37 protein-coding genes, 1 pseudogene and 1 riboswitch are annotated in these 41,075 nt (G+C 72.5%); of the genes and pseudogenes, 12 read left to right on the top strand and 26 right to left on the bottom strand.

The genetic code is table 11. The features are described from left to right. Positions 1–49: 49 nt before the first annotated feature. From UW392_RS39115 to UW392_RS39080, 8 genes and pseudogenes are all read right to left on the bottom strand, one after another. Complete coding sequence (locus UW392_RS39115; RefSeq protein WP_320780003.1) at positions 50–829, bottom strand: DUF3159 domain-containing protein; 780 nt, start codon at positions 827–829, stop codon at positions 50–52. Positions 830–832: 3 nt separating this feature from the next. Next, positions 833–1,231 carry an OB-fold nucleic acid binding domain-containing protein gene (locus tag UW392_RS39110; protein ID WP_320780002.1) on the bottom strand — a complete coding sequence of 133 codons (399 nt, stop codon included), beginning with the start codon at positions 1,229–1,231 and terminating at the stop codon, positions 833–835. A gap of 93 nt (positions 1,232–1,324) precedes the next feature. Continuing rightward, positions 1,325–2,014, bottom strand: coding sequence for a response regulator (locus UW392_RS39105; protein WP_320780001.1), 690 nt, complete (start codon positions 2,012–2,014; stop codon positions 1,325–1,327). Then, positions 2,011–4,563: an ATP-binding protein gene (locus UW392_RS39100; protein WP_320780000.1), complete on the bottom strand. Its 2,553-nt coding sequence runs from the start codon at positions 4,561–4,563 to the stop codon at positions 2,011–2,013. The genes UW392_RS39105 and UW392_RS39100 overlap by 4 nt, the downstream gene beginning before the upstream one ends. Positions 4,564–4,698: 135 nt before the next feature. Then, a pseudogene (locus UW392_RS39095) lies at positions 4,699–5,140 on the bottom strand (ATP-binding cassette domain-containing protein); the annotation flags it as partial. 119 nt (positions 5,141–5,259) lie between these two features. Beyond that, on the bottom strand, positions 5,260–6,030 hold the full coding sequence (locus tag UW392_RS39090; RefSeq protein WP_320779999.1) for a DUF3710 domain-containing protein: 771 nt from the start codon (positions 6,028–6,030) through the stop codon (positions 5,260–5,262). A gap of 1 nt (position 6,031) precedes the next feature. Further along, positions 6,032–6,547 carry a dUTP diphosphatase gene (gene dut, locus UW392_RS39085; protein ID WP_320779998.1) on the bottom strand — a complete coding sequence of 172 codons (516 nt, stop codon included), beginning with the start codon at positions 6,545–6,547 and terminating at the stop codon, positions 6,032–6,034. Next, on the bottom strand, positions 6,544–7,128 hold the full coding sequence (locus UW392_RS39080) for a hotdog fold domain-containing protein (protein ID WP_320779997.1): 585 nt from the start codon (positions 7,126–7,128) through the stop codon (positions 6,544–6,546). Before UW392_RS39080 ends, dut begins: the two co-directional genes overlap by 4 nt. Before the next feature lie 58 nt (positions 7,129–7,186). Between UW392_RS39080 and UW392_RS39075 the strand changes: the two genes are divergently transcribed. Then, complete coding sequence (locus UW392_RS39075) at positions 7,187–7,648, top strand: DUF3093 domain-containing protein (protein ID WP_320779996.1); 462 nt, start codon at positions 7,187–7,189, stop codon at positions 7,646–7,648. A gap of 72 nt (positions 7,649–7,720) precedes the next feature. Here the strand turns inward: UW392_RS39075 and UW392_RS39070 are convergent, their stop codons facing one another. The 4 genes from UW392_RS39070 to UW392_RS39055 all read right to left on the bottom strand — a co-directional run bounded on the left by UW392_RS39070 (position 7,721) and on the right by UW392_RS39055 (position 11,416). Further along, positions 7,721–8,728, bottom strand: a complete 1,008-nt coding sequence (locus UW392_RS39070) for a hypothetical protein (RefSeq protein WP_320779995.1) — start codon at positions 8,726–8,728, stop codon at positions 7,721–7,723. Between the two features lie 13 nt (positions 8,729–8,741). Next, entirely contained in the window at positions 8,742–9,038 is a 297-nt protein-coding gene (locus UW392_RS39065; RefSeq protein ID WP_005481602.1) for a DUF4193 domain-containing protein, read from the bottom strand. 419 nt (positions 9,039–9,457) lie between these two features. Beyond that, complete coding sequence (locus tag UW392_RS39060) at positions 9,458–10,756, bottom strand: HAMP domain-containing sensor histidine kinase (RefSeq protein WP_320779994.1); 1,299 nt, start codon at positions 10,754–10,756, stop codon at positions 9,458–9,460. A 6-nt stretch (positions 10,757–10,762) separates the two neighbouring features. After that, entirely contained in the window at positions 10,763–11,416 is a 654-nt protein-coding gene (locus UW392_RS39055; protein ID WP_093832080.1) for a response regulator transcription factor, read from the bottom strand. Positions 11,417–11,833: 417 nt separating this feature from the next. Between UW392_RS39055 and UW392_RS39050 the strand changes: the two genes are divergently transcribed. Beyond that, positions 11,834–12,007, top strand: a complete 174-nt coding sequence (locus UW392_RS39050) for a hypothetical protein (protein ID WP_320779993.1) — start codon at positions 11,834–11,836, stop codon at positions 12,005–12,007. Between the two features lie 140 nt (positions 12,008–12,147). Here the strand turns inward: UW392_RS39050 and UW392_RS39045 are convergent, their stop codons facing one another. Together UW392_RS39045 and UW392_RS39040 are read right to left on the bottom strand one after the other, a co-directional pair. Continuing rightward, the gene (locus UW392_RS39045; RefSeq protein WP_320779992.1) at positions 12,148–12,984 is read right to left on the bottom strand and encodes an inositol monophosphatase family protein; all 837 of its coding nucleotides are present in this window, start codon (positions 12,982–12,984) and stop codon (positions 12,148–12,150) included. Between the two features lie 8 nt (positions 12,985–12,992). Then, positions 12,993–14,120 (bottom strand): ferrochelatase, encoded by a 1,128-nt coding sequence (locus UW392_RS39040; RefSeq protein WP_320779991.1) that lies wholly within the window; start codon positions 14,118–14,120, stop codon positions 12,993–12,995. A 134-nt stretch (positions 14,121–14,254) separates the two neighbouring features. Between UW392_RS39040 and UW392_RS39035 the strand changes: the two genes are divergently transcribed. Together UW392_RS39035 and UW392_RS39030 are read left to right on the top strand one after the other, a co-directional pair. Further along, positions 14,255–15,508 (top strand): MFS transporter, encoded by a 1,254-nt coding sequence (locus UW392_RS39035; RefSeq protein ID WP_320779990.1) that lies wholly within the window; start codon positions 14,255–14,257, stop codon positions 15,506–15,508. Beyond that, a complete protein-coding gene (locus UW392_RS39030; protein ID WP_320779989.1) occupies positions 15,456–16,787 on the top strand; it encodes a D-arabinono-1,4-lactone oxidase in 1,332 nt (443 codons plus the stop codon). Before UW392_RS39035 ends, UW392_RS39030 begins: the two co-directional genes overlap by 53 nt. On the opposite strand, the gene UW392_RS39025 is transcribed toward UW392_RS39030, so the two are convergent. Beyond that, the gene (locus UW392_RS39025; RefSeq protein WP_320779988.1) at positions 16,711–17,574 is read right to left on the bottom strand and encodes a hypothetical protein; all 864 of its coding nucleotides are present in this window, start codon (positions 17,572–17,574) and stop codon (positions 16,711–16,713) included. The genes UW392_RS39030 and UW392_RS39025 overlap by 77 nt on opposite strands. Positions 17,575–18,047: 473 nt before the next feature. Between UW392_RS39025 and sepH the strand changes: the two genes are divergently transcribed. Continuing rightward, positions 18,048–19,079 (top strand): septation protein SepH, encoded by a 1,032-nt coding sequence (gene sepH, locus UW392_RS39020; protein ID WP_320779987.1) that lies wholly within the window; start codon positions 18,048–18,050, stop codon positions 19,077–19,079. 73 nt (positions 19,080–19,152) lie between these two features. On the opposite strand, the gene UW392_RS39015 is transcribed toward sepH, so the two are convergent. Further along, the gene (locus UW392_RS39015) at positions 19,153–19,980 is read right to left on the bottom strand and encodes a sulfurtransferase (protein ID WP_320779986.1); all 828 of its coding nucleotides are present in this window, start codon (positions 19,978–19,980) and stop codon (positions 19,153–19,155) included. 344 nt (positions 19,981–20,324) lie between these two features. Here UW392_RS39015 and UW392_RS39010 point away from each other — a divergent pair, with 344 nt between their 5' ends. Next, positions 20,325–21,119, top strand: a complete 795-nt coding sequence (locus UW392_RS39010) for a VOC family protein (RefSeq protein WP_320779985.1) — start codon at positions 20,325–20,327, stop codon at positions 21,117–21,119. Here UW392_RS39010 and UW392_RS39005 read toward each other — a convergent pair. The 3 genes from UW392_RS39005 to UW392_RS38995 all read right to left on the bottom strand — a co-directional run bounded on the left by UW392_RS39005 (position 21,096) and on the right by UW392_RS38995 (position 23,649). After that, on the bottom strand, positions 21,096–21,779 hold the full coding sequence (locus UW392_RS39005) for a thymidine kinase (protein WP_320779984.1): 684 nt from the start codon (positions 21,777–21,779) through the stop codon (positions 21,096–21,098). The two genes, UW392_RS39010 and UW392_RS39005, sit on opposite strands and share 24 nt — an antisense overlap. A gap of 92 nt (positions 21,780–21,871) precedes the next feature. Next, complete coding sequence (locus tag UW392_RS39000; protein WP_320779983.1) at positions 21,872–23,062, bottom strand: alkaline phosphatase family protein; 1,191 nt, start codon at positions 23,060–23,062, stop codon at positions 21,872–21,874. Continuing rightward, positions 23,062–23,649: a DUF5998 family protein gene (locus UW392_RS38995; RefSeq protein ID WP_320779982.1), complete on the bottom strand. Its 588-nt coding sequence runs from the start codon at positions 23,647–23,649 to the stop codon at positions 23,062–23,064. The genes UW392_RS39000 and UW392_RS38995 overlap by 1 nt, the downstream gene beginning before the upstream one ends. Before the next feature lie 500 nt (positions 23,650–24,149). On the opposite strand from UW392_RS38995, the gene UW392_RS38990 reads away from it, so the two are divergent. Beyond that, positions 24,150–25,379: an IS110 family transposase gene (locus UW392_RS38990; protein ID WP_320779981.1), complete on the top strand. Its 1,230-nt coding sequence runs from the start codon at positions 24,150–24,152 to the stop codon at positions 25,377–25,379. 53 nt (positions 25,380–25,432) lie between these two features. On the opposite strand, the gene UW392_RS38985 is transcribed toward UW392_RS38990, so the two are convergent. Both UW392_RS38985 and UW392_RS38980 read right to left on the bottom strand, forming a co-directional pair. After that, positions 25,433–25,690: a hypothetical protein gene (locus UW392_RS38985; RefSeq protein ID WP_320779980.1), complete on the bottom strand. Its 258-nt coding sequence runs from the start codon at positions 25,688–25,690 to the stop codon at positions 25,433–25,435. Between the two features lie 316 nt (positions 25,691–26,006). Further along, positions 26,007–28,841: a GNAT family N-acetyltransferase gene (locus UW392_RS38980; protein WP_320779979.1), complete on the bottom strand. Its 2,835-nt coding sequence runs from the start codon at positions 28,839–28,841 to the stop codon at positions 26,007–26,009. Positions 28,842–28,984: 143 nt separating this feature from the next. Here UW392_RS38980 and UW392_RS38975 point away from each other — a divergent pair, with 143 nt between their 5' ends. Next, on the top strand, positions 28,985–29,266 hold the full coding sequence (locus UW392_RS38975; protein ID WP_320779978.1) for an HPr family phosphocarrier protein: 282 nt from the start codon (positions 28,985–28,987) through the stop codon (positions 29,264–29,266). Between the two features lie 221 nt (positions 29,267–29,487). Here the strand turns inward: UW392_RS38975 and UW392_RS38970 are convergent, their stop codons facing one another. The 4 genes from UW392_RS38970 to UW392_RS38955 all read right to left on the bottom strand — a co-directional run bounded on the left by UW392_RS38970 (position 29,488) and on the right by UW392_RS38955 (position 34,547). Beyond that, positions 29,488–30,180: a GntR family transcriptional regulator gene (locus tag UW392_RS38970; protein WP_320779977.1), complete on the bottom strand. Its 693-nt coding sequence runs from the start codon at positions 30,178–30,180 to the stop codon at positions 29,488–29,490. A 420-nt stretch (positions 30,181–30,600) separates the two neighbouring features. After that, positions 30,601–31,377, bottom strand: coding sequence for a M23 family metallopeptidase (locus UW392_RS38965; protein ID WP_320779976.1), 777 nt, complete (start codon positions 31,375–31,377; stop codon positions 30,601–30,603). A gap of 12 nt (positions 31,378–31,389) precedes the next feature. Beyond that, a riboswitch (cyclic di-AMP (ydaO/yuaA leader) is annotated at positions 31,390–31,556 on the bottom strand. Positions 31,557–31,782: 226 nt separating this feature from the next. Further along, positions 31,783–33,171: a pitrilysin family protein gene (locus UW392_RS38960; protein WP_320779975.1), complete on the bottom strand. Its 1,389-nt coding sequence runs from the start codon at positions 33,169–33,171 to the stop codon at positions 31,783–31,785. Then, positions 33,168–34,547 (bottom strand): pitrilysin family protein, encoded by a 1,380-nt coding sequence (locus UW392_RS38955; RefSeq protein WP_320779974.1) that lies wholly within the window; start codon positions 34,545–34,547, stop codon positions 33,168–33,170. Before UW392_RS38955 ends, UW392_RS38960 begins: the two co-directional genes overlap by 4 nt. A 327-nt stretch (positions 34,548–34,874) precedes the next feature. On the opposite strand from UW392_RS38955, the gene UW392_RS38950 reads away from it, so the two are divergent. Then, positions 34,875–37,322: a DNA topoisomerase IV subunit A gene (locus UW392_RS38950; RefSeq protein ID WP_320779973.1), complete on the top strand. Its 2,448-nt coding sequence runs from the start codon at positions 34,875–34,877 to the stop codon at positions 37,320–37,322. Here the strand turns inward: UW392_RS38950 and UW392_RS38945 are convergent. Further along, entirely contained in the window at positions 37,319–38,452 is a 1,134-nt protein-coding gene (locus UW392_RS38945; protein WP_320779972.1) for a GTP-binding protein, read from the bottom strand. The genes UW392_RS38950 and UW392_RS38945 overlap by 4 nt on opposite strands. Before the next feature lie 488 nt (positions 38,453–38,940). Here UW392_RS38945 and UW392_RS38940 point away from each other — a divergent pair, with 488 nt between their 5' ends. The 3 genes from UW392_RS38940 to UW392_RS38930 all read left to right on the top strand — a co-directional run bounded on the left by UW392_RS38940 (position 38,941) and on the right by UW392_RS38930 (position 41,054). Continuing rightward, on the top strand, positions 38,941–39,438 hold the full coding sequence (locus tag UW392_RS38940) for a DUF6082 family protein (protein WP_414496996.1): 498 nt from the start codon (positions 38,941–38,943) through the stop codon (positions 39,436–39,438). Between the two features lie 205 nt (positions 39,439–39,643). Beyond that, the gene (locus tag UW392_RS38935) at positions 39,644–39,856 is read left to right on the top strand and encodes a hypothetical protein (RefSeq protein WP_320780004.1); all 213 of its coding nucleotides are present in this window, start codon (positions 39,644–39,646) and stop codon (positions 39,854–39,856) included. Positions 39,857–40,118: 262 nt separating this feature from the next. Then, complete coding sequence (locus tag UW392_RS38930) at positions 40,119–41,054, top strand: sucrase ferredoxin (protein WP_414497005.1); 936 nt, start codon at positions 40,119–40,121, stop codon at positions 41,052–41,054. Positions 41,055–41,075 lie beyond the last annotated feature (21 nt).

Below are 41,075 nucleotides of genomic sequence, written 5' to 3'. Positions count from 1 at the left end.
CCCCGGGATCCCGGGGCGCCCCCACTTCGTGTACGTGACGGTCGCGGCCCTACGACTCGCGGCGGTGCCGGCCCGCGGCGCCCCGCTCCTCGTCGACGGCCCCGGACGACGCGGCCCGGCGCTCCTTCTCCGCGAGCTCCGCGGCCTCCATCTCGGCGAAGACGTCGATCGGAGCGGGCGCCTTGGCCAGGAACACCCAGGTCAGCCAGACGGCCAGCAGGAACGGCGGGATCTTCAGCGCGACGAGGACCCAGCCGAGCTGGGTGGTGTCGGCCCACCAGTACAGCGGGAAGAGGATCGCGCACTTGCCGAGCAGGATCGCGCCCCAGGCGTAGCTGGCCTTCGCGTACGCCTTCTTGCGGCCGGGGTTGCGGGTGCGCCAGGAGAGGTTCTCCTTGAAGACCGGGCCGAGGACCAGCCCGATCAGGGGCACGCCGGCGAGCGTCGTGATGATGTAGGCGAGGCCGAGACCGAGCGTGTAGAGCATGCCCGGCAGGTAGAAGTCCTTAGCGTTGCCGGTCATCATCGCGAAGACGACGCCGAAGGCGACCCCGAAGACACCGCTGAAGGCGTGCTTGACGGTGTCCTTCATGACCAGGCGCACCACGACCAGGACCAGCGACACGGCGAGGGCCGCGATGGCCGAGGCGTGCAGGTCCTTGTTGATGGTGTAGATCGTGACGAAGAGCAGCCCGGGCAGCACGGTCTCGACCATGCCCCGGACGCCGCCGAACGCCTCGAACAGCGCGGCCTCCGTCACCGCCTTGGCGTCGTGCCGGTCCTGCTGCGTTTCGGCTGCGGCCTCGGTCGGCTTGTCGAGCGACGTCACCGGCTACTCCCGTCCGAGCGGTCTGAGTTCGTACTTCGGATTGAACAGCACCCTACGGCCCCGGCTCATCGAGATCCGGCCGGATGCGATCACTTTGCGTCCCGGTTCTATCCCGATGATGGAACGTCTGCCGAGCCACACCACGTCGAGGGCGGCCGAACCGTCGAACAGTTCGGCCTCCAGGGCCGGCACTCCGGCCCGCGGGCGCAGGGTGACCGTGCGCAGGGTACCCGTGACGGTAACGATCTCACGGTCCCGGCAGTCGTCGATGCGGGTGCAGCCCGCCGTCTCCGTGTCCTCCCGCAGCTCCTCCGACTCCAGGTCCTCCTGGGAGGAGGAGAGCCGGCCGAGCATGCGACGGAACCGGCCCGTCGGCTTTTCGGGGCGAGGAACAGGGCTCATACCGAAAGCGTACCGGGGGCCGTCCCCGCCGGTTCCGCGCCTGCGCCCACGTGCACTCCTCCGTGCGTCGTACGCCCCCGCGGGCCGGAAGCGCTAGCGCTCGAACCGGTACCCCATCCCCGGTTCGGTGATGAAGTGCCGCGGGTGCGACGGATCGGCCTCCAGCTTCCGGCGCAGCTGGGCCATGTAGACCCGCAGGTAGTTGGTCTCCGTCCCGTACGAGGGCCCCCACACCTCCTGGAGCAGCTGTTTCTGGCTGACCAGGCGGCCGGGGTGGTGCACCAGCACCTCCAGCAGGTGCCACTCGGTGGGTGTCAGCCGGACGTCCTTGCCGCCCCGGTTGACCTTCTTCGCGGCGAGGTCGACGGTGAACCCCTCCGTCTCCACCAGGTCCTCCTCGCCGCCCCCGGCGGCCTCGGTGGGCTCGGCCCGGCGGACCGCGGCGCGCAGCCGGGCCAGCAGCTCGTCCATACCGAAGGGTTTGGTGACGTAGTCGTCGGCGCCCGCGTCGAGTGCCTGGACCTTCTCGTCGGAGGAGTGGCGCGCGGAGAGCACCAGGATCGGCACCCGGCTCCAGCCGCGCAGGCCTCTGATCACGTCGACGCCGTCCATGTCGGGCAGGCCGAGGTCGAGGACGACGACGTCGGGGTGGCGGTCGGCGGCGAGCCGGAGCGCGGTGGCGCCGTCGGGCGCCGAGTCGACCTCGTACGTGCGTGCCTTCAGGTTGATCACGAGGGCACGGACGATCTGCGGCTCGTCGTCGACCACGAGCACCCTGGTCATGAGGCTGCCTGCCTTTCCGGTATCTCTTCTGCTGCCCGGGCGGGGGCGCCCGGGCCGTTCACCGTGCGGAGGGTGAGCACCATGGTGAGTCCGCCGCCCGGGGTGTCCTCGGCGTTGAGCGTGCCGTCCATCGCCTCGGCGAAGCCGCGTGCCACTGCGAGGCCGAGGCCGACGCCCGCGCCGCGCGGGGCGTCGCCGTGGCGCTGGAAGGGCGCGAAGATGCGCTCCTTGGCCTCGTCGGGGACGCCGGGGCCGCGGTCGACCACGCGCAGCTCCACGCGCCCCGCGTGCGCGCTGGCGGCGACCAGGACGCGCCGGCCGGCGGGGCTGTACTTGACGGCGTTCTCGACGACGTTGGCGACCGCCCGCTCCAGCAGCCCGGCGTCCACGGCGACCATGGGCAGCGTCTCGGGCACGTCCAGGTCCACGCTGTCCTCGGGGACCCCGCCGAGCGCCATCGGCACCACCTCGTCGAGGTCCGTGCCGCGGATCAGCGGGGTGACGGTGCCGGTCTGCAGGCGGGACATGTCCAGGAGGTTGCCCACGAGGTGGTCGAGCCGGTCGGCGCCCTCCTCGATGGCCGCCAGCAGCTCGGCCTGGTCCTCCTCGGACCAGTCCACGTCGTCGGAGCGCAGGGAGGACACCGCGGCCTTGATCGCGGCCAGCGGGGTGCGCAGGTCGTGGCTGACGGCGGCGAGCAGCGCGGTGCGGATGCGGTTGCCCTCGTCCAGGGCGCGGGCCCGCTCGGCCTCGTGGCGCAGGCGCCGGCGTTCCAGGACAACGGCGGCCTGGGCGGCGAACGCGCCGAGGACCCGGCGGTCGGAGGCGGGCAGCACGCGCCCGGACAGGGCCAGCGCCATGTGGTCGCCGACCGGCACGTCCACGTCCGCGTCCTCGGGCCGCTCGACGGGGCCCCGGGCGCCCGCGCGCCCCGCGCAGGTCCACGGGTCGCGGTCGCCCGTACGCTCCAGCAGCGCCACCGAGTCCATGGCGAAGGTCTCCCGCACCCGCTCCAGGAGCGCCTCCAGGCTGCTCTCGCCGCGCAGCACGCTGCCCGCGAGGAAGGAGAGGATCTCCGCCTCGGCGCGCAGCCGGGCCGCCTGGTGGGTGCGCCGGGCGGCCAGGTCCACCACCGAGGCCACCGAGACGCCGACCCCGACGAAGATCGCGATGGCGACGATGTTCTTGGGGTCGGCGATGGTGAACTGGTACAGGGGCGGCGTGTAGAAGTAGTTCAGCAGGAACGTCCCGAAGGCCGCCGACGCGATGGCCGGCAGCAGTCCGCCGAGCAGGGCCGCCGCCACGGTCAGCGCCAGGAACAGCAGCATGTCGTTGGCGAGGCCGAGGTCGACGGTGCTCAGCAGCAGCGTGAGCAGCAGCGGGCCGAGCACGCCGACGAGCCAGCCCGACAGGATGCGGGACCGGCCGAGCCGCGCGCCCCGGGCGACGGGCAGGCCGCGGCCCCGGGCGACCTCCTCGTGGGTGACGATGTGGACATCGAGGTCGGGTCCCGAGTCGCGGGCGACCGTGGTGCCGACGCCGGGCCCGAACACGTACTGCCACGTCTTGCGGCGTGAGGAACCGAGCACGATCTGGGTGGCGTTGGCGCCGCGCGCGAAGTCGAGCAGCGCGGCCGGGATGTCGTCGCCGATCACGTGGTGGAAGGTGCCGCCGAGGTTCTCGACCAGGGTGCGCTGGACGGCCAGTTCCTTGGGCGAGGCGGAGGTCAGCCCGTCGCTGCGGGCGATGTACACGGCCATGACCTCACCGCCCGCGCCCTTCTCGGCCAGCCGGGCGGCCCGCCGGATCAGCGTGCGCCCCTCGGGGCCGCCGGTCAGGCCGACCACGATGCGTTCCCGGGAACCCCAGATCTTCGACACCCGGTGCCGGCTGCGGTACTCGGTGAGGTACTCGTCGGCCCGGTCGGCCACCCACAGCAGCGCCAGCTCGCGCAGGGCGGTGAGGTTGCCGGGGCGGAAGTAGTTGGAGAGGGCCGCGTCGATCTTGTCGGGCTGGTAGACGTTGCCGTGCGCCATGCGGCGGCGCAGCGCCTGGGGCGACATGTCGACGAGCTCGACCTGGTCGGCCCGGCGCACCGTCTCGTCGGGGACGGTCTCCCGCTGCCGTACTCCCGTTATCGACTCGACGACGTCGCCGAGGGACTCCAGGTGCTGGATGTTGACCGTGGAGATGACGTCGATGCCCGCGGCGAGCAGCTCCTCCACGTCCTGCCAGCGCTTCTCGTTGCGGGAGCCGGGGACGTTGGTGTGGGCGAGTTCGTCCACCAGGGCGACGGCGGGGGCGCGGCGCAGCACGGCGTCGACGTCCATCTCGGTGAAGACGGTGTCCCGGTACCCGATCTCCTTGCGCTCCACCTGTTCCAGGCCGTGCAGCAGCACCTCCGTGCGCGGCCTGCCGTGGTCCTCCACGAAGGCGACGACGCAGTCGGTGCCCCGCTCCACGCGGCGGTGGGCCTCGGAGAGCATGGCGTAGGTCTTGCCGACGCCCGGTGCCGCACCGAGGTAGATCCGTAGCGTGCCGCGTGCCATGGCCCCATTGTCTTCCCGTCACCCTTGTGTACGCAGCGTCGACCCTACGGCCAGGAATCGCGGCGGACGCGGGCGGGGGACGGCCGGGAGCCGTCCTTGACGCGACTCTGACGCGGCGGGTCGGCGCGCCGCGCCTCAGCCGCTCGCGAGCTCTCCGCCCCGCGGCTCCAGCACCCGGTCGGCGAGGTCGAGGAGGGCGGTGTCGTGGGTGGCGACCAGCGCGGTGACGTGCTCGCCGCGGACGACGGCGCGCAGCAGTTCCATGACGGCGGGGCCGGTCTCCGCGTCGATCCGGCCGGTGGGCTCGTCGGCGATGAGGAGCGAGGGGGTGTCGGCGAGCGCGCGGGCGATGGCCACACTCCCCCAGTGCCAGAACGGCTCGGGGCCCCCCTGCTGCCGGCCGCCGGACAGCTCGCCGGGCCGCTACGGCGCGTGGTCGGCGAGGCCCACCAGGGACAGCAGCAGTTCGACGCGCTCCTCGCGCGCGGGGCTCCCCGCGGCGCAGCCGCAGGGGCACGCCCACGTTCTCGGCGGCCGTGAGGACGGGGACGATCCCGAACGACTGGACCGCGAAGCCACGGTCACCGGCCACCCCGCCGATCAGTGGCCCGGCGGGCGGGACCGCGGACGAACGCCGGGCCGCACCCCTCGGAGGGGTACGGCCCGTGCGGCGGTGCGGTGCGCGGCGTGCGCGTACTAGCGGACCTCCGTGATCTCCGGTCCGCGCTGCAGCTGGCCCATGCCGCCGGCGAAGCGGGAGCCCTGCTCCTCCTGCTGGACGCCCTCGGGCACCATCTGCGCGTCGTTCGGCAGCTTCAGGACGATCGGGTCGCGGGGGGCCATCGGGCCCTCCCCGCGGACGACGACCGTGTCACGGAAGATCTGCTCCAGCAGGCCCGCGGTCCCCGGCTCCACGGCACCCCGGCCGGAGATGACACCGCGCAGGAACCAGCGCGGCCCGTCCACGCCGACGAAGCGCACGACCTGGAAGCCGCCCGTGCCGTCCGGCAGCTGCACCGGCACCTGGGCCCGCAGCTCCCAGCCCAGCGGGCCCTCGACCTCCTCGATGACACCGCCCTGCTGGGTGATGCCGGTGGCGATCTCCTCGCGCACCTCGCCCCAGATGCCCTCGCGCTTGGGCGCGGCGAAGGCCTGCAGCTGGATGGCGCTCTCCCTCAGGACGACGGTCGCCGCGACGATCGCGTCACCGGCGACCTCCACCCGCAGTTCCATGCCGTCGACCCCGGGGACGAAGAGGCCGCCGAGATCCACCCGGCCCTCGCCGGGATCGCGCACCTCGGTGCCGTCCCAGGGTCCGTCGGGGCGGGGCTCGGGCTCCAGGCGCACGCGCTCCCTCCCGGCCCCGTCCGCCGCCTCGGCGCCGCCGCCGTCGACGACCTGCTCGGCCTCGCTCGCCGCGTCCGCCGCGTCCTCGGCGGAGCCCTTCTTCTTGCGACGTCCGAACACGTCACTGTCCTTCCCGGTCGGATACGACCGAAGCGTATCGATTCCCACCCGCTGTGCCGCCCACCGCGGCATGACCGCCGGTGGACCCGAAGCCCCCTTCGGCCCGCGCCGAGCCGGGAAGCTCCGCCGCCTCCTGGAAGCGCACCTTCTCGACCTGCTGGACGACCAGCTGGGCGATCCGGTCGAAGCGCTCGAACCGCACCGGCTCGTGCGGATCGAGATTCACCACGATCACCTTGATCTCCCCACGGTACCCGGCATCGACCGTCCCCGGGGCATTCACGAGGGCGACACCGCAGCGGGCGGCGAGCCCGGAGCGCGGGTGCACGAAGGCCGCGTACCCCTCGGGCAGGGCGATCGCCACCCCCGTGGGCAGCACCGCCCGCTCCCCCGGCGCGAGCACCCGCGCCTCGGTCGTACGGAGATCGGCACCGGCGTCCCCGGGGTGGGCGTACGCGGGGAGCGGTACGTCGGGGTCGACGCGCCGGACGAGCACCTCCACGGGCGTACGGCTCACGGGTTCACCTCGAAGGCGCGGGCGCGGCGGACCTGGTCGGGGTCGCTCATGGCCGCCTCGATCTCCGCCGGGCGGCCGTTCTCCACGAAGTGGTCGACCTTGACCTCGATGAAGAGGGCGTCGGCGCGCACCGCCACGGTGCCGTCGGGGCCGCCCATGCGCCCGGTGGCCCTGGCGTAGATCTTCCGTCCGGCCACCGCGGTGACCTCGGCCGCCAGGTGGAGGGTGGTGCCGACCGGCACCGGCAGCAGGAAGTCGGTCTCCAGCCGTCCGGTCACGGCGATGAGGCGCAGCAGCCAGTTGAGCGAGCCCAGGGCCTCGTCGAGCGCGCTCGCGAGGACGCCGCCGTGGGCGAGGCCGGGAGCGCCCTGGTGGGCGGAGTGCACGGTGAACTCGGCGGTGAGGGAGACGCCCTCGCCGGCCCTGGCCTCCAGGTGCAGCCCGTGCGGCTGTCCGCCCCCGCAGCCGAAGCACTGGTCGTAGTGCGCGCCGAGCGGCTCGCCGGGGGCGGGGGCGTCGGGGTGCCGCACCGGCGGCCGGGCGTCGGCCGGCGGGGTCAGGGCCGCGGAAGTACCACTCACAGGCGCAGACCTTACCCGCGCGCGGGGGGTGGTCCGGCACCGTGCCAAGCTAGGCCTCATGCAGCTCTCCGCGTCGCCGTACGAAGAACGTCTCACCGCTCCCCGCACCTGGTGGCTGATCTCCGTCCTGGTCGGGGTCTCCATGGCGCTGGTCCTGCTGCCCTTCGGCGTGCTGCCCATGCTGGGCGGTCTGGCCGGCGGCACCGCGGTCGCCGCGGTCGCGGCCAGTTCGTACGGCTCCGTACGCATCCGCGTGGTCGGGGACGTCCTGGTCGCGGGCGAGGCGACGCTGCCGGTGTCGGCGCTGGGGGAGGCCGAGGTGCTGGATCCCGCCGAGGCCCGCGCCTGGCGCCTGCACAAGGCCGACCCGCGCGCGTTCATGCTGCTGCGCGCGTACGTGCCCACGGCGGTCCGCGTCCCGGTCACCGACCCCGAGGACCCGACCCCGTACCTGTACCTGTCGACGAGGGAGCCGGAGCGTCTGGCGGCGGCCCTGGAGGCCGCGCGCACCGGCGTGTGAGCCCGCCGGGAGCGACGGCTCCCGACGGCTCGGGACGCCCGCCGGGGACATGGCACAGGCTCTCGGCGGCTCTCAGCCGGAAGCCTTGCGGAACCCTCCCCAGCGGCCCGGCTTCTTCTGCGGCCCGTCCAGCTCCAGGGCGTCCGCCGGCTCCTCCAGCGGCGGCAGCTCGCCCAGCGTCTCCCACGGCACCTGCCTCTTGCGCAGGTCCTTGCGGATGCGCTCGGCGAGGTGCTTGGTGTCGCGCCGGTTCATCACCGCACCGACCGCCGCGCCCACCATGAAGGGCATCAGGTTCGGCAGGTTGCGCACCATGCGCTTCATGATCTGCTGCCGCAGCTCCCGCTTCATCTGACTGCCGAGCGCCGCGTTGAAGGACGCGGGCCTGGTCACGTCGATGCCGCGCTCCCCGGACCAGGAGCCGAGGTAGGCGGTGCTGCGTTCCTTGAGGTTTCCCGGCGGCCGCTGCCCGTAGACCTCGTGCAGTTCGGCGATCAGCTTCAGCTCGATCGCGGCGACGCCGGTGATCTCGGCGGCCAGCTCGGTGGGCATCGCCGGCGGCACCGGCATCATGGCCACCGCCCCGATGCCGGCCCCCACCGCGGACGAGGCGTTGGCCGCTCCGGCGACCAGCTTGTCGGCGAGCTCCTCGGGCCCGAGGTCCGGGAACTGCCGGCGCAGGGTCGCGAGGTCCCGTACGGGGATGCGCGGGGCCGTCTCGATCAGTCGGTCGGCGAGGAACGCCAGGCCGGCTCTGGCCCGGCCGCGGCCCTTGCCGGCGCCGTTCTTCAGTCCTTCCTTCAGCCCGCTGCCGACGGCCGCCACGCGGCGTGCGGCAGGGGGCTTCGAAGAGTCCGCCGGGACCGGGAGGCCCGGCTGATCGTTTCCGCTGTGTGTGTTCTCCATGGTGTGCGGGTGCCCGGAGCCCCCCGACGTAGCACCAGCGGTACGTTCGAGCGAGGCCACCCCGGGGTCGGGGGAGCCTCGCTCGTCGTCACGCACACCGCGAGAGCCGTCCTGCGGCCCTTCGTCCGCCCCCTGGCGGGAGCGGCGCTTCCAAGGAGGGGTCGAGCCAGTCACGGCCGACCCTGCCTCAGTCGCAGTCGCGGCAGATCGGCTGACCGTTCTTCTCACGGGCCAGCTGGCTGCGGTGGTGCACCAGGAAGCAGCTCATGCACGTGAACTCGTCCTGCTGCTTGGGCAGCACCCGGACGGCCAGCTCCTCGTTCGAGAGGTCGGCGCCGGGCAGCTCCAGGCCCTCGGCTGCCTCGAACTCGTCTACGTCGACGGCCGAGGTGGACTTGTCGTTCCGGCGGGCCTTGAGTTCTTCAAGGCTGTCCGAGTCGACGTCGTCGTCGGTCTTGCGTGGGGTGTCGTAATCCGTTGCCATGTCGCTCTCCCCCTCTGGGTGTCTGCGGTGTCTCCAGCGCACGTAACGCGTGAGAGGCCGGACTTGTGCCCGACCTGAGGCGGAGATTTTGCCTCACATCAAGGTCTGTTACTCAATCGACACCCAACCGGACCCCTCAAGAGTGATCGGCTTGGATGGCGAAGGGGACCGTACACGGTCTGTAGGCCGCACGCCAAAGGCGTCCCACCGTGTACTTCCCGTGATCAAGACCCCCGAAAACCCGGATTTTCCCGACTTTCCGACAGGTCGCATGATCACAGAGAGTAGATGGCCGGAAAATCGGCCCTGTGATCGATCACACACGGGTACTGAGGTGCCGTCACCGGAAAATTCCGCGCAAAGCGAACATCCTCCGATGTTGGCGGGCATGATCTCAGATCGGCACGGGCGCGCGCATCTCAGGTCGGCAGCGTGACGCGCATCACCAGTCCCCCTCCGTCACGGGGCTGCGCGGCGATGTGGCCGCCGTGCGCGCGGGCCACCGACCGGACGATCGACAGGCCGAGGCCCACCCCCTTGTCACTGCCCGTGCGTTCCGTCCTCAGTCGCCGGAACGGCTCGAAGAGGTTGTCGATCTCGTACGCCGGCACCACGGGGCCCGTGTTCACCACCGTCAGGACCGCCTGACCGTGCTGGAGCTGGGCGGTGACCTCCACCCAGCCGCCCGCGCGGCCGGTCTCCGGGGCCGGGTCCTCGTCCTTGGTCAGGAGCGATTCGCGCGGGCCCTCCTCGCGCGGCACGTTGTACCGGACCGCGTTCTGCACGAGGTTCAGCGCGATGCGCTCCAGCAGGACGCCATTGCCCTGGACGACCGCGGGAGCCAGGCTCACGCGGAACTCCACGCCCTTGGCGTCCGCCTCGGCGCGCGCCTGGTCGATGGCCTGCGAGGCGACCTCCGCGAGGTCCACGGGCTTGCGCTCGACTATCTGGTTGTCGCTGCGGGCGAGCAGCAGCAGGCCCTCCACCAGTTCCTCGCTGCGCTCGTTGGTGGCGAGCAGCGTCTTGCCGAGCTGTTGCAGTTCCACGGGCGCGCCCGGATCGGACAGGTGGACCTCCAGCAGGGTCCGGTTGATCGCGAGCGGTGTCCTGAGCTCGTGCGAGGCGTTGCCGACGAAGCGCTGCTGGGCGGTGAAGGCCCGCTGCAGCCGGGCCAGCATGTCGTCGAAGGTGTCCGCCAGCTCCTTGAGCTCGTCGTCCGGGCCGTCCAGCTCGATCCGGCGGGACAGATCGGAGCCCGCCACCGCGCGCGCGGTGCGGGTGATCCTGCCGAGTGGGGAGAGCACCCGGCCGGCCATCGCGTACCCGAAGGCGAACGCGATCACGGCGAGGCCGAGCAGGGCCAGCAGGGAGCGGCTGAGCAAGTTGTCCAGGGCGTGCTGGCGCTGCTGGTTGACGCAGTCGCTCATGGCGCTGTTGAACGCGCTGGGCGAGGCCTGGTCGGGCAGGTTGCAGATGTCGCTGGTGACCTTGCCTTCGACGATCTTGAAGGGCAGCTCGCTGCCCACGCTCAGCGCCTGGGCGGCCAGCAGGTAGATGATCGACAGCAGCAGGATGCCGGCGATCAGGAACATGCCGCCGTACAGCAGGGTGAGCCTTATCCGGATGGTCGGGCGCAGCCACGGGTACGGCGGGTCCGGCCTGCGGGGGTCCCAGGTGGGCTTGGGCGGCGTCCGGGGAGGTGCGGGTGTGGCTGCCATCGGGAATCAGATCCGGTAGCCGGAGCCGGGCACGGTGACGATGACCGGGGGCTCGCCCAGCTTGCGGCGCAGGGTCATCACGGTGACGCGTACGACGTTGGTGAACGGGTCCGTGTTCTCGTCCCAGGCCTTCTCCAGCAGCTGCTCGGCCGAGACGACGGCACCCTCGCTGCGCATCAGCACCTCCAGGACGGCGAACTCCTTGGGCGCCAGCTGCACCTCCTTGCCGTCGCGGAAGACCTCGCGGCGGTTGGGATCCAGCTTGATGCCGGCACGCTCCAGGACGGGCGGCAGCGGCACGCTCGTACGCCGTCCGAGGGCCCGCACGCGCGCGATGAGCTCGCTGAACGCGAAGGGTTTGGGGAGGTAGTCGTCGGCGCCGATCTCCAGGCCCTCGACCCGGTCGCTGACGTCGCCGGACGCGGTGAGCATCAGCACGCGCGTGGCCATGCCCAGTTCGACGATCCGGCGGCAGACGTCGTCGCCGTGCACGAGGGGCAGGTCGCGGTCGAGGACGACCACGTCGTAGTCGTTCACGCCGATGCGCTCCAAGGCGGCCGCACCGTCGTACACGACGTCGACGGCCATGGCCTCCCGGCGCAGTCCGGTGGCCACCGCATCGGCGAGCAGTTGCTCGTCCTCGACGACGAGTACGCGCACGTCCCTTGTCCTTCCTCTGTCCGCCCACGCGGCACTTCACCGCACGCGGGCAGGGTTCTTCCTGGGGTCAGTGCCTCCATCCTGCCCTTTTCGGTCATAAGTCGGCGGTAAGCCGGGGTGAAGGGAACCGGGTGGGAGGGATCGGCCGAGGTCGCGGGAGCGAGAAATTCTCGTCCGGCCGAGGTTTCCCCGGAAGTCGGCGGGGGGAGGACCGTTTACACCCCGCGATCACGCTCTGCCAGTGCCGCATCGAAACGTGGCCCGGCCGCGATCCGCTTCCGCAGGGCGGGCGTGGGTGTCCGGCACCGTCACCGCCCGTCAGGGCAGCGCCGGCCATCCACCGACAGACGTGATCGCCCCTTCCGAACGGCACACCCCCGTGCCATCGACCCACCACCCAGGACGAGGGGGCGCAGCATGGACGCTTTCACCACAGGACTTCTGCAGCGCATAAAGACGACCGAGTCCGACCTCACCCGGGCTCGCGAGACGGGCGACGACTTCCTCGCGGAGGTCGAGGAGGCGGAACTGGACGACCTGCACCGCCTCGCCGCCGAACACGGTGTGGAGGTCAGCGCTTCCGGCGTCTGACCGGCACGAGGAGCAGGGCCCCGGCGGATCCAGGCGGGGCCCTGCTTTTTTGTGGCTCGGTTCGCCTCCGGGGCGCCTGAGCCCGTGTCGAGTCACTCGCCCTGGGGCGCTCTGGGGCGCCCTGGCGTCGGGCGAGCCCGTCAGTCGTGCCAGGCCCCCAGTGCCTCCAGGCGGGCCTGGAGGGGCTCGAAGAGGCCGGGTGGGGCCGCGACCGTCAGCTCGCTCGAGAGGGCCTCTCCGGGGCGTCCACCGGTCAGGGCGCCCGCCTCCCGGGCGATGAGGTCGCCCGCCGCGTAGTCCCAGGGGTGCAGTCCGCGCTCGTAGTACGCGTCGAGACGGCCCGTCGCCACGTCGCACAGGTCGATCGCGGCCGAGCCGCCGCGCCGGATGTCGCGGACCTGCGGGATCAGCTCGCGGACCACCTCGGCCTGCCGGGCGCGGCGCTCGGCCAGGTAGCCGAAACCGGTGCCGACGAGGGCGAGGGCCAGGTCGGGCGCGGGGCGCACGCGTACGGGGCGGTCGTCGAGGAACGCCCCCTCCCCCAGGACCGCGCGCCAGGTCTCGCCGCGCAGGGGGGCGTGGACCACCCCGACGACCGTCTCGCCGTGCACCCTGGCCGCGATGGACACCGCCCAGCTGGGCAGCCCGTACAGGTAGTTCACGGTGCCGTCGAGCGGGTCGATCACCCACTGGACCCCGCTGCTGCCCTCGACGCTGGCGCCCTCCTCGCCGAGCACGCCGTCGTCCGGCCTGCGGTCGGCCAGCAGAGAGGTGATCAGCTTCTCGGAGGCGATGTCCATCTCCGTGACGACGTCGACGGCGCTGGACTTGGTGGCGGCCACGCCCAGGTCGTCGGGCCGGCCGTCCCGCAGGAAGGCGCCCGCGCGGGCCGCCGCGTCGAGCGCGATCGCCAGGAGTTCGGCCTTGAGGGCGGCCGGGGGGCCGGCCGGCCCGTTCGGCTGCGACTGGTCGGTCACGGCACTCCTCACGCGTAGGGGCTGTCGGCGCCCGCGGCGGCGGGCTTCGGGGCGCGGGCCGGACAGCAGCCCACCGGGCACAGGTTGTGGCTCGGGCCCAGGGCGCCGAGGGCGCACGGGGTCACCGGACGGGCGCTCTCCGCCGCGGCGCGCTCCAGGACCAGGTCACGGATGGCGGCGGCGAACCGCGGGTCGGCGCCCACGGTGGCCGAGCGGCGCACCGGCAGACCCAGCTCCGCGGCCTTGGCCGTGGCCTCCGTGTCGAGGTCGTACAGGACCTCCATGTGGTCCGAGACGAACCCGATGGGGGCCATCACGACGGCCGGGACCCCGGCGCCGTGCAGCTCCTCCAGGTGGTCGCAGATGTCCGGCTCCAGCCACGGGATGTGCGGGGCGCCGGAACGGGACTGGTAGACGAGCTGCCAGGGGTGGTCGACGCCCGTCCGCTCGCGCACGGCGTCCGCGATCAGCCGGGCGACGTCCAGGTGCTGCCGCACGTACGCGCCGCCGTCCCCGTGCTCCTCGACGGGACCGGAGGTGTCCGCCGCGGAGTCGGGGATCGAGTGGGTGCTGAAGGCGATGTGGGCGCCGTCCCGCACGTCCTCGGGGAGGTCGGCGAGGGACGCGAGGACGCCCTCGATCATCGGCTCCAGGAAGCCCGGGTGGTTGAAGTAGTGCCGCAGCTTGTCGATCCTCGGCAGCTCCAGGCCCTCCGCCTCCAGGACGGCGAGGGAGTCGGCCAGGTTCTCCCGGTACTGGCGGCAGCCCGAGTACGAGGCGTACGCGCTGGTGGCCAGGACGAGGATGCGGCGGCGGCCGTCGGCGACCATCTCGCGCAGGGTGTCCGTCAGGTACGGCGCCCAGTTGCGGTTGCCCCAGTAGACCGGCAGGTCCAGGCCGTGCTCGGCGAAGTCCTTGCGCAGAGCGTCGAGCAGGGCGCGGTTCTGGTCGTTGATGGGGCTGACCCCGCCGAAGAGGAAGTAGTGCTGTCCGACCTCCTTGAGGCGTTCCTTGGGGATGCCTCGGCCACGGGTCACGTTCTCCAGGAACGGGACCACGTCGTCGGGTCCCTCGGGGCCTCCGAAGGAGAGGAGCAGCAGCGCGTCGTACGGGGTCGGGTCAGTTGCGTCGGGCATGTCTACGATCCTGCCACCCGCCACCGACAGCCGGGATCGCGGCCCACAGCTTGTAAGCTGTATGGGCGCAAGTCGTGCCTTACCGACACGTCGTCCGGGATCACCCGTCCCACGGCAGCCACCCGGAGACCCCCGTGCCAAGCCCCTACCGCGCCCTGTTCGCCGCCCCCGGCACCAAGGCCTTCTCCACCGCCGGGTTCCTCGGCCGCATGCCGCTGTCGATGATGGGCATCGGTGTGGTGACGATGATCTCCCAGCTCACCGGCCGTTACGGCCTCGCCGGGGCGCTGTCGGCGACCATCGCGCTGTCCTCCGCGGTGGCCGGCCCGCAGGTCTCCCGCCTGGTGGACCAGTACGGGCAGCGCCGGGTGCTGCGCCCCGCCATGCTGATCACCCTGACCGCGGCGGCCGGGCTGCTGCTGGCCGCCCATTTCCGGTGGCCGGACTGGGTGCTCTTCGTGTGCTCGGCGGCGGTCGGCTGCACGCCCAGCCTCGGGGCGATGACCCGCGCGCGCTGGGCGGCCATCTACCGCGGCACCCCGCAGCTGCACACCGCCTACTCGTTCGAGTCCGTGGTCGACGAGGTGTGCTTCATCTTCGGGCCGATCATCTCCATCGGCCTGTCCACCGCGTGGTTCCCGGAGGCCGGGCCGCTGCTCGCCGCCTGCTTCCTCGTGGTCGGCGTCTTCTGGCTGACGTCCCAGCGCGCCACCGAGCCCGCGCCCCATCCGCGCGAGCCGGGCGGCCGCACCCCCTCGGCCCTGCGCTCGCCCGGGCTGCAGGTGCTGGTGTTCACGTTCGTGGCGACCGGGACGATCTTCGGGGCGGTCGACGTGGTCACCGTGGCCTACGCCGAGGAGCAGGGCCAGAAGGGCGCCGCGAGCCTCGTCCTCGCCCTGTACGCGGCGGGCTCCTGCCTCGCGGGGGTCGCTTTCGGGCTGCTGCGCTTCGCCGGGCCGCCCGCGCGCCGGTGGTTGCTGGGCGTGTGCGCGATGGCCGTGAGTATGATCCCCCTCCAACTGGTCGGGAACCTGCCGTTTCTGGCCGTGGCGCTCTTCGTCGCGGGCCTCGCCATCGCACCCACGATGATCACGACGATGGCTCTCGTCGAGGAGCACGTACCGCGCGCGCAACTGACCGAGGGCATGACCTGGGTGAGCACGGGCCTGCTGGTCGGAGTCGCGCTCGGCTCCGGAGTGTCCGGCTGGGTGATCGACGCCGCCGGGGCGGACGCCGGGTACGGGGTTCCGGCCGTCGCCGGGGCCGTCGCGGTCGCGGCCGGTTTCCTCGGGTACCGCCGGCTGCGCAGGCCGGCTGCGCAGCGGGAGGAGACCCATGAGCGGCACGGCGAGCGGGACGACGACCACGAGCGGCACCCCATGGCGTAACTGGGCGGGCAACGTCACCGCCCGGCCGGCGCGGGAGGTCACGCCCGCCTGTGCCGAGGAGGTCTCCGCGGCCGTGCGGCGGGCCGCCGAGGACGGTTTACGCGTGAAGGCCGTCGGGACCGGGCACTCCTTCACGGCCGTCGCCGCGACGGACGGCGTGCTGATCCGCCCGGACCTGCTGACCGGCATCCGCGCGGTCGACCGCGCGGCCATGACGGTCACCGTCCAGGCCGGCACCCCGCTCAAGCGGCTCAACGTGGCGCTCGCGCGCGAGGGGCTGTCGCTCACCAACATGGGCGACATCATGGAGCAGACGGTGTCCGGCGCGACCGGCACCGGCACCCACGGCACCGGCCGTACGTCGGGTTCGCTCGCCGCCCAGATCACGGCGCTGGAACTGGTCACCGCCGACGGCTCGGTCCTCACCTGCTCCCGCGAACGCAACCCCGAGGTCTTCGCGGCGGCCCGCACGGGCCTCGGGGCCCTGGGCGTGGTCACCGCGGTCACCTTCGCCGTGGAGCCCCTCTTCCTGCTCACGGCCCGCGAGGAACCGATGCGCCTCGACCGGGTCCTGGCCGAGTTCGACCAGCTCTGGGCGGAGAACGAGCACTTCGAGTTCTACTGGTTCCCCCACACCGGCAACACCCACACCAAGCGCAACAACCGCAGCGCGGGCCCGGAGCGGCCGGTGGGCCGGGCACGTGGCTGGTACGAGGACGAGTTCCTCTCCAACGGCGTCTTCCGGGCGGCCAACTGGGCCGGCCGCGCCGTGCCCGCGACCGTTCCCGCGATCGCGCGGCTGTCCAGCCGCGCCCTGTCCGCGCGCACGTACACCGACATCCCCTACAAGGTCTTCACGTCTCCGCGCCGGGTGCGCTTCGTGGAGATGGAGTACGCCGTCCCGCGCGCCGCCCTGGTGGACACGCTGCGCGAGCTGAAGGCGATGGTCGACCGCTCACCCCTGCGGATCAGTTTCCCCGTGGAGGTCCGCACGGCCCCCGCCGACGACATCACACTCTCCACCGCGTCCGGCCGCGACAGCGCCTACATCGCCGTCCACATGGTCCGGGGCACCCCCTACCAGGCGTACTTCACCGCCGCCGAGCGGATCTTCACGGCGCACGAGGGACGGCCGCACTGGGGCAAGGTGCACACCCGGGACGCCGCCCGGCTGTCCGCCGCGTACCCCCGCTTCGGCGAGTTCACGGCGCTTCGGGACCTGCTGGATCCGGATCGCCGATTCCAGAACGACCACTTGCGGAGGGTGCTGGGGCCGTAGCCGACGCGCTCGGTGCCGGGGCGGCACCCGACTCCCCGCCGCCGTCGGAGCTCTCCCCGGTGCCCGGCGTCGCCTCCTGCCCGGTACCGCTCCCGGCGTCCTCCCCGCTTCCCTCCGAGGCGCTGTCCGCAGGGCCACCGCTGCTCGTCGCGGACGGGGTCGTGGCGGAGGAGGCGTCACCCTCCGGGGAATCCGCGTCACCCGAGGGGCCGGAGGACACGGACGGATCCGCGGGATCCGTCGGGCCGGCCGGGTCCGAGGAGTCGGAGGAACCCGGATCGTCCGAGGTGGACGGCCTGCTGTGGCCGGACAGGGCGTCGGCGACCGTGGGGCTGCTGCCGCCCCCGAGGCCGGATCCGGTGACCAGTTCGTACGTGGTGATCCCGGCCATCGTGACCCCGAAGACCACGGCGGCGGCGAGCACGGGCCGTCTCCAGCCCCTGACCCCCGCGCGGTGCAGGGTCGCCGCGCCGAACTCACCCGTCACCCGGCCCGGTTGCGGGGCCGGGCCGGTCCGCGCGGAGTGCGCCGTGACGCCGCGGACGTCCCGCAGCTGCTCGCCGGTGCGCTTGAGGAAGTGCTGGAGGACCGTGCCCCCACAGGTGGCGATCACGCTCACCACGCCGGCACCGAGGATCGTCCCGTACACACCGAAGGAGGAGGCGAGCTTGGCGGCCACCACCGCGGCGACCGCGCTTCCGGCGACCTGGGGAAGACTCAGCTCGAGCCTGCTCCGCCGACCGCCGTCGACGCTCGTTTCCTCACCGTCGTCCGCTTTCACATGCATTCCTAAGGCTTGCCTGCCTTTCCCGTACTTGGTCGTCCGATTGCACGAGAGGGTGACGTACGAGCGAAACGACTGGTTCCGATTCGGGAGATTCCGTGAAGTGCGCCACACCTGAGGGTGACGAAAGAGGCACTTCGGGCGGCCAACTCGCATCCCCTGTGGAAAGTTCGACGGCGCGCCGATCCACGCAAGTGGCCCGAATGGAGTACTGTTGCGAGCCCTGGGTCCGGACTCCCGCCAGGGTGTCCGGGGCCTGCATGGGACCGCCGGGAGGGGGAACGTTGCACAGGGTGATGAGATTCATCACTTAGCGTTGCGAATTGGTTACCGTGCCATAACGGCGATCCAGGGCCCCGGCCCGACACGCCGGGCAACTCGGCAAGGTTGTGGCAGGCTGCACCCGGGCAGGCCACACTCGACTAGCGGAAGCAGCGACGCACGTGACGTCGGCAGGCACCACCCGGGAGGTCCCCATGCCCGAACTGCGTGTCGTGGCCGTCTCCAATGACGGCACACGGCTGGTGCTCAAGGCTGCCGACGCGACGGAGTACACCCTTCCGATCGACGAACGGCTGCGTGCCGCGGTGCGCGGCGACCGTCCCCGCCTGGGACAGATCGAGATCGAGGTGGAGAGCCACCTCCGCCCGCGCGACATCCAGGCCCGTATACGCGCTGGTGCGTCGGCCGAGGAAGTGGCCCAGCTCGCCGGCATCCCCGTCGACCGGGTACGCCGCTTCGAGGGGCCCGTGCTCGCCGAGCGCGCCTTCATGGCCGAGCGGGCCCGCAAGACACCCGTCCGCAGGCCCGGGGAGAACGCCGCGGGTCCCCAGCTCGGCGAGGCGGTCCAGGAGCGGCTGCTGCTGCGCGGCGCCGAGAAGGACACCGTGCAGTGGGACTCGTGGCGGCGTGACGACGGCACCTGGGAGGTGCTGCTGGTCTACCGGGTCGCCGGTGAGCCGCACTCCGCGAGCTGGACGTACGACCCGCCGAGGCGTCTCGTGCAGGCCGTCGACTCCGAGGCGCGCTCGCTGATCGGCGAGTCCGACGACCTCGGCGCGGCCGAGCCCAGCCTCCCGTTCGTGCCCCGCATCGCCCGGCTGCCACGCGACCGCCCCCTGGACCGCCAGGCGGAACGTCCCGTCCCCCCGTCCCCGTCGCCCGAACCCGGCGAGGAGGCCACGGCCGACCGCGACTCGCTCACCAGCATCCTGGAGGCCGTCCCCAGCTACCGGGGCGACCTGGTCGTACCCGAACTGCCCCCCGAGGCACCCGAGGAGGGCGTGCCCGACCCCGAGGCGGAGGAGGCCCCGGCCCCCGCGGCCTCGGCCGGCTCCGCCTACGCGGACGTGCTCATGCCGCGCTCGGTCACCAGCCACCGGGACCGGCTCATCGGGGCCACCGACCGCCAGGCCGAGGCGGACGGCGTCCGTCCCGGGCGCCGGGCCGCGGTGCCCAGCTGGGACGAGATCGTCTTCGGCACACGGCGGAAGAAGCAGCAGGACTAGGTCCCCTCACCTGTACGTGCGAGGGGCCCGCATCGTTCAGATGCGGGCCCCTCGTCACGGTGGGCGGCCCCACTCACTGCGGATCCGGACCCGTCGCCACCGGGCGGTCGCCGTCCCGGCTCCACTCCGACCACGAGCCGACGTACAGGGCGGCCGGGACACCGGCGACGGCCAGGGCGAGGACCTGGTGGGCGGCGGAGACGCCCGAGCCGCAGTAGACGCCCACCTCGGCCGCACCGGTCGCGCCCAGCGCCGTGAAGCGGCCGGCCAGCTCGTCCGCGGGCTTCAGCCGGCCCGAGTCGTCCGCGTTCTCACTCGTGGGCGCGGAGACGGCGCCCGGGATGTGGCCGCCGACCGGATCGATGGGCTCGACGTCGCCGCGGTAGCGCTCGGCCGCCCGCGCGTCCAGCAGCAGTCCGGAGCGGGCCAGCGCGGCGGCCCCGTCCGCGTCCAGCAGCGGCAGGGCCCCGGGGGCGGGCACGAAGGTTCCGGCCTCCGGCCGGGGGACGTCCGAGGTCAGCGGCCCGTCCCAGGCCGCCAGGCCGCCGTCGAGCACCCGTACCGACACGTGTCCCGCCCAGCGCAGCAGCCACCACGCGCGCGCGGCGGCCCAGCCGAGCCCGCCGTCGTACACGACGACCTCCCGGTCGGCCGACACCCCGGCCGCCCGCATCGCGGCGCCGAAGACCTCCAGGTCGGGCAGCGGGTGCCGGCCGCCGGGGCCCGCCGGACCGGCGAGCTCGGAGTCCAGGTCGACGAAGACCGCCCCCGGAATGTGCTCCTTCTCGTACTCGGACCGCAGGTTCGGGCCGCCCAGCTGCCAGCGGGCGTCGAGGACGACCGGCGGCTGCGGGCCCGCGAGGGCGTCGGCGAGTTCGGACGCGGAGATGATGGGCTTCATGGGACCCATCCTCGCGCACGGGGTGGCCGCCACGTCCGGGTGCGGCTACTCTGCCCGCCGAGCGGACCTGATCACGACCCGTGGGGCACCGGGTACGTCCCGTACACCTGAGCGGCACCGCGCGCCTGGCGTCCTGAAGGGGAAGAGAAGCGATAATCCAGGCATCCTTCCGCATCTGCCGCCGAACGGCCGCGGCGCGGCTGGAATGCGCCGTGCCACGCGTCGTGCGAGCCGCGTGCGGCGCGGGCACCACGAACGGGACATGGACGCGCGCCACCGCGGTACGCGCGAGCGGTGAGCGGGCCCTGACACGGCCGCCGCGAGAGGCCGGGAGAAGAGTGACGATGACCGAGGCACGGGTACCGGCCGGCCCGGACGGTGCGGCGCACCCGCCCGGCACACCCTGCTGGGTGAGCCTGATGGTGCACCGGATGACCGCCACCCAGGAGTTCTACGGGGCGCTCTTCGGATGGGAGTTCCGGCCGGGGCCGCGGCAACTGGGGCCGTACGTACGGGCCATGCTCGACGGCCGTGAGGTGGCGGGGATCGGGCAGCTGCCGCCCGACCGCCACCTGCCCGTCGCCTGGACGCCCTACCTGGCCTCCGACGACGCGGATCACACGGCCGAACTGGTGCGGCACTGCGGGGGCACGGTCGGGGTGGGTCCCCTGGAGGCCGCCGGGTCGGGCCGGCTGGCCATCGCCTCGGACCCCTCCGGCGCGGTCTTCGGCATCTGGGAGCGGGCGGCGCACCGGGGCGCCGCCGTGACGGACGCCCCCGGGGCTCCCGCCTGGCACGAACTCCGCACCCGCGACACGCCCGGCGTCGCGAAGTTCTACCGGACCGTCTTCGGCTACGAGGACACGCCGGCCGACGTGACCGGACCCGGCCACGTCACCCTCCGCCTCAAGGGCCGCCCGGTCGCCGGCATCCACGGCGTCGGCGACGCCCTCCCCCGGAACCGCGGCGCGCACTGGCTCACCTACTTCGGGGTCACCGACACCGACAAGGCGGTCACCCGTGTGAGCGAGCTCGGCGGCCGGCTGGTCGAACCGGCCCACGACACGGCGCACGGCCGGGTCGCGACGGTGGCCGATCCGGAGGGAGCGGTCTTCTCACTGGTGCACGGGGTGGGCTGACGGATCCGCCGCGGGCCCCGCGTCCACCGGCAGCACGTCCGGCGACAGCGCGCCCGCCCGGGCCGTGGCCGCCGTCATCCGGCGGCGGTGGTGGCGGCGGCAGAGCACCTCGTAGCCGACGGTCTCCGACTGGTCGACGTCCCCGATGACCACCTGGGCCCCCTCGACGACCATGTGCCCGCCCACCGTACGGGCGTTGTGCGTGGCCCGCGCGCCGCACCAGCACAGGGCCTCCACCTGCAGGACCTCCACCCGGTCGGCGAGCTCCACCAGGCGCTGCGAGCCGGGGAACAGCTTGGAGCGGAAGTCGGTGGTGATGCCGAACGCGTAGACGTCGACGCCCAGGTCGTCCACCACCCGGGCCAGCTGGTCGATCTGCTCCGGGGCGAGGAACTGGGCCTCGTCCGCGATCACGTAGTCCGCGCGGTTGCCCTGGGAGAGGTGCTCGACGAGGTGGCCGTACAGGTCCTGGCCGTCCGCGACCTCCACCGCGTCCGTCACCAGTCCGAGGCGCGAGGACAGCTTGCCCTCGCCGGCTCTGTCGTCCCGCGTGAAGATCATGCCCTGGAGACCGCGCGCCGAGCGGTTGTGCTCGATCTGGAGGGCCAGCGTCGACTTCCCGCAGTCCATCGTTCCGGAGAAGAACACCAGCTCGGGCATGGGACTTGGGGAACCTTTCGGGAACGGGCCCGGCGGTGCCGGGGTGCCACGCACGGGGGCGGGGCGGTCGGGTACTTGCGGGAGGAGGGTCGTCAGGTGCGCACTTCCAGGAGCGGAACGAGCTGTTCCGCCGGGGTCATCGACCCGTGGTTGCCGGTCATCGACGACTCCTTCGGCTCCCGCTCCGACGCGATCAGCAGAACGTCGTCGTGGGCCGCGGCGACCACGTCGCCGATGCGGGCGTACACCCGGTCCTCGACGGCCGGGCCGAACCAGCCCGCGGCGACCGCCTCGTCGCGCGAGGCCACCCAGAACTGCTCGCCCAGCACCTCACGCCAGACGGTCAGTACGTCGCTCGCCGCGCCCGGCACCGCGTAGACGTGCCGGGCCCGGCCCTCGCCGCCCAGCAGGGCGACGCCGGCGCTCAGCTCCCAGTCCTCGTCGACGTCGATGCGGTGCTGCTCGTCGAAGGGGATGTCGATCATGCCGTGGTCGGCGGTGACGTACAGGGCGCTGCGGGGCGGGAGCTGCTCGGCGAGGCGCTGCACGAGGCGGTCCACGTACATGAGCTGGCCGCGCCAGTCGTCCGAGTCGACGCCGAAGCGGTGGCCCTTGCCGTCGACCTCGGCGTAGTACGTGTAGACCAGCGAGCGGTCACCGGCGGCCAGTTGCTCCGCGGCGAGGTCCATGCGCTCCTCGCCGCTCAGGCGGCCGTGGAACGTGCCGCCGCTGAGCGCGATCTTCGTCAGCGGGGTGTGCTGGAAGGTGGGCGAGGAGACCTGCGCGGTGTGCACGCCCGCGCGGTCGGCCAGCTGGAAGACCGTCGGGTACGGCTGCCAGGCGTGCGGCTCGGTCCAGGGGTTCCAGCGGAGCTGGTTCATCAGCTCGCCGGTGTCCGGGTTGCGGACCGTGTAGCCGGGCAGGCCGTGCGCGCCCGGCGGGAGGCCGGTGCCCACGGAGGCCAGGGAGGTGGCGGTGGTGGCGGGGTAGCCCGCGGTGATCGGGCGGCCGGTGCCGCCGCGCGAGGAGGGGAGGAGCGAGGTGAGGAACGGGGCCTCGTCCGGGTGGGCCCTCAGCTGCTCCCAGCCCAGTCCGTCGATCAGGAAGACGCAGTTCCGGTCGGCCGGGGTCAGCTCCGGTATCGCCGCGGTGGTGGCGGGCACGCCCATGCCCGCGGCGAGCGTGGGCAGGAGGTCGGCGAGCGAGCCGGCGCCGTACTCGGGCACGGGGGCGGAGCCGAGGGGGAGGGGTTCGGGGTCGTCGTCCCAGGCTGGAAGTGCCATCAGCGGGTGATGTCCGCGGTCGCCTCGGAGAGGGCCTGGGCGAAGGCGAGGGCCTGGCGCACCGTCTCCGGGCCGTCCCCGGCCTCGCTGACGCGCAGGCTGAGGTCGTCCGCCGTCGAGTTGCCCGTGTAACCGTGGTCCGCCTCGCAGTTGGGGTCGCCGCAGGCCGCGGGCTCCAGGTCGATGCGGGAGACGGCTCCCCAGCCGATGGTCAGCACGATCTCGCGGGGCAGCGTGCCCGGCGTGTACGACTCCGGGTTGGCGACCACACGGCTGACGACGACCGACGAGATCCGGCCGAGCTTCACGGACTCGGTGGACGTCGTGGCGTACGGCGTCGGGGAGGTGGTGTCGGCGGCCTGCTCGTCGGTGTGGCTGACGATGAAGCGGTTGCCGGTGAGGACGAGCACGGTCACGTGCCGCCGCACCTCGTTGGCGTCGAACGTCGTCTCCTGGTGGACCAGGTACGACCGGATGGCCTCGCCGCCGACGGCGGCCTCCACCGCCTCGGCCACGAGAGCCGGGTAGTAGCCGCTGCGCTCGATCGCCGCGCGCAGCCCCTGGGTCGTCGTACTGGTCTTGGCCATGCCCTCCATCCTAATCCCCGTATAAGGACGGCCCGACAGTCACGAGCGGCACGGACCGTTCGATCATCAGGACCGCCATGCCTTCCTCCATCCGGGCCCGTGGGGCCTTCCCGTAGATCGGCGGGCGGTTCTGGTGATCCCGCTGGTGGTCGCTGCTGACGATGTTGGCGCCCGTCGGCGCTGGGCGGACGCCTCTCATCTCTCCGGCCATCGAGGCCTACTGCGAGACCGGCGACGGCCAGCGCCGTCAGACGTCAACACTCACCGCTTGATCACTCGTTGGTGCTGGTGGTGCGAGCCCACCGCACGGTGACCTCTCGCAAAGCCCGAGCCGGTCGAGCTCCAGCGGAGACCGAGGCCCGTGGGACGAGCTGGTGCCACGAACGGCTACTGAGGTGTCGGCCCGGCCCTGTGCGGCCGAGGCCTGGGATTAGGGCGCCACGTGGTTCCACACGGCTCGTGACCAGCACAGTCCTGCATCACCGCGTCGGGAGGAAACCTTGATCTACTGTGGCATCGACTGGGCGGAGAGGACACACGACGTCGCCCTGGTCGACGACGCCGGCCAGCTCCTGGCCAAGCGGCACATCACCGACGACGCGACCGGCTACAAGATTCTGCTGGACACGCTCGCCGAGCACGGCGACACGGACGAGAATCCCATCCCGGTCGCACTCGAAACCTCCCGCGGCCTGCTGGCGGCCGTCCTGCGGACCGGCCGACGGCAGGTTTTCGCGATCAACCCGATGGCCGCGGCCCGCTACCGCGACCGGCACTCGGTCTCGCGCAAGAAGTCCGACCCGGGCGACGCCCTGGTCCTGGCAAACATCCTGCGCACCGACATGCACGCCCACCGGCCACTGCCGCAGGACAGCGACCTGGCCCGCGCCATCGCCGTTCTCGCCCGCGCCCAGCAGGACGCGACGTGGAACCGGCAGCAGATCGCCAACCAGCTCCGCTCCCTCCTGCGGGAGTACTACCCCGCAGCCCTGGCCGCGGTCGAGCCCTGGAAGAACGGCCTGTGCCGTCCCGAGGCGCACGCGTTCCTCCGCCTCGCTCCCACGCCGACCCGGGCCGCACGGCTGACCCGCATCCAGCTCCAGGCCGCGCTCAAGCGCGCCGGCCGCCAGCGTGGCATCGAAGTTGAAGCCGAACGGCTCCGGGAGGTCTTCAGGGCCGACTGGGCCCACCAGCCGCCGCTGGTGGAGGAGGCGCTCGGCAAGCAGATGCTCGCCCTCCTGGTCCAGCTGGAGGCCGCGTCCCAGGCCGCCGACGATCTCGCGGAGGCGGTCGCGGAGGCTTTCCCTCAGCACCCGGACGCTGACATCTATCTCAGCTTCCCCGGCCTCGGCGTCCAGCTCGGTGCCCGGGTGCTCGCCGAGATCGGCGACGACCGCGAGCGGTTCGCCGACGCCCGCGGCCTGAATGCCTATGCGGGCTCCTCGCCCATCACCAGGGCCTCGGGCAAGAAGTCGTCCGTCACCAGACGGTGGGTGAAGAACGACCGCCTCAACCACGCCGGCTACCTCTGGGCCTTCTCCGCGATCACCGCCTCACCCGGCGCCAAGGCCCACTACCGGCGCCGCCGCGACGACCACGGAGACTGGCACGCCGCCGCCCAGCGCAACCTCTACAACCGCATGATCGGCCAGCTCTACCACTGTCTCCAGCACCGCGAGCCGTTCGACAAACCGACCGCCTTCCCAACCGACCTCGCCGTCGCGGCCTGAAGCCCCGACGGCTGGTAAGTGACTGTGAGAGTCACCGAAACTGGCCACGTCTGTCACAGAAGCGTCTCCAGCACCTCCGCGACCTTCACTTCAGACGTCTCCAAGTGGCTCGGCCAGGGCATGGACACACTGCCGGTGGCCGTCTTCCCGGCCTTCACTGTGCGTGTGGCCCATCTCATGTCCACGAAGTCGGGTCCGCTGAAGCTGAACCTGATCTTGTACTCGACCGCAGCGGGCCCGGGGTTGCGGATCGAGTAATCCGCGCTGAACATCAACTCGCCCTCGCGCAGCTCAGTGCCGTACTCGGTCACCTCAACCTCCTTCTCGGAAGATGCGGAGGAGTCGAGCGAGCTGTCTATGCAGCCAGCTAACGCGGCAAGGAGGAGAAGGACGCCAGGACCAACGGTATGTAAGCGCATGAACACGCAGGCTAGAGGTGAGCACCGATCCTGTACATGAGGACGAGAAGCGTCCGGTCAAACGCGCGATGCCTCACGGGCCACGACCCCGTCGCTTGACGGCTTGGATGCCTGAGGTGTCTACGGGGGCGCACTGACTGCGAGGCACCGCTCAGTACGCGGGATACGCATCGGTACGCGGGGAGCGCCCCCGTACCCCGCGGGCACCTCAGTACACCGGGAGCGTCCGCGGGCCGAGGTCGTCGCGGGCGGGCGGGCGCGACAGCCGTACGGTGGCGCCGAGGACGCTCAGGCCCCGGGTGGCGACCACGACCGGTTCCAGGGCGACCGCGACGACCTCGGGGTGGTCGTCGACCAGCCGTGACACCCGCAGCAGCAGCTCCTCGAGGGCGCCGGTGTCGACGGGGTCGGAGCCCCGCCAGCCGAACAGGAGCGGTGCCGTCCGGATCGACCGGACCAGGGAGGCCGCGTCCCGGTCGGCGACCGGTACCAGGCGGTGCGCGACGTCGCCGAGCAGCTGCGAGGCGGCCCCCGCGAGCCCGAAGGACAGCACCGCTCCCGCCGCCGGGTCGATGACGGCCCGTACGACCGTGTCGACACCGCGCGGGGCCATGGCCTGCACGACGGGGCGCAGCTCCGCGGGCGCACCGAAGAGGTCGGTCAGTTCGCAGTAGGCCCGCCGCAGTTGCTCCTCGTCGGCCAGGTCCAGCCGTACGCCGCCCAGGTCGGCGCGGTGGCGCAGGTGGGGGGCGGTGGCCTTGAGGGCGACGGGGAAGCCGACGGCGCGCGCCGCGAGCACGGCCTCGTCGGGGGTGGGGGCGGGCCGGGCCTCGCGCACCTCGATCCCGTACCGGGCGAGCAGCTCGCGGGTCTGCGCGGCGCCCAGGGTCTGCCCTTCGCCCCGCTCGAGCAGCGTGTCGATCTGCGCGGCGGCGCCCTTCTCGTCGATGTCGTCGTACGCGGGGACCTTGCCCGGTTCGGCCGCCTCGCGGCGCCACTGGGCGTACCGGACGGCTTCGGCGAGGGCGCGGACGGCGCGCTCGGCGGCGGGGTAGGCCGGTATGCGCCGGGTGTCCTCGGAGGGCGGGACGTCGTCGGGGGGCGGGGTGTCCGCCGCGCGCGTGGGTGCCGGTCGCGCGTCGGGCGGGGGCGGGTCGGTGCGCGGGACGGCGCCGGCCGTCCTGGACACGACGGAGAGAGCGTCGGCCAGCCCGCCGATCTCGACGTGGACCACGAGGACCGGCTTGGCCGGGGCCGCGGCGGCGGCCGAGCGGAGAGCCTCGGCGAGGTCCTCGTCGGTGGCCGGGGCCTCCCCCACCCGCGGGATGGCCGTCACGACGACGGCGTCGCACGCGTCGTCGGCGAGCACGCGCGCGAGGGCCGTGTGGAAGTCCGCCGCGGAGGCGGCCGTGGTCAGGTCCAGCGGCGGCAGCGGCCGCAGCCCCTCGGCGAGGCACGCGTCGTACGTCAGCAGGCCCAGCGACTCAGAGTTGCCGAGGATCGCCACGCGCGGGCCGGCGGGCAGCGGCTGGCGGGCCAGCAGCAGGCCCGCGTCGACCAGCTCGGTGATCGTGTCGACCCGGATCACCCCGGCCTGCCGCAGCAGCGCGGAGACGGTGGCGTGCGGCAGCCGCGTGGCCCGTACGGCGTGACCGGTGGGCGCCGCTCCGCCGTGCCGCGCCCCCTGGACCACGACCAGCGGCTTGACGGCGGCCGTACGACGGGCGAGGCGGGTGAACTTGCGCGGGTTGCCGATCGACTCCAGGTACATCAGGGCGACGTCGGTGTCCGGGTCGTCGTACCAGTACTGCAGGACGTCGTTGCCGGAGACGTCGGCGCGGTTGCCGGAGGAGACGAAGGTGGAGACGCCCGTGACCCCGGTCACTCCCCCGCCGCGCCGGTGCAGCCGCGAGAGCAGGGCGATGCCGATGGCACCGGACTGGGCGAACAGCCCGATGCGCCCGTGGCGCGGCGTCTCGGGAGCGAGCGAAGCGTTGAGCCGGACCTCCGGGGAGGTGTTGATGATCCCGAAGGCGTTGGGCCCGATGACGCGCATCCCGTAGGTGCGGGCGCGCCGCACCAGTTCGCGCTGGCGCTCGCGCCCCTCGGGGCCGCTCTCGGCGTACCCGGCGGAGATCACCACGAGCCCCTGCACCCCGTGCGCCCCGCACTCGGCGACGACGGCGGGGACCTGCTCCGCGGGGACGGCGACGACCGCGAGGTCGACCGGCTCGGTGATCGCGCCGACGGAGCGGTACACGGGGACGCCGTCGAGCTCCGCCTCGTCCCCCACGGTCCGGTTCACCGCGTACAGGCGCCCGGTGAACCCCGCCCCGCGGAGGTTGGCGAGGACGCTGCGGCCCACTCCCCCGGGCGCGCGGCCCGCGCCGATGACGGCGACCGAGCCCGGCGCGAGGAGCCGCTGCACCGAGCGCGCCTCGGCGCGCTGCTCCCGCGCGCGCTGCACGGCGAGGGAGCGGTCGGTGGGCGCCAGGCCGAACTCGAGGCGGACGACGCCGTCCTCGAAGCTGCGCTTCTGCTGGTACCCGGCGTCCGTGAACACCTTGATCATCTTGGTGTTGGCGGGCAGCACCTCGGCGGAGAAACGGCGGACCCCCCGCTCCCGGGCGACCGCGCCGATGTGCTCCAGGAGGGCCGAGGCGACGCCCCTGCCCTGGTGGGCGTCCTGCACCAGGAAGGCCACCTCCGCCTCGTCGGCGGGCGCGGAGGACGGCAGGCCGTCGGCGTCGACGCGGTCGTAGCGTACGGTGGCGATGAACTCGCCGCCCACCGTGGCGGCGAGTCCCACCCGGTCAACGAAGTCGTGGTGGGTGAAGCGGTGCACGTCCTTGGCGGACAGGCGTGGGTACGGCGCGAAGAAGCGGTAGTACTTCGACTCGTCCGAGACCTGCTCGTAGAAGCTGACGAGACGCTCGGCGTCATCGACGGTGATGGGCCTGACGCGCGCGGTGCCGCCGTCGCGCAGCACCACGTCGGCCTCCCAGTGAGCGGGGTACTCGTGCCGGTCCGGCGAGGTCTGCATGGTTCCCCAGCGTACGGCTCGCCCCCGACAGCGGGGCGAGGCAGCCTGGGGACCGGAACCGGATCGGGGTCAGGCCGTGGGCCGCGTCCGGGACCGCTTCGTCGATGGGTCAAAGACACCGCAACACCGAAGGGCATCAACACATGGCTGAGCGCCGCGTCAACGTCGGCTGGGCCGAGGGCCTCCACGCCCGTCCCGCCTCCCTCTTCGTCCGGGCCGCCACGGCCTCCGGAGTCCCCGTGACGATCGCCAAGGCCGGCGGCAACCCCGTCAACGCGGCCTCCATGCTGGCGGTCCTCGGCCTCGGCGCCAAGGGCGGCGAGGAGGTCGTCCTCGCCTCCGACGCCGAGGGCGCGGACGCCGCGCTGGACCGGCTGGCCAAGCTGGTCTCCGAGGGGCTCGACGAGCTCCCCGAGACCGTCTGAGCCGCGCCGGGGTGACGCCGTAGCCGTCACCGACGCATACGCATACGTGAAGGGCTCGTCCGATTCGCCGGGCGGGCCCTTCACATTACCTTCCGGCGGGTGGCGCATTCCGCCGCTGGCCGACGGTGCAATTCCTCTCCGCGCGCAGCTCTATATCCTCTGCGCAGGCAGCGGAAAAAGCCCCCCGGAAATTACACTGCACTTTGTATACGGCTTCCGTGTTAATGCCGCGCGCTCGACATGTTTACGTGGTGTTGCGAAGTCCTCACACGGTCGGCGCGGTCCCCGTGGGGGAAGCGCAGCCGGTGCGTGTCGGCCGCCCGCTCCTGGTGCAGGGCCGTGATCGCCCGCGCCCGGTCGCCGTCCCCGCGCGCGACGGCGTCGACGATGCCGCCGTGCTCGGCCCAGGACCGCACCGGATCGGCGGGCGCCTCCACCGTGTACATCCAGGCGATCTTGTGCCGCAACTGGGCGAGGGTCGAGGTCAGCGCGGGGCTGCCGGACGCCTGGGCGAGCGTCTCGTGGAACCAGCCGCCCAAGGAGCGCAGGTCCTCGCTGTGGCCCCGGCGCGCCCGCTCCTGCCCCAGTCTGACCAGGCCGCGCAGCACCTTGAGGTGTGCCTCGGTGCGGCGCTGGGCGGCCCGTGCGGCGCCCAGCGGCTCCAGCAGCGTGCGCATCTCCAGCACGTCGGCGGCCTCCTGCTCGGTCGGCTCCGCGACACACGCGCCCGCGTGCCGGCGGGTGACCACGAAGCCCTCCGCCTCCAGGGTGCGCAGGGCCTCGCGCACGGGGACGCGCGAGACGCCGTAGCGGCGGGCCAGCACTTCCTCGGTGAGTCTGCTGCCGCGCTCGTGGACCCCCGCGACGATGTCATCACGGATCGCCGTGCATACCGAGTGCGCCGGAATACGCATGACCGGACCTCCGCCTTAATACCCGTGATGCGCCGCCGATTGACGCGTGTTCCCGCGACTCTATTGCAGGGCACCGGAATTTCCGACGCCGGGCCGGAATCCATGGATATTTTTTGGACAGCGGACGTGTCACAACGGACATGTCATCACGACATGCCGCAACGGACGCGGCGCACTGACCCCTCACCACGGAACGCCTCACCACGGAACGCCTCACCACAGGGCGCGTCACCACGGAGCGCGCCACCGCGGACGGCGAAAGCCCCGGCTCGGGGGAGAGCCGGGGCTTCCTGGGGCTTCTGGGCCTTCGGGCGCGGGGCGGGGTGTCCGCCGCCGGGGGCTCGCTCTCCGGTCCAGGGGGCGCCGCCCCATGGGTCGTCGCCTGAGGGACTGTCGCCGCAGGATGAACGTCTCAGGGGGTCAGACGTTCACGCCGTGCGCGCGCAGATAGGCGACGGGGTCGATGTCGGTGCCGTACTCGGCCGTCGTACGGACCTCGAAGTGCAGGTGCGCACCGGTGACGTTGCCGGTCGCCCCGGAGACGGCGATCTGCTGGCCCGGGACGACCGCCTGGCCGACGGACACACCGATGGACGACAGGTGGCCGTACTGGGTGTACGTGCCGTCGTTCATCCGGAGCACGATCTGGTAGCCGTACGAGCCGCCCCAGCCCGCCTCCACGACGGTGCCGGAGCCGACCGCCTGGACGGCCGTGCCGGAGGCGGCGTGGAAGTCGACGCCGGTGTGGCTGCCGGAGGACCAGACGGCGCCACCGCTCTTGTAGCCGGTCGAGACGTACGAGCCGGCGATCGGGGAGACATAGGTGCTCAGACGCTTGCGCTCGGCCTCGCGGGCGGCGCGCTCCTCGGCCTCGCGGTCCTCCTCGGCCTTCACCGAGGCGAGCTGCACCGCCAGCGCCTCGGCCTCCTCGCGGGCCCGCTTCTGCGCGGCGGCCGCCTCGGCTGCCTGCCGCTGGGCGGCGGCCTGGGCGCCGACCTGCTCGGCCATCGAGTCGCCGATGCTGAGGGCCAGGGTGAGGCCGGTCTGCTCGGCGGAGGGGTCCGCGGCGAGCGCGGGAGAGGCCAGGGTCCCGATGACGCCGGTGGTGGTGAGCGCGGCGACACCCACGGTGCGCGTGGTGGCCTGCTTCACCCGGCTGGGACGACGGTGCTTCCCGGTGGCGCAGCTGAACGCCATGAAGTGGCTGGTCCTTTCCTTCCCTCTCGCCTACCGGGTTAGCTGACGGGTTCGGAGCAGGAAGGTCTCCTACGAGCTCCCTCCACCAGGTGGAGAGCGCCCGATTCACCCCAGGGGACTTCGGTTGGGTCCCCGGCTCCCCTGGCTCGCGCCATGCGGGGACTCGGCGATGACTGTCCGGCGCCGCGGGTGCGGCATGGTGCCTGACGAACAGCCGGACCGACGCTAAGGGTCCCGTCTTTCGAACAACAAACGAAAGACAGGTTTTGTAGCGTACGCCACAGGGCAGACAGCCCAACTCGGCCCCAATACGGGCAAAGCGGGACCCTGGTGGTTCTTCAGCCACCAGGGTCCCGCTGTCGGCGCCAGGCCGGCGGCTTCCGTCCGCCCGGCCCCGCCCGGCCCCTACTCCGCCCGGACGACGGTCACTTCGCCGATGCCGAGGGCGCCCACGGGCTCCTCGATCTGTGCCGCGTCGCCGACCAGGACGGTCACCAGCCGGTCCCCGGGGAAGGCGTTCACGGCGGCGGCGGTGGCCTCCACCGTGCCCGTCTCGGCCAACTGCCGGTACAGCGTCGCCTGGTAGTCGTCGGGCAGGTGCTGCTCGACCTGGTCGGCCAGCGTGCCCGCGACGGCCGCCGCCGTCTCGTACTTCAGGGGCGCGACCCCGACGAGGTTCTGCACCGCGACGTCGCGCTCGGCGTCCGTCAGGCCGCCCTCGGCGAGGGTGCGCAGCACGGTCCACAGGTCCGCCAGCGCGGGACCGGTGTTGGGCGTGTCGACGGAACCGCTGATGGCGAGCAGCGAGGCCCCGGTGCCGTCGGGCGCGGAGCGCAGCACCTGGCCGAACGCCCGCACACCGTAGGTGTAACCCTTCTCCTCGCGCAGCACGCGGTCGAGGCGCGAGGTGAGGGTGCCGCCGAGGCAGTAGGTGCCGAGCACCTGGGCGGGCCACACCCGGTCGTGCCGGTCCGGGCCGACGCGGCCGATGAGCAGCTGCGTCTGGACGGCGCCGGGGCGGTCCACGATGACGACGCGGCCGGTGTCGTCGGCGGTCACCGGCTCCACGGGCCGCGGCTCGGCCGAGGAGCCGGTCCAGGCGCCCAGGGTGTCGCCGAGCAGCCCGTCGAGGTCCACGTCGGTGAGGTCGCCGACGACGACCGCGGTGGCCGTGGCCGGGCGGACGTGCTTCTCGTAGAAGGCGCGCACGGCCGCCGAGTCGATGGCCGCGACGGTGTCCTCGGTGCCCTGGCGCGGGCGCGACATGCGCGAGGAGGCCGGGAACAGCTGCCTGGAGAGCTCCTTGGCGGCGCGGCGGGCCGGGTTGGCCAGCTCGTGCGGGATCTCGTCGAGCCGGTTGCGCACCAGCCGTTCGACCTCGCCGTCGTCGAACGCGGGCGCCCTGAGGGCGTCGGCGAGCAGGCCGAGCGCCTTGGGCAGCCGGGAGACGGGCACCTCGAGGCTGATGCGGACGCCGGAGTGGTCGGCGTGCGCGTCGAGGGTGGCGCCGCAGCGCTCCAGCTCGGCGGCGAACTCCTCGGCGGAGTGCTTGTCGGTGCCCTCGGTGAAGGCGCGCGCCATGATCGTGGCGACGCCGTCGAGGCCCGTCGGCTCGGCGTCCAGGGGCGCGTCGAGCAGCACCTCCACGGCGACGACCTGCTGGCCGGGGCGGTGGCAGCGCAGCACGGTCAGCCCGTTGTCCAGGGTGCCGCGCTCGGGGGCCGGGAACGCCCAGGGCCGGGCCTCGCCGGCCCGGGGCTGCGGGTGGAAGTCCATGGTGGCGAGTTCGGTCACTTCGCCGGCTCCTCGTTCTCGTCGGTGGCTACGGCGGTGGCGGCGGCCTCGGGATCCTCCGCGGCCTCCTCGGCGGCGACCGGCTCGTACACGAGCACCGCGCGGTTGTCGGGCCGCAGGCGGGCCTTGGCGATCTCCCGCACTTCCTCGGCGCTCACGTCGAGGACGCGCTGCACGGCGGTCAGCGCGAGCTGCGGGTCGCCGAACAGGACCGCGTACCGGCACAGTTCGTCGGCGCGGCCCGCGACCGTGCCGAGCCGGTCCAGCCACTCGCGCTCCAGCTGGGCCTGGGCGCGCTCCATCTCCTCGGCGGTGGGGCCCTCCGCGGCGAACCGGGCGAGCTCCTCGTCGACGGCGGCCTCGATGACCGGGACCTCGACGTCACCGGAGGTCTTGACGTCCAGCCAGCCCAGGGAGGGCGCCCCGGCGAGCCGGAGCAGCCCGAACCCGGCGGCGACGGCGGTGCGGTCGCGCCGCACCAGCCGGTTGTACAGGCGGGAGGACTCGCCGCCGCCGAGGACGGTCAGCGCCAGGTCGGCCGCGTCCGCCGCGCGCGTGCCGTCCTCGGGGAGCCGGTAGGCGGCCATCAGCGCCCGCGCGGGCACCTCCTCCTCGACGACCTCGCGCAGCTGCCCGCCCATGACGTCGGGCAGCGAGCCGTCGCGGGGCGCGGGCTTGCCGTCGTGCCCGGGGATGGACCCGAAGTACTTCTCGACCCAGGCGAGCGTCTGCTCGGGGTCGATGTCACCGACCACGGAGAGCACCGCGTTGTTGGGCGCGTAGTACGTGCGGAAGAACGCGCGCGCGTCCTCCAGGGTGGCCGCGTCCAGGTCGGCCATCGACCCGATCGGGGTGTGGTGGTAGGGGTGGCCCTCCGGGTAGGCGAGGGCCGTCAGCCGCTCGAACGCGGTGCCGTAGGGGACGTTGTCGTAGCGCTGGCGGCGCTCGTTCTTGACGACGTCCCGCTGGTTCTCCATGGACTCCTCGTCCAGGGCGGTGAGCAGCGAGCCCATGCGGTCGGCCTCCAGCCAGAGGGCGAGCTCCAGCTGGTGGGCGGGCATGGTCTCGAAGTAGTTGGTGCGCTCGAAGCTGGTGGTGCCGTTGAGCGAACCGCCCGCGCCCTGGACGAGCTCGAAGTGGCCGTTGCCCGTCACCTGTCCGGAGCCCTGGAACATCAGGTGCTCGAAGAGGTGAGCCAGGCCGGTACGGCCCTTGACTTCGTGCCGGGAGCCGACGTCGTACCAGAGGCACACCGCCGCGACCGGGGTCAGGTGGTCCTCGGAGAGCACCACGCGCAGGCCGTTGGCCAGGCGGTGCTCGGTCGCTGTCAGGCCTCCGGAGCCTGCCTCGGCGGTGGCCGTGTGACCCATGGGCATGTACGTCCCTTCGATCGCGGGAGCTTTCGTTGAAACTGCAGAATTCCTGCTGGTTCTGCCACTGTATGCAAGCGCGCGGACGCCTGGCGAAGTTCCCGGACGCGGTACGCCGAGAGCGAGATGCGGGGGGACCGGGACGGGGGTGTGCGGAGTGACGGGAGGGACGGGTGAACGGTTCCCCGACCCCTGTGCGGACGGACCCTCGGACCCGCTCCCGGACCGGCTCGACCGTGGGGTGGTCCGTGGTTGTCAGCGGGGCGGTCCACAATGGAGCGCGTCAGACACCCGTTCATGCCCCGGCAAGACTGTGAAGGAGCCGCAGCAGCGATGGCCCGCCGCAGCACGAAGACCCCGCCGCCCGACGACGCGTACGAGGAGAGGATCCTCGACATCGACGTCGTCGACGAGATGCAGGGCTCCTTCCTGGAGTACGCGTACTCGGTCATCTACTCGCGGGCCCTGCCGGACGCCCGCGACGGCCTCAAGCCGGTGCACCGCCGCATCGTCTACCAGATGAACGAGATGGGCCTGCGCCCCGAACGCGGCTACGTGAAGTGCGCCCGCGTCGTCGGCGAGGTGATGGGCAAGCTCCACCCGCACGGCGACTCGTCGATCTACGACGCCCTCGTGCGCATGGCCCAGCCCTTCTCGATGCGCGTGCCCCTGGTCGACGGCCACGGCAACTTCGGTTCGCTGGGCAACGACGACCCGCCGGCGGCCATGCGGTACACCGAGTCCCGGATGGCCGAGGCCGCGAGCCTGATGACGGAGTCCATCGACGAGGACACGGTCGACTTCGCGCCCAACTACGACGGCCAGGAGCAGGAGCCGGTGGCCCTGCCGGCCGCGTTCCCGAACCTGCTGGTGAACGGCGCCTCCGGCATCGCCGTCGGCATGGCCACGAACATGCCGCCGCACAACCTGCGCGAGGTCGTCGCCGCGGCCCGGCACCTGATCCGCCACCCGAACGCGGATCTCGAAGCCCTGATGAAGCACGTGCCTGGCCCCGACCTGCCCACCGGCGGCCGCATCGTCGGACTGCCCGGCATCCGGGACGCGTACGCGACGGGGCGCGGCACCTTCAAGATCCGTGCCACGGTGACCGTGGAGAACGTGACGGCGCGCCGCAAGGGCCTCGTCGTCACCGAGCTCCCCTTCGCCGTCGGCCCGGAGAAGGTGGTCGCCAAGATCAAGGACCTGGTCGGCTCGAAGAAGCTGCAGGGCATCGCCGACGTCAAGGACCTCACCGACCGCGAGCACGGACTGCGCCTGGTCATCGAGATCAAGAACGGCTTCGTGCCGGAGGCGGTCCTGGAGCAGCTCTACAAGCTGACGCCGATGGAGGAGTCCTTCGGCATCAACAACGTGGCGCTCGTGGACGGCCAGCCGCTCACCCTCGGCCTCAGGGAGCTCCTCGAGGTCTACCTCGACCACAGATTCACCGTCGTGCGCCGCCGTTCGGAGTTCCGCCGCGGCAAGAAGCGCGACCGCCTCCACCTGGTCGAGGGCCTCCTGACGGCCCTGGTGGACATCGACGAGGTCATCCGGCTGATCCGCTCCAGCGACAACTCCGCGGAGGCCAAGCAGCGTCTGATCGAGCGCTTCTCCCTCTCGGAGATCCAGACCCAGTACATCCTGGACACCCCGCTGCGCCGGCTGACCCGGTTCGACCGCATCGAGCTGGAGTCGGAGAAGGAGCGGCTCAACGCGGAGATCGAGGAGCTGACCCGCATCCTGGAGTCGGACGCGGAACTGCGCAAGCTGGTCTCGGGAGAACTGGCCGCGGTGGCGAAGAAGTTCGGCACCGACCGGCGCACGACGCTGCTGGAGTCGGCGAACGCCCCGGTCGCGCCGGTCCCGCTGCAGGTGGCGGACGACCCGTGCCGCGTCCTGCTGTCCTCGACGGGGCTGCTGGCCCGCACGGCCGACGGCGAGCCGCTGCCCGCGGACGCCAAGCGCGCCAAGCACGACGTGATCGTCTCGGCGGTGCCCGCGACGGCCCGCGGCGAGGTGGGCGTGGTGACGTCCACGGGCCGTCTGCTGCGGCTGAACGTGGTCGACCTCCCACAGCTGCCGGAGTCGTCGACGGCGAACCTCTCGGGAGGCGCGCCGCTGGCCGAGTTCCTGACCCTGGAGGGCGACGAGACGGTCATCTGCCTGACGACGCTCGACGAGTCCTCGCCGGGCCTGGCGATCGGCACCGAGCAGGGTGTGGTCAAGCGCGTGGTCCCCGACTATCCGTCCAACAAGGAGGAGCTCGAGGTCATCACGCTCAGGGAGGGTGACCGGATCGTCGGCGCGGTCGAGCTGCGCACGGGCGAGGAGGACCTGGTCTTCATCACCGACGACGCCCAGTTGCTGCGCTACCAGGCCTCACAGGTCCGCCCGCAGGGCCGTCCGGCGGGCGGTGTGACGGGCATCAAGCTCACCGCGGGCGCGAAGGTGATCTCCTTCACCGCGGTGGACCCGGCCGTGGACGCGGTCGTGTTCACGGTGGCCGGCTCGCGCGGCACCCTGGACGACTCGGTGCAGACCACGGCCAAGCTGACGCCGTTCGACCAGTACCCCCGCAAGGGCCGGGCCACGGGCGGCGTGCGCTGCCAGCGGTTCCTCAAGGGTGAGGACTGCCTCTCCGTGGCCTGGGCGGGTCCGGCCCCGGCCAGAGCCGCGCAGAAGAACGGCACCCCGGTCCAGCTGCCGGAGATGGACCCGCGCCGCGACGGTTCGGGCGTGTCCCTGGCCAAGACGGTGTCGGTCGTCGCGGGACCGGTCTAGCCCGCGGGGATCCCCTCCCCGCTTGGCTCCTCCGGGTCCTGCACATAGCGGAGGACACCCCACATGCCGATCTCATCGGCGTGCGGGGTGTCGTCCCGGCAGCCCTCGAGCTCCTCGGTGAGCGCCGCGGGGTCGGTCCCGGACCCGATGAGGACGAGCTGTGTGAGACGGGGCTCCCCGGCCGCCCAGGGCTCGGGGTAGAAGCGCAGGAACCGGCCCACGGCGTGCACGGCGTACCGGTTGCCGGGGTCGTGGGGGCCGAAGTCGACGTACCCCTTGATGCGGTAGAGCCCCTCGGGCCGGCTGTCCAGGAACCGCATCAGCCGCCGGGGATCCAGGGGCACCTCCGAGGTGAAGGACACGCTGTCGTACGCCGCGTGCAGGTGCCCGGCGTGCGCTGATCCGGTCTCCCCCGTCTCCGCGGTGTTCTCGGCGGCCTCGGTGTGCTCGTGCAGGTCGTCGAAGGAGAGCTGCCCGAGGCGCTCCTCGCCGGGCCTGCAGTCGAAGAGCAGCTCCGGGTCGATCCGGCCGTACGTGGCGGGCACCACGGCCGCGCGCCCGCCGAGCGACCGCACGAGCTCCAGCACCCGGTCCCCGTCGTCCGCCCGGTCCAGCTTGTTGACCACGACGAGATCGGCGAGCGACAGGTGCCGGTCGATCTCCGGGTGCCGCTCCCGGGTGGCGTCGAACTCGGCGGCGTCCACCACCTCGACGAGCCCTCCGTAGACCACCCGGGGGTTCTCGCCGGCGAGCACCATGCGCACGAGTTCCTGCGGCTCGGCGAGCCCGCTGGCCTCGATGACGATCACGTCGATACGGGCCTCCGGGCGGGCCAGCCGCTCCAGGTACGCGTCGAGTTCGCTGGTGTCGACCGCGCAGCACAGACAGCCGTTGCCGAGGGACACGGTGGAGTCACCGAGCGCCCCCGCGACGGCCATGGCATCGATCTCGATGGCACCGAAGTCGTTGACGACAGCGCCGATGCGGCTCCCTCCGCTGCGCCGCAGCAGATGGTTGAGCAGGGTCGTCTTGCCCGAACCGAGGAACCCGGCGAGCACGACGACGGGGATCTGCGGCGGTCCCGCGGGCGTCGGTGCGCCCTGCTGCTCCAGCCGGCCCGACTGACTCAACGCGGCCTTCCTCCCACCGACCGGAAGCGGACACCGGCCGGTGCCCGGCCCGCCGCGCGGGACGGCTCGTGCACCGGTGCGCGTCGGCCCCGCTCGGGTCTCGTCCGTACGACCAATGAATGCCGCACCAGGATACGAGCGACGGGAGCACCGGGAAGTGGAGGGACCGACGGGGGCCGCACCCGGTCACGGTGCCGCCCGGCCGGGGGCTCGTACCGGTCGGCTGCAGCCCTCGTACCGCCTCTCACGGCGCTCGGCACCGCTGTGCGACCCGGAGTACCCCCTGTGCGCCTCCTTCTCCGCCTCCCGGCCGACCGGAACCGCTCCGCCACACTGGAGGACGGCAAGCGCACCGCCGCCGTCGCCGGTTCCCTGCCCGTCGGTGCGCCTTCGACGACCGGTGGACGGGTGCCCGATCGGGGGTTGACATGGTCACAAAAAAAGTGCGGCCGCGTGGGCCGGGTCCCGCCGCCGCGGTGGGAATCGGAATGATCGCGGGAATTCTCGTCGGCAAGGCACTGCACCACCGCACGCTGGAAGCACTGCACCTGCGACTGTCCCGGCTGGAGCGCACCGCGCACACCCAGCGGCACACCAATCTCGCCAATCAGCAGCGATTGCACTGGGAACTGCTGAGCAAGGCCATAGACGACCCGGAACTGGCCGAAGTGCTCGATCTGTACGAGACGCCCGTCTCGGCCAGGCAACGCCGACAGTACCTGTTCGCGAATGCGCTGTACACGAATCTGCTTTTCTACTACCGCATCGGCAACATCAGCCGCGAGGAGTTCTACAAGCACGTGCGCGGCATGTTCCAGAACCCCACCGTCCGCGAGTACTGGTACGCGACCCAGCAGCAGCGCGCCAGCCTGGCGGACACCGACGAGGCCGAACTCGGACTGATGGTCGACGACCTGCTGCAGCAACTGGAGGAGGCGGACACCGAGGAATGGTGGGTGGTCGGGGAGCCACCGGCCGACGAATAACCGTTCGCCCATCGCCGGACCGGCACGTCAATCCCGCTCCACACCTCACCCGCGAGTGGGGAACATCCGGCTCGGCGAGTAACGAATTCGCAAACGAACGCGTTCACTCAGGCACCAGCAGGTTTACTCCGCGGAGCAGTGCCCGAGCCTGTGCCTTGAGACCAGAGGAATGACAACAGTGAGCCAGATCATTCGCCGCCTAGGTATGTCTCCGCGCGATCGAGGCAGCACCTCCGGTGCCACATGCCCGGACATCTTCGAATTGGCGGACGGCGATTTCGCCGTCATCGGCACGGACGCCACCACCTCGCTCGACTCGCACCTTCCCGCCGACGCCGCCCGCGCCGACCACGAACGCATTGTGGTCATCACGCGCGAGACTCTGGTGAAGGCAAAGTCCGACATTCCCGACGTTTAGCGCGGGCCGCACACCCGGTTTCGGTCGTGCGCCGCGCGTCCGGCGTGATCGCCCACGACGCGCCTCCGCGGGTCGCGCCCGCACGGCCGAGGCTGCCGTGTGCCCCGCCGCCAGGCACCGGACGGCGACCGGCGCCGCGCGTGCGGCCCTCCCCCGCGCCCCGCGCACACCGCTCATGCACCGCGAACGCGCCCCTTTGGCCCGAGCCCACCCGCGCCGAACGGACCGCCGCACAAGTCAGGTTAGGCTCACCTCCGTGACTATGTGCACGACCGTGTCGCGGCACCTCGACGAGCCCCTGGCGGGGACGGCGGCCCATGCGACGACCTGGCTGCTGGTGGAACAACCGGGTCCCTGGGGCGTCAGAGCCCTCACGTCGAGCCACCTGGACCCGGCACTCGGCAGGGCCCTCGAAGCCGCCGCGGACGGCACCGGCGTACGCGTCGCACTCATCCGCCGCCCCGGCCGCCACGCGGACCGCCGCCGCGAAGCCCGCGAACGCCACGTTTACGTGGCCCACACCGTGCCCGGGAACGTGTGGCTGCGCCACGCCACCACCACCGAACCCGAGCGCCTCCTCGACCTCGACTTCGCCGCGCTCGGCCAGGGCGCGCACCACACGTTCGACGCGGTCCTCCGGGGGCGCCCCCACACCGGGGACCCGCTGGCACTGGTCTGCACCAACGGCAAACGCGACCGCTGCTGCGCGCTCCTCGGCCGGCCCCTCGCCGCCGAGCTGGCCGCCTCCGGGGTCGAAGGCGTCTGGGAGGTCACCCACCTGGGGGGCCACCGTTTCTCGCCCACGCTGCTCGTCCTGCCGTCCGGCTACGCGTACGGCCGCGCCGAGGCGCACCACGTCAAGGAGGTCCTCCAGGGCGTGCGGGAGGGGCGCGTGGTCGTCGAGGGCTGCCGGGGCAGCTCCGCCTGGGAGCGGCCCGGGCAGGCGGCCGAACTGGCGGTGCGCACGACCGTGCGCGAGGACACCGCGGAGGCGCTCACCGTCGTCCGCACGGACGGCGCGGCGCCGCGCTGGGACGTGACGGTCGGCCACACCGACGGCCGCCGGTGGCGCGTGACCGTCGCCCGGGGCGCCTCGCTGCCGCCCCGCCCGGAGAGCTGCGGCGCGCCCCTCGGTTCCCCGGCTTGGATGGACGTGGTGGCCGTACGGGAGCTGACGGCGGCGGCACGCGTGGGCTGAGGCCGCGCGGACACGGTGGAC

Source organism: Streptomyces sp. CRN 30 (assembly GCF_034105845.1).
Note: the sequence above shows the minus strand (reverse complement) of the source record. Positions and strands in the feature narration are given on the sequence as shown.

Excerpts from the sequence above, each read along its gene's own strand:
- UW392_RS38930 (WP_414497005.1), top strand. The coding sequence starts at position 40,119 with ATGTGCACGACCGTGTCGCGGCACCTCGACGAGCCCCTGGCGGGGACG.
- UW392_RS38965 (WP_320779976.1), bottom strand. The coding sequence starts at position 31,377 with ATGGCGTTCAGCTGCGCCACCGGGAAGCACCGTCGTCCCAGCCGGGTG.
- UW392_RS39040 (WP_320779991.1), bottom strand. The coding sequence starts at position 14,120 with ATGCCCGACGCAACTGACCCGACCCCGTACGACGCGCTGCTGCTCCTC.
- UW392_RS38980 (WP_320779979.1), bottom strand. The coding sequence starts at position 28,841 with ATGCAGACCTCGCCGGACCGGCACGAGTACCCCGCTCACTGGGAGGCC.
- UW392_RS39065 (WP_005481602.1), bottom strand. The coding sequence starts at position 9,038 with ATGGCAACGGATTACGACACCCCACGCAAGACCGACGACGACGTCGAC.
- UW392_RS38970 (WP_320779977.1), bottom strand. The coding sequence starts at position 30,180 with ATGCGTATTCCGGCGCACTCGGTATGCACGGCGATCCGTGATGACATC.
- UW392_RS38940 (WP_414496996.1), top strand. The coding sequence starts at position 38,941 with ATGATCGCGGGAATTCTCGTCGGCAAGGCACTGCACCACCGCACGCTG.
- UW392_RS39075 (WP_320779996.1), top strand. The coding sequence starts at position 7,187 with ATGCAGCTCTCCGCGTCGCCGTACGAAGAACGTCTCACCGCTCCCCGC.
- UW392_RS39025 (WP_320779988.1), bottom strand. The coding sequence starts at position 17,574 with ATGCATGTGAAAGCGGACGACGGTGAGGAAACGAGCGTCGACGGCGGT.
- UW392_RS38975 (WP_320779978.1), top strand. The coding sequence starts at position 28,985 with ATGGCTGAGCGCCGCGTCAACGTCGGCTGGGCCGAGGGCCTCCACGCC.
- UW392_RS38950 (WP_320779973.1), top strand. The coding sequence starts at position 34,875 with ATGGCCCGCCGCAGCACGAAGACCCCGCCGCCCGACGACGCGTACGAG.
- UW392_RS39110 (WP_320780002.1), bottom strand. The coding sequence starts at position 1,231 with ATGAGCCCTGTTCCTCGCCCCGAAAAGCCGACGGGCCGGTTCCGTCGC.
- UW392_RS39015 (WP_320779986.1), bottom strand. The coding sequence starts at position 19,980 with ATGAAGCCCATCATCTCCGCGTCCGAACTCGCCGACGCCCTCGCGGGC.
- UW392_RS38955 (WP_320779974.1), bottom strand. The coding sequence starts at position 34,547 with ATGCCCATGGGTCACACGGCCACCGCCGAGGCAGGCTCCGGAGGCCTG.
- UW392_RS39030 (WP_320779989.1), top strand. The coding sequence starts at position 15,456 with ATGAGCGGCACGGCGAGCGGGACGACGACCACGAGCGGCACCCCATGG.
- sepH (WP_320779987.1), top strand. The coding sequence starts at position 18,048 with ATGCCCGAACTGCGTGTCGTGGCCGTCTCCAATGACGGCACACGGCTG.
- UW392_RS39000 (WP_320779983.1), bottom strand. The coding sequence starts at position 23,062 with ATGGCACTTCCAGCCTGGGACGACGACCCCGAACCCCTCCCCCTCGGC.
- UW392_RS39100 (WP_320780000.1), bottom strand. The coding sequence starts at position 4,563 with ATGGCACGCGGCACGCTACGGATCTACCTCGGTGCGGCACCGGGCGTC.
- UW392_RS39050 (WP_320779993.1), top strand. The coding sequence starts at position 11,834 with ATGGACGCTTTCACCACAGGACTTCTGCAGCGCATAAAGACGACCGAG.
- UW392_RS39010 (WP_320779985.1), top strand. The coding sequence starts at position 20,325 with ATGACCGAGGCACGGGTACCGGCCGGCCCGGACGGTGCGGCGCACCCG.
- UW392_RS38935 (WP_320780004.1), top strand. The coding sequence starts at position 39,644 with ATGTCTCCGCGCGATCGAGGCAGCACCTCCGGTGCCACATGCCCGGAC.
- UW392_RS39105 (WP_320780001.1), bottom strand. The coding sequence starts at position 2,014 with ATGACCAGGGTGCTCGTGGTCGACGACGAGCCGCAGATCGTCCGTGCC.
- UW392_RS39060 (WP_320779994.1), bottom strand. The coding sequence starts at position 10,756 with ATGGCAGCCACACCCGCACCTCCCCGGACGCCGCCCAAGCCCACCTGG.
- UW392_RS39005 (WP_320779984.1), bottom strand. The coding sequence starts at position 21,779 with ATGCCCGAGCTGGTGTTCTTCTCCGGAACGATGGACTGCGGGAAGTCG.
- UW392_RS38995 (WP_320779982.1), bottom strand. The coding sequence starts at position 23,649 with ATGGCCAAGACCAGTACGACGACCCAGGGGCTGCGCGCGGCGATCGAG.